This window comes from Embleya sp. NPDC020630 (assembly GCF_044334985.1).
In the GTDB taxonomy this organism is placed as follows: domain Bacteria; phylum Actinomycetota; class Actinomycetes; order Streptomycetales; family Streptomycetaceae; genus Embleya.
Genome location: NZ_JBIRUB010000017.1, coordinates 1 through 57265, shown reverse-complemented (window position 1 = coordinate 57265; position 57265 = coordinate 1). Strand labels below are relative to the sequence as shown.

45 protein-coding genes and 1 pseudogene (1 of these 46 cut by a window edge) are annotated in these 57265 nt (G+C 72.6%); 24 read left to right on the top strand and 22 right to left on the bottom strand.

Annotated elements, in window-relative coordinates:
* The 3 genes in view from speB to ACH4XV_RS37425 are tightly spaced (at most 1 nt apart) and all read right to left on the bottom strand, a layout consistent with a single transcriptional unit that may run on beyond the window.
* Window positions 1-928, bottom strand: the 5' portion of a protein-coding gene (gene speB / locus ACH4XV_RS37435; protein WP_380032544.1) for an agmatinase. The gene continues 35 nt to the left of window position 1, outside the view; only the first 928 of its 963 coding nucleotides appear in the window; the start codon lies at window positions 926-928; the stop codon falls past the left edge of the window.
* The gene (locus ACH4XV_RS37430) at window positions 925-1899 is read right to left on the bottom strand and encodes a nitrilase-related carbon-nitrogen hydrolase (protein ID WP_395797155.1); all 975 of its coding nucleotides are present in this window, start codon (window positions 1897-1899) and stop codon (window positions 925-927) included. The genes speB and ACH4XV_RS37430 overlap by 4 nt, the downstream gene beginning before the upstream one ends.
* 1 nt (window position 1900) lies before the next feature.
* Complete coding sequence (locus ACH4XV_RS37425) at window positions 1901-3439, bottom strand: purine-cytosine permease family protein (protein ID WP_395797153.1); 1539 nt, start codon at window positions 3437-3439, stop codon at window positions 1901-1903.
* 144 nt (window positions 3440-3583) lie between these two features.
* On the opposite strand from ACH4XV_RS37425, the gene ACH4XV_RS37420 reads away from it, so the two are divergent.
* The gene (locus ACH4XV_RS37420; RefSeq protein WP_395797151.1) at window positions 3584-5185 is read left to right on the top strand and encodes a PucR family transcriptional regulator; all 1602 of its coding nucleotides are present in this window, start codon (window positions 3584-3586) and stop codon (window positions 5183-5185) included.
* A gap of 258 nt (window positions 5186-5443) precedes the next feature.
* Here ACH4XV_RS37420 and ACH4XV_RS37415 read toward each other — a convergent pair whose 3' ends face one another.
* Window positions 5444-5962 carry a DoxX family protein gene (locus ACH4XV_RS37415; RefSeq protein WP_395797149.1) on the bottom strand — a complete coding sequence of 173 codons (519 nt, stop codon included), beginning with the start codon at window positions 5960-5962 and terminating at the stop codon, window positions 5444-5446.
* 1286 nt (window positions 5963-7248) lie between these two features.
* Here ACH4XV_RS37415 and ACH4XV_RS37410 point away from each other — a divergent pair.
* The 4 genes from ACH4XV_RS37410 to ACH4XV_RS37395 all read left to right on the top strand — a co-directional run bounded on the left by ACH4XV_RS37410 (window position 7249) and on the right by ACH4XV_RS37395 (window position 12701).
* Window positions 7249-9795 (top strand): ATP-binding protein, encoded by a 2547-nt coding sequence (locus tag ACH4XV_RS37410; protein ID WP_395797147.1) that lies wholly within the window; start codon window positions 7249-7251, stop codon window positions 9793-9795.
* On the top strand, window positions 9792-10304 hold the full coding sequence (locus ACH4XV_RS37405; protein ID WP_395797145.1) for a hypothetical protein: 513 nt from the start codon (window positions 9792-9794) through the stop codon (window positions 10302-10304). Before ACH4XV_RS37410 ends, ACH4XV_RS37405 begins: the two co-directional genes overlap by 4 nt.
* Before the next feature lie 327 nt (window positions 10305-10631).
* Window positions 10632-11864 (top strand): ABC transporter substrate-binding protein, encoded by a 1233-nt coding sequence (locus ACH4XV_RS37400; protein ID WP_395797144.1) that lies wholly within the window; start codon window positions 10632-10634, stop codon window positions 11862-11864.
* Window positions 11865-11909: 45 nt separating this feature from the next.
* Complete coding sequence (locus tag ACH4XV_RS37395) at window positions 11910-12701, top strand: class I SAM-dependent methyltransferase (protein ID WP_395797142.1); 792 nt, start codon at window positions 11910-11912, stop codon at window positions 12699-12701.
* A gap of 108 nt (window positions 12702-12809) precedes the next feature.
* Here ACH4XV_RS37395 and ACH4XV_RS37390 read toward each other — a convergent pair whose 3' ends face one another.
* The 4 genes from ACH4XV_RS37390 to ACH4XV_RS37375 form a co-directional block, all read right to left on the bottom strand.
* The gene (locus tag ACH4XV_RS37390) at window positions 12810-14006 is read right to left on the bottom strand and encodes a type III PLP-dependent enzyme (RefSeq protein WP_395797140.1); all 1197 of its coding nucleotides are present in this window, start codon (window positions 14004-14006) and stop codon (window positions 12810-12812) included.
* Window positions 14003-15736, bottom strand: coding sequence for an IucA/IucC family protein (locus ACH4XV_RS37385; protein WP_395797138.1), 1734 nt, complete (start codon window positions 15734-15736; stop codon window positions 14003-14005). Before ACH4XV_RS37385 ends, ACH4XV_RS37390 begins: the two co-directional genes overlap by 4 nt.
* Before the next feature lie 95 nt (window positions 15737-15831).
* Complete coding sequence (locus ACH4XV_RS37380; protein WP_395797136.1) at window positions 15832-17541, bottom strand: IucA/IucC family protein; 1710 nt, start codon at window positions 17539-17541, stop codon at window positions 15832-15834.
* Entirely contained in the window at window positions 17538-18746 is a 1209-nt protein-coding gene (locus tag ACH4XV_RS37375) for an ATP-grasp domain-containing protein (RefSeq protein ID WP_395797134.1), read from the bottom strand. Before ACH4XV_RS37375 ends, ACH4XV_RS37380 begins: the two co-directional genes overlap by 4 nt.
* 349 nt (window positions 18747-19095) lie before the next feature.
* Here ACH4XV_RS37375 and ACH4XV_RS37370 point away from each other — a divergent pair, with 349 nt between their 5' ends.
* Window positions 19096-19905: a siderophore-interacting protein gene (locus ACH4XV_RS37370; protein WP_395797132.1), complete on the top strand. Its 810-nt coding sequence runs from the start codon at window positions 19096-19098 to the stop codon at window positions 19903-19905.
* Window positions 19906-19983: 78 nt separating this feature from the next.
* Here the strand turns inward: ACH4XV_RS37370 and ACH4XV_RS37365 are convergent, their stop codons facing one another.
* A complete protein-coding gene (locus tag ACH4XV_RS37365) occupies window positions 19984-20922 on the bottom strand; it encodes a LysR family transcriptional regulator (protein WP_395797130.1) in 939 nt (312 codons plus the stop codon).
* 83 nt (window positions 20923-21005) lie between these two features.
* Between ACH4XV_RS37365 and ACH4XV_RS37360 the strand changes: the two genes are divergently transcribed.
* Window positions 21006-21926: an EamA family transporter gene (locus ACH4XV_RS37360; protein WP_395797128.1), complete on the top strand. Its 921-nt coding sequence runs from the start codon at window positions 21006-21008 to the stop codon at window positions 21924-21926.
* Between the two features lie 46 nt (window positions 21927-21972).
* Here the strand turns inward: ACH4XV_RS37360 and ACH4XV_RS37355 are convergent, their stop codons facing one another.
* A complete protein-coding gene (locus tag ACH4XV_RS37355; protein WP_395797126.1) occupies window positions 21973-22179 on the bottom strand; it encodes a hypothetical protein in 207 nt (68 codons plus the stop codon).
* Window positions 22180-22427: 248 nt separating this feature from the next.
* Here ACH4XV_RS37355 and ACH4XV_RS37350 point away from each other — a divergent pair, with 248 nt between their 5' ends.
* The 3 genes from ACH4XV_RS37350 (at window position 22428) to ACH4XV_RS37340 (ending at window position 24422) form a co-directional block, all read left to right on the top strand.
* Window positions 22428-22715 carry a hypothetical protein gene (locus ACH4XV_RS37350; RefSeq protein ID WP_395797124.1) on the top strand — a complete coding sequence of 96 codons (288 nt, stop codon included), beginning with the start codon at window positions 22428-22430 and terminating at the stop codon, window positions 22713-22715.
* A gap of 94 nt (window positions 22716-22809) precedes the next feature.
* Window positions 22810-23757, top strand: coding sequence for a D-2-hydroxyacid dehydrogenase family protein (locus tag ACH4XV_RS37345; RefSeq protein WP_395797122.1), 948 nt, complete (start codon window positions 22810-22812; stop codon window positions 23755-23757).
* Between the two features lie 32 nt (window positions 23758-23789).
* The gene (locus ACH4XV_RS37340; protein WP_395797120.1) at window positions 23790-24422 is read left to right on the top strand and encodes an AAA family ATPase; all 633 of its coding nucleotides are present in this window, start codon (window positions 23790-23792) and stop codon (window positions 24420-24422) included.
* Window positions 24423-24433: 11 nt separating this feature from the next.
* Here the strand turns inward: ACH4XV_RS37340 and ACH4XV_RS37335 are convergent, their stop codons facing one another.
* On the bottom strand, window positions 24434-25114 hold the full coding sequence (locus ACH4XV_RS37335; RefSeq protein WP_395797119.1) for a hypothetical protein: 681 nt from the start codon (window positions 25112-25114) through the stop codon (window positions 24434-24436).
* Between the two features lie 728 nt (window positions 25115-25842).
* Between ACH4XV_RS37335 and ACH4XV_RS37330 the strand changes: the two genes are divergently transcribed.
* A complete protein-coding gene (locus ACH4XV_RS37330; RefSeq protein ID WP_395797294.1) occupies window positions 25843-26616 on the top strand; it encodes a SpoIIE family protein phosphatase in 774 nt (257 codons plus the stop codon).
* A 23-nt stretch (window positions 26617-26639) separates the two neighbouring features.
* Here ACH4XV_RS37330 and ACH4XV_RS37325 read toward each other — a convergent pair whose 3' ends face one another.
* From ACH4XV_RS37325 to ACH4XV_RS37295, 7 genes are all read right to left on the bottom strand, one after another.
* The gene (locus ACH4XV_RS37325; RefSeq protein ID WP_395797117.1) at window positions 26640-28301 is read right to left on the bottom strand and encodes a PucR family transcriptional regulator; all 1662 of its coding nucleotides are present in this window, start codon (window positions 28299-28301) and stop codon (window positions 26640-26642) included.
* Between the two features lie 290 nt (window positions 28302-28591).
* Window positions 28592-29521 carry a GNAT family N-acetyltransferase gene (locus ACH4XV_RS37320; RefSeq protein ID WP_395797115.1) on the bottom strand — a complete coding sequence of 310 codons (930 nt, stop codon included), beginning with the start codon at window positions 29519-29521 and terminating at the stop codon, window positions 28592-28594.
* Window positions 29518-30423: an ATP-binding cassette domain-containing protein gene (locus ACH4XV_RS37315; protein ID WP_395797113.1), complete on the bottom strand. Its 906-nt coding sequence runs from the start codon at window positions 30421-30423 to the stop codon at window positions 29518-29520. The genes ACH4XV_RS37320 and ACH4XV_RS37315 overlap by 4 nt, the downstream gene beginning before the upstream one ends.
* A complete protein-coding gene (locus ACH4XV_RS37310) occupies window positions 30420-32276 on the bottom strand; it encodes a dipeptide/oligopeptide/nickel ABC transporter permease/ATP-binding protein (RefSeq protein WP_395797111.1) in 1857 nt (618 codons plus the stop codon). The genes ACH4XV_RS37315 and ACH4XV_RS37310 overlap by 4 nt, the downstream gene beginning before the upstream one ends.
* 2 nt (window positions 32277-32278) lie before the next feature.
* Entirely contained in the window at window positions 32279-33268 is a 990-nt protein-coding gene (locus tag ACH4XV_RS37305; RefSeq protein WP_380032579.1) for an ABC transporter permease, read from the bottom strand.
* Complete coding sequence (locus ACH4XV_RS37300; protein WP_395797109.1) at window positions 33265-34836, bottom strand: ABC transporter substrate-binding protein; 1572 nt, start codon at window positions 34834-34836, stop codon at window positions 33265-33267. Before ACH4XV_RS37300 ends, ACH4XV_RS37305 begins: the two co-directional genes overlap by 4 nt.
* Window positions 34833-36305 (bottom strand): serine hydrolase domain-containing protein, encoded by a 1473-nt coding sequence (locus ACH4XV_RS37295; protein WP_395797107.1) that lies wholly within the window; start codon window positions 36303-36305, stop codon window positions 34833-34835. The genes ACH4XV_RS37300 and ACH4XV_RS37295 overlap by 4 nt, the downstream gene beginning before the upstream one ends.
* A 351-nt stretch (window positions 36306-36656) precedes the next feature.
* On the opposite strand from ACH4XV_RS37295, the gene ACH4XV_RS37290 reads away from it, so the two are divergent.
* On the top strand, window positions 36657-37559 hold the full coding sequence (locus ACH4XV_RS37290; RefSeq protein ID WP_395797105.1) for a serine hydrolase: 903 nt from the start codon (window positions 36657-36659) through the stop codon (window positions 37557-37559).
* A gap of 88 nt (window positions 37560-37647) precedes the next feature.
* On the opposite strand, the gene ACH4XV_RS37285 is transcribed toward ACH4XV_RS37290, so the two are convergent.
* Window positions 37648-38379: a spermidine synthase gene (locus tag ACH4XV_RS37285; RefSeq protein ID WP_395797103.1), complete on the bottom strand. Its 732-nt coding sequence runs from the start codon at window positions 38377-38379 to the stop codon at window positions 37648-37650.
* 195 nt (window positions 38380-38574) lie between these two features.
* Window positions 38575-40041 carry a carboxylesterase/lipase family protein gene (locus ACH4XV_RS37280; protein WP_395797101.1) on the bottom strand — a complete coding sequence of 489 codons (1467 nt, stop codon included), beginning with the start codon at window positions 40039-40041 and terminating at the stop codon, window positions 38575-38577.
* 259 nt (window positions 40042-40300) lie between these two features.
* Here ACH4XV_RS37280 and ACH4XV_RS37275 point away from each other — a divergent pair, with 259 nt between their 5' ends.
* From ACH4XV_RS37275 to ACH4XV_RS37265, 3 genes and pseudogenes are all read left to right on the top strand, one after another.
* Complete coding sequence (locus ACH4XV_RS37275) at window positions 40301-41944, top strand: CocE/NonD family hydrolase (RefSeq protein ID WP_395797099.1); 1644 nt, start codon at window positions 40301-40303, stop codon at window positions 41942-41944.
* Between the two features lie 284 nt (window positions 41945-42228).
* Window positions 42229-44109 (top strand): annotated as a pseudogene (locus ACH4XV_RS37270) (M4 family metallopeptidase); the annotation flags it as partial.
* 614 nt (window positions 44110-44723) lie between these two features.
* Window positions 44724-46001, top strand: a complete 1278-nt coding sequence (locus ACH4XV_RS37265; RefSeq protein WP_395797097.1) for a DUF3533 domain-containing protein — start codon at window positions 44724-44726, stop codon at window positions 45999-46001.
* 28 nt (window positions 46002-46029) lie between these two features.
* Here ACH4XV_RS37265 and ACH4XV_RS37260 read toward each other — a convergent pair whose 3' ends face one another.
* Window positions 46030-46398, bottom strand: coding sequence for a hypothetical protein (locus tag ACH4XV_RS37260; RefSeq protein ID WP_395797095.1), 369 nt, complete (start codon window positions 46396-46398; stop codon window positions 46030-46032).
* 85 nt (window positions 46399-46483) lie between these two features.
* A complete protein-coding gene (locus ACH4XV_RS37255) occupies window positions 46484-47605 on the bottom strand; it encodes an acyl-CoA dehydrogenase family protein (RefSeq protein ID WP_395797093.1) in 1122 nt (373 codons plus the stop codon).
* A gap of 445 nt (window positions 47606-48050) precedes the next feature.
* Between ACH4XV_RS37255 and ACH4XV_RS37250 the strand changes: the two genes are divergently transcribed.
* From ACH4XV_RS37250 to ACH4XV_RS37210, 9 genes are all read left to right on the top strand, one after another.
* Window positions 48051-49088, top strand: coding sequence for a dipeptidase (locus tag ACH4XV_RS37250; protein ID WP_395797091.1), 1038 nt, complete (start codon window positions 48051-48053; stop codon window positions 49086-49088).
* Between the two features lie 62 nt (window positions 49089-49150).
* Entirely contained in the window at window positions 49151-50242 is a 1092-nt protein-coding gene (locus tag ACH4XV_RS37245; protein WP_395797292.1) for a M20 family metallopeptidase, read from the top strand.
* Window positions 50239-51039: a GNAT family N-acetyltransferase gene (locus tag ACH4XV_RS37240; RefSeq protein WP_395797089.1), complete on the top strand. Its 801-nt coding sequence runs from the start codon at window positions 50239-50241 to the stop codon at window positions 51037-51039. The genes ACH4XV_RS37245 and ACH4XV_RS37240 overlap by 4 nt, the downstream gene beginning before the upstream one ends.
* A gap of 43 nt (window positions 51040-51082) precedes the next feature.
* Window positions 51083-52183 carry an o-succinylbenzoate synthase gene (menC, locus tag ACH4XV_RS37235; protein ID WP_395797087.1) on the top strand — a complete coding sequence of 367 codons (1101 nt, stop codon included), beginning with the start codon at window positions 51083-51085 and terminating at the stop codon, window positions 52181-52183.
* A gap of 401 nt (window positions 52184-52584) precedes the next feature.
* The gene (locus ACH4XV_RS37230) at window positions 52585-52905 is read left to right on the top strand and encodes a hypothetical protein (RefSeq protein ID WP_395797085.1); all 321 of its coding nucleotides are present in this window, start codon (window positions 52585-52587) and stop codon (window positions 52903-52905) included.
* A gap of 217 nt (window positions 52906-53122) precedes the next feature.
* Window positions 53123-55099 (top strand): LodA/GoxA family CTQ-dependent oxidase, encoded by a 1977-nt coding sequence (locus ACH4XV_RS37225; RefSeq protein WP_395797083.1) that lies wholly within the window; start codon window positions 53123-53125, stop codon window positions 55097-55099.
* On the top strand, window positions 55096-56238 hold the full coding sequence (locus ACH4XV_RS37220; RefSeq protein WP_395797081.1) for a tryptophan 7-halogenase: 1143 nt from the start codon (window positions 55096-55098) through the stop codon (window positions 56236-56238). Before ACH4XV_RS37225 ends, ACH4XV_RS37220 begins: the two co-directional genes overlap by 4 nt.
* 32 nt (window positions 56239-56270) lie before the next feature.
* Window positions 56271-56708, top strand: a complete 438-nt coding sequence (locus ACH4XV_RS37215; protein ID WP_395797079.1) for a TetR/AcrR family transcriptional regulator — start codon at window positions 56271-56273, stop codon at window positions 56706-56708.
* Window positions 56663-57196 carry an MFS transporter gene (locus tag ACH4XV_RS37210; protein ID WP_395797077.1) on the top strand — a complete coding sequence of 178 codons (534 nt, stop codon included), beginning with the start codon at window positions 56663-56665 and terminating at the stop codon, window positions 57194-57196. The genes ACH4XV_RS37215 and ACH4XV_RS37210 overlap by 46 nt, the downstream gene beginning before the upstream one ends.
* Window positions 57197-57265 lie beyond the last annotated feature (69 nt).

The following is a 57265-nucleotide window of genomic DNA, read 5'->3' as shown; positions in this document are numbered from 1 at the left end:
GGACGGACAGGAGTTCGTAGCCGACGTGGGCCGCGGCGATGCCGGTGAGTTCGGCGTGGTCGTAGGCGGGGGCCACCTCGACGATGTCCGCGCCGACGACGTTCAGGCCGACCAGTCCGCGCAGGGTGTTGAGGAGTTCGCGGCTGGTCAGGCCGCCCGCCTCGGGGGTGCCGGTGCCGGGGGCGTGCGCCGGGTCCAGGACGTCGATGTCGACCGAGACGTACACCGGGCCGGTGCCGAGCCGGCGCCGCATGCGCTCGACCACCGACGCGACCGTGGCGTCCTGGTAGTCGTCGCTGTGCACGACCTGGAAGCCGAGCACGCCGTCCTCGCGCAGGTCGTCGGGGCCGTACAGCGGTCCGCGGATGCCCACGTGCAGGCAGCGGGTCGGGTCGAGCAGACCCTCCTCCGACGCGCGGCGGAACGGCGTGCCGTGGGTGTACGGCTCGCCGAAGTAGGTGTCCCACGTGTCCAGATGCGCGTCGAAGTGCACCACCGCGACCGGCCCGTGCTCGGCCGCGACCGCGCGCAGCAGGGGCAGGGCGATGGTGTGGTCGCCGCCGATGGTGAGCAGACGGGTGCCGCTCGCGGCGAACTCGCGGGCGGCGGCTTCGAGCGTGGCGATCGCGGCGCCGATGTCGAACGGGTTGACCGCGATGTCGCCCGCGTCGGCGACCTGCAACTCGGCGAACGGCGACACGTCCAGCGCCGGGTTGTACGGCCGCAGCAGCTTCGAGGAGGCGCGCACGTGCGCCGGACCGAAGCGGGCGCCGGGCCGGTAGCTGACACCGGTGTCGAACGGCACGCCCACGACGGCGACATCGACGCGCTCGACCTCGTCGGCGCGCGGCAGGCGCGCGAAGGTGGCGGGGCCCGCGAAGCGCGGAACGCGCGTGGCGTCGATGGGTCCCTGGGGGGCGCCGGTCATCGCTCGGTCCTTTCGGTGGTGTGCTCGTTCGAGTTCGAGTTCGAGTTCGGGTCCGAGTCGGTGTCGGAGTCGGAGTTCGAGTCGGGGTTCGAGTTCGCGTTCGACGCGGGAAGCGGGGGCGGTTCGAGAACCGGCCCGTACAACTCGGGCCGTCGGTCCGCGAATACGTCGTTGTGGGCGCCGATCCGCTTGTCCCGGGCCTCGGTGAGTCGGCAGCGGGCGAGCAGCAGGTGTTCGGCGTCCTCGGCCGGCGGGCCGGCGAGGGGGAAGCCGTCCGGGTCGACGATGATCGAGCCGCCGACCCAGGAGGTGCCGCGTTCGGGACCGGCCCGGTCGCAGGCGGCGACGAACACCCGGTTCACCGCGGCGTTCGCCTGGACCCGGACGTCCTCCGCCGGCCGTTCGCCCGCCGGCCGGGGCGCGTACGGCCAGTTGACCGGCGCGCACAGCAGATCCGCGCCGCGCAGGGTGGCGGTGCGCACCCATTCGGGGAACTCGACGTCGTAGCAGACCAGTACCCCGATCCGGCCCGCGTCGGTCTGCACCACAGGCGGCAACGCGTCGCCGGGGACGAAGAGTTCGCCCTCGCGGCCCCACAGGTGCGCCTTGCGGTAGCACGCCCGGACGCCGCTCGCGTCGACCAGGACGGCCGAGTTGCGGATCACGCCGTCGGCATCGCGTTCGGCGAACCCGCCGACCACGATCACCCCGAGCCGCCGGGCCGCCTCGTGCCAGCCGGTCACGGTCGGCCCGTCCACCGGCTCGGCGTAGCCGGCCGCCTCGGCGGCGTCGCGCATCACGTAGCCGCTGTTGGTCAGTTCGGGCAGGACGATCACATCGGCCCCGGCCGCGGCAGCCCGTTCGATCGCGGCCAGCGCCGCGCGCCGATTGCCCTCGACGTCGCCGACGGACAGGGCGATTTGCGCGCAGGCCACCACGGTCTCGGTCGCGTCGCCGGTACGGTCGCTCATGTCAGGCCCCCGACGGCGCGTCGGCGCCTTCGAGTTCGGCCTCGCTCGCCCGCTCGGCGGCGCGCTCCGCGGTCAGGTCCAGGTCGCGGCACAGCCAGGCGTACAGCGCGCCGCCGACCAGCAGTCCGACCACGAAGGACAGGTCCGCGCCGTCCAGCGCGTCGGCCACCGGGCCGGTGAAGAACGAGGTCTTGAAGAACGGGATCATCGCCGCGAAGCCGACCGCGTAGGCGGTCAGTCCGCGCCAGGACCAGCGCCCGTAGATGCCGCGCGGGTCGAAGATCGAGGTGACCGCGTAGTGGCCGCGGCGGACGAGGTAGAAGTCGACGAGGTTGACCGCGGTCCACGGGATGAGGCCGTAGAGCATCATGAGGATGAAGTCGTTGAAGCTGCCCAGATAGTCCTCCGGCAGCACGATCGCCACCACGAAGACGATCGCCTCGATCGCCACGATGCCGATCACCCGCACCCGCACGGTGGGCCGCACCGGCCGGAACGCGTCGAGCGCGCTGGTCGTGGTGAGCATCGCGCCGTAGGCGTTCACCGCCATGATGCTGATCAACGCGAGTGCGGACACCAGCACGGCGAACGTCCCGAAGCCCGGCACGATGTCGTTGCCCACCTGCCGCACCGCCGCGATCGCGTCCGGGTCCGGCAGCGCCGAGGCGAGCAGCGCGCCCAGCGACATCAGCCAGGCCGCAGAGCCCGCGGCGCCCGCGTACGTCCACCAGATCACCTTGCGTGCGGGCACGTCGGCGGGCAGGTAGCGGGAGTAGTCGGAGACGTAGACGGCGTAGCTGATCTGGTAGCCGGCCGCGCCGGAGAAAACCACCAGGAACGCGGTCCAGGACATCCCGCCGCCGCCGGCGGGCGTGGAGACGTCGAGGTTGACGATCGCGCCGATGCTGAGCACGCCGAACACGGCGATCAGGACGTACGTCAGCCAGCGCTGGACCAGGTGCAGCAGGTCGTGGCCGACCACGGCGAGCACGATCGCGATGGCGATCAGTACCGCGTACCAGAGCGTCGAACCGCCGGGCAACACGGTCTGTAGGCCCTGCGTGGCCAGGACCACGTTGAAGACGTTGAAGCCGACGTAGACGAACACGACCGCGACGAACGGCACGATCGCGCCGCGGATGCCGAACTGGGCGCGCGACTGGATCATCTGCGGCAGGCCCATCCGCGGGCCCTGGTTGGCGTGGAACGCCATGAAGAAGGTGCCGAAGCAGGCGCCGAGCACGACCGCCAGGATCGACCAGCCCAGGCCCAGGCCGAGGGCGGGGCCGATGAAGCCGGTGACCATCGTGGTCAGCACGAAGTTGCCGGTGAACCAGAACGGGCCCTGGTGCCAGACCTTGCCGTGCCGCTCCCGGGCGGGGACGTAGTCGATCGAGCGGCTCTCGATCGCCACACCTCCGGGGCGGGGGCCTGCGACGGACGCGGTGTCGGGGGTGCTCACGGCCCGTACGGCCGTCGCGGGAGCCGTGGCGGAGCGGGCGGCGGCCGGGGCTGCGCGTGATGGCCTGGTGGCGTCCATGGGCTCTCCTGCGGTCCTGCGTCCTGCGCGGTCGACGCGTCGGGGTCGACGGTCGGTGGGTGACGCCTGAAGGTACGCCCGGTTAACAACCGTAAACGATCGATATGATGTCGAATCTGATTCGCGAGGGTGGACACTATGTCCATGCCCATATCGCACTCGGCTGACCTTCCCGGCATTATCCGCATTTCCGACCTGGTGGCCCTCCCCGAGTTGCGCCTGGCCGTGGTGTCGGGCGCCGAGCATCTGGACCGCCGGGTCGAGGCGGCGCATGTGTCCGAGCTGCTCACCCCGGGGCAGTGGCTCCAGGGCGGCGAGCTGTTGATGACGATCGGCCTGCTGCTGCCGATGACCGATCGGGACTGCGCCGCGTACGTGCGCGATGTCGCGGGTGCGGGTGCCTGCGCGCTGGTCCTCGGTCTGGGTCGGGAGCTGCCCCACCAGAAGGCGCCCGAGCCGCTGATCCGGGCCGCCGGGGATGCCGGGCTGCCGCTGCTCACCGTGCCGGACGAGGTGCCGTTCATCGCGGTCACGAAGGCGGTCTTCGCGGCCCGGGCGGCGCAGCAGCGGTTGGCCCTGGAGCACGCCTTCGAGGCGCAGCGCCGGTTGACCATCGCGGCGGCGTCGGGCAATGGCGTGCTGGCCACGCTGCGGGCCTGGCGGGCGGCGACCGGGGTGGACGCGATCGTCGCCGACCCGGTGGGCCGGCTGGTCGCGGACAGTCTGGCGGGCCCGCCCGAGGCGCCGGGGGCCGACGGCTCACCGGACGCGGTGGCGTTGCTGGCCGCCAGTACCGACCTGATCCGCCGGGTGGCCGCGCGCGGGCTGCACGGCAGCGGGAGCAGCAGCGACGCCGAGGGGGTGCGGGTGGAGGTGCAGCCGTTGGGCGCCCGGCGGCTGCGCGGGCTGCTGGTGCTGGCGGGGCCGGTGGAGTCGGCGGCTCGGTTGTTGGTGTCCGGGCTGGTGTCCCTGCTGTCGCTGGAGTTGGAGCGGCGGCATCTGGCCGACGAGCCGGTACGTCGCCGGCGGGCCGCGTTGTTGGGCCGGCTGCTCGCTCCGGGGACCACCGCCGAGCAGGCGCGGGACGTACTGGCGGCGGCGGGGCTGGCGGCGGGGTCGGTGCGCGGGGTGGTGGTGGGCCTGGACGTGGGGCCGGGGGACGGCGGGGATCCGGCGGTGGGGGACGCGGCGGACGCGGCTGAACTGGCCGCCGATCTGGCTCTGGCGTTGCCCGGCGGGCTGGTCAGGGTGACGGGCGGGGCGGTGGAGGCGGTGTTCGCGGCGGATCTGGACGTGTACGCGATCCTCGGCCGGTTCGCGCCCGGGCGGCCGGCGGGCGTCGGGCCGGCGGTCGAGCCGGACGCGGCCGGGTCGTCGATCCGCCAGGCCCGCAGTCTGCTGGCGGTCAGCCGGGCGGCGGGGCATCCGGTGGAGGCCCGGCACGGGACCGCGAGCCGGTTGCTGCTGGGGCTTGCGGACGCGCGCACGCTGGCGGGCTACGCGGATGCCGTGCTGGGGCCGATCGATGCGGCCGATCCCGGGGGCGAGTTGGTCGCGACGCTGGCCGTGTGGCTGGAGACGGGTGGGTCGTGGGACGAGACGAGTCGGCGGCTGGACGTGCATCGGCACACCGTGCGCAATCGGGTGGACAAGGCGATGCGGGTGGCCGGGCGGCGGGTGGAGAGTGGGGACGATCGGTTCGATCTGTGGCTGGCGGCCCGCATCCGTCGCGACAGTCCGGGTTGATCGTCCCCACACTCGGGCCGCGGGGTGGCCTTTGGCCTCAAGCGCCGGCCGGGCTTTTGGCCTCACACGCACCCGAGCCGTGCGGCAGCCTTTGGCCTCCGCCGGCCCGGCTAGGTGGCCTCAAGCGCCGGCCGGGCTATTTGGCTCGGTGCCGACCGGGCTGCTTGGGCTCGACTGCCGGATCGGCTGCTTGGCTCACGTGCCCGCCCAGGTGCTTGGCTCGGGTGACGGTTCGGCTGTTTGTGGGCTGGGGGCGGGTCAGGCGACTACCGCTGGGGCGGATTCGTTGGGGCCCGTTGAGGTGTTGGGCTTGGTGGGTTGGAGGCTCCTGGATTTGGAGTCGGGGTTTCCGGCCTCCGGGGTGGGGGGTGTGTTGCGGGTGAACAGGTTGTCGAGGGCGAAGCTGCCGGCTCCGAAGACGACGATCAGGAGCAGGGACCAGCAGAACAGCACGGAGAGTTCGCCGCCGTTCTGCAGCGGCCACAGGTCCTCCTTCTGGTGCTCGGTGAAATAGGCGTAGGCCATCGAGCCGGAGGACAGGAACGCGGCGGCGCGGGTGCCCAACCCGAGCAACACCATTCCTCCGCCGACGAGTTGAATGACTGCCGCGTACCAGCCGGGCCACTCGCCCGCGGGGACGGTGCCACGCCCGCTGTCCGGGAAGCCGAACAACGACGCGGCGCCGTGGCAGGTGAACAGCAATCCGATGACGATTCGGAACAGCCCGAGGACATGGGGTTTCGCCGATTCGACGGCGGCGTGCGGAACTGGGGACATCGGACGCTCCTGGGGGACGGATGCGGGAGATTGGTCCAGACCAGATTCGAGCGGCCGGCCCGCTAGCGACAATGCCGGGCTCCGCAACTGTCACAAAATGGCACAGCACCCGCGTGGACACCGAGGGCCGAACGGGCGACGCTGCCGATGCCGCCGACTTCCGGGACGGCGGACACCGCTCCCGGGCCGTCGCGCCCGGGAGCGGCGCACGGACCGGCTTCGGGTGGCGCCCGATCCGTCATCCGTCGGGCGCCTGCGCCGAACACCCTTACCGGCGCGCGCCGTCGGTCGGCGCCGCCGTGCAATTGACCGGCAACCCCCTTTCACCGGGCTTTCGTTCGTTCTGCGGATCGGCTCGGACATCCCGGCCATCCGGTCGGTTCGATACCGCCGGAGGCCGCCCCACGCCCCGGACGTCGGCGACCTCGACGGGTGACGTGACGGTGACAACAGGGGTGCAACGAGACCCAAGTTTCGTTTGACGTCCGGTGGATTCGCAGGGACAGTGTGTGTGCGCACCGATGCGAACAGTTGCCCCAGCCGCTATCGGGCGTTTCCTGGTCGACCCCGCACCCCCTTGCGAGGAGTGATCCGTTCATGGGCGTTTTTGCGGCGAAAGCTCACGACCGAATGATCCCGGAGCGGTGGGCCGACTGTCCGAGGGCGCCGCACCTGGGCTCGAACTCCCGTACATGGGACTCCACTTGGTCTCGCGGGAGCCGGCCGCATCCCGTGCCCTGATGCCCCGGACCCGCATCCGCCCCGAGCGGCCATGACCCGCTCACGGACACCCGCCCTCCCGGACACCGGTCCGGATCGTGTCGAGGCCCGGCACCGGGTGACCGGAATGTCCGCGAACCGGAAGCGGAGGCGCCGCTACCGGCCGATCGGGACCCGATCGGCCCGCACCGGGCGCAGACCCCCACCGGATCCGCCGATCCCGGACCACTCCGTCCCGGACCGGCCCACGATCCACCGGCCGCCGGAACCCACCGCGTCGACGCCGCCGCAACTCTCCGCCGGCGGCCCGCCCGCGGGCCCCCGCTCGTCGCAAGTCCTCCCCCGCCGACCATCGTTCAGGGATCACTACCCGTGTTGCGATTACTCCGCCGTCCCGCTCACGTCGCTCACGCGACCCGCGCCGGCCGGCCGAACCGGCTCCTCCCGACGTCCGCCGCCCGCCGTCCGGCCGCGACCGCAGCCGTGACCGCGACCGCCGGTCCGCGGCACCCGTCGACGCCGAACCCGCCCGCGCACACCCGATCGGGCACGAGGGGCGAACACGGATGATGAGGTTACGTCCCTCCCGCAAGGCGAGCGCGGCCGAGGCGAGCGCGGCACAGCCGACCGCCGACGCACCGCCCGACCCCTCTCCGCCCACCGGAACGATCTTCGCGTCACCGCCTGCCGTCGACCCGAACTCCCGTCCTCAGCTGCGGATTCGATTCGCCGCCCGGATCCGGCCCCGGGTCCGCGGGCTGATCACGCTCATGGTCGTCGTGCCCTCCGCGGGCATGGTCTTCTTCGCCGGATCCGCGATCCTGGACATGGTCGAGCAGGCACGGGCCGCCGACCACGCGCACGACCTGGTCCGCGTCTCCGCCGACGCGGGCGAGGTGGGCCGCCGGCTCCAGGCCGAGAGCGCCGCCGCGGTCACCCTGCTCTCGCGCGGCCCCGGACCGATCACCAGCGCCGACTACCGCACCGCGATCGCCGCGAGCGAGACCGCCATCCGCCGCTATCAGGACCGCCGCCGCGGCCTGGAACCCGCTTCCACCGCCGAGCGCGACGCGCTGGCCGCCGTGGACATCGCGCTGCGCGGCCTGCCGGGTCTGCGCGTGCAGGTCGACCAGCGCGGCGTGGCCACCTCGGCGGCGGCCGTGCGCTATTGGGCGTGGATCGGCACCACCGTGGACCTGCGCGCCCGGGTCGCCCTCGACCCCGGCGTGTCCGGCGAGACCGCCGGCCGGCTGCGCGCGATCACCGCGCTCGCCCAGGCCCGGGCCGCGCTCGGCCAGCAACAGGTCACCGTGCTGCGCTCGTTGGGCGCCGACCCGCTGGGCGGCCCGGTCCTCAAGGCATCCTCCACCGCGCGCGCCGCGCACGACCAGGCGCTGGAGGCGTTCGCGGTGACCGCGCCGGCGAGGTGGCGCGAACAACTGGCTCGATCGTTGTCCGGTCCGGAGATGATCCGCGTCGCGCAGACCGAGGACGCGCTCACGCGCGGCCCCCTGGAGCCCGAGGTCTGGCGCGCGGCACTGGCCGAACGGGCCGACCGCGTCTGGTCGGTGGAGCAGGAGGCCGACGCCGACGTGGCCCGCGAGGTGGCCGACGTGTCCGACCACCGGTGGTGGCTGGCCGGCATTCAGGGCGCGGTGCTGATCGCCGCGGTGCTCGCCGCCGCCGCGGCCGCCGCCTGGCTCGGCCGACTGCTGCACCGGCGCCTGCGGACCCTGGCCGAGCGGGTCACCGTCATGACGCAGGAGACGCTGCCCGCCGTCGAGGCCGACCTGCGTCGGCGCGACGCGCTGGCGCCGCACGAGACGGGTCGGACGTACGCGCTCAAAATGCTCGGCGCCAAGCCCGAACGCGAGCGCGGCGCAGACGAGATCGCCGACCTGGCCCGCGCGCTGACCACCCTCGCGTACAGCACGGTCGAGCACAGCGCCTCGCTGGTGCTGGCCCAGCGCGAGTACAACGACGCGCTCGGCGATGTCGCCCGGCGCATCCGGGTGCAGACAAGCCGGGTCAGCAGCGCGCTCGACCGGCTCCAGGAGTCCAATCTGACCGTCGATCAGCTGGGTACGGTCTTCGAGGTCGACCACGGCAACGAGGGCACCAAGCGGCTCGCCGACTCGATCGCCGTGCTCAGTGGGCAACCGCCGAACCGGCTGTGGCCGGACACCCCGCTCTACGAGGTGGTCCGCGCCGGCGCCCAGCGGGTGACCAGCTACGAACGCCTGCCCGACATCGCGTTCAAGGGCATCCCGACCTCGATCGTCCTCGCCGGCGACACGGTCGGCGCGGTCACCCAGATCATCGGCGAGATCGTCGACAACGCGGCCCGCTTCTCCGGCCGGCACCAGGTGGAGATCACCGCCGCGCGCACCGAGGCGGGCGTGTTGGTGCGGATCCTGGACCAGGGTGTCGGCCACCACGACCCGGACCTGCTCAACCGGCGGCTCAAGGCCGACGTGGATGCGCTGCCGTCGCTGCGCCAGACCGGTCTGACCGTGGTCGCGCTCCAGGCCCGCCCGCTGGCCATCGACGTCGAACTGCGGCCCGGCACCGACGGCGGCACGGTCGTCGACATCGTGCTGCCACACGCGATCATCGCCTCCGTCGGCCGGCACCGCCGCCGGGTGGACAATGGCGCCCGCCCGATCGCACCGCGACCCGCGCCCGCCGCCATCGCCGTCGGCGCCAACGGAAGCGGCCCGAACACAGGCGCCCCTCACAGCCCCTTCGCGAGCGGCCCCAACGGCCACAGCCCGTTCGCGAGCGGCCCGAACGCCCACAGCCCCTTCGCGAACGGCCCGTACCCGCTCACCGCCAACGGCACCGGCCCCGCCGACGCGCTCGGCGACGCCGCGAACGGCGCCGACCCGCACCTGCCCGGCCCGATCTCCGGCGGCCCGCTCCCCGCCAACCTCGCGCCCGAGTTGACCGCCCAGGGCCTGCCGCGGCGGGCGCGACGCACGGGCCAACCGACCCAGTTCCGTCGTAGCGCCCCACCCACCCGTGACATCGCGCAGGCCAGCGCCGCCGCCGCCTCCTTCGGCCGCGGCGCCCGCGATCTGCCCTTCACCCGGACCCCCAAGGAATCCCCATGACCGAGCCCGCCGTCGACCAGAGCGTGCTCGACGACTTCATGCGCCAGTTCGTCCACGACCACGCCCCCGACGTGTTGCACGCGGTGGCCGCCAGCGGGGACTCGCTGCTGGTCGCCCAAGCCGCGCTGCCAGGTCGAATACGCCCCGACGAGGCGTCGCAGGCGGCATGGCTCGCGAACGCCGAGAAGATCGCGTCGAGCGCGCCCGGAGCCCTGCTCATGCAGGACTACAGCGCCGATCTGATGGGCCTGGGGCCGGTCAGTGTGCTGATGTCGCAGGCCGAGCACGGCCTGCTGCTCACCATGGGCAACACCGCTCCGGGCCCGGACGGACAGGTCCACCCCTCCGCGCTGATCGTGGCGACCACCTGGAACGCCGACGTCGGTCAGCTGATCCGGGCGATGCACGCGTTGATGGAGCGGGTCGGCCCCTCGCTGACCCCGCTCGCGCGCGGCCGCGGCCTCCAGCCGCAGCCCGCGCGTATGCCCGCCCCCAGCCGGGTCTTCTGATCCGAACGGCCCGGCTGCCCCACCGGGCGATCCGGCCATCCGCCCGGGTCGCCCGGCGTACTCGCGCGCCCGGCCCACCGGCCGATCCGGCGCATCGCGCCCCGCGTGGCTCCCGCACGTCCCGGGACGCACCCCGAGATCCGCGTCCCGCGCCGTCGCGGGTGAGCCGCCGACCCGAGGGGAGTTCGACCCGTATCGCGCGCCCCGTTTCGCGTACCCCGTTTCGCGCATCCCGTCCGCGCCACGACGGTCGGCGCCCGGCCTTCCGGCGGCACCCCGTCCACGCTCCTTCCGTCCGTGCTCTTCCAGTCCGAGAGAGAGACCGACATGCGCAGCTCCATACGTAGACGGATCCGCTCCACTCGCACTCCCGTGGCCCTCGCCACCGGGCTCCTCCTCGTGCTGTCCGCGTGCTCGGGCAGCGCGGCCGGGAACGACAAGGGCAGGGCCGCCGACGAGGTGGCCAAGATCGGCCTGCTCACCCCGGCCACCGGCCCCTACGCCGCGGTCGGCGAGGACACCCGCGCCGGCCTCGAGCTGTACCGGGACACGCACGGCGGCAAACTCGGCGGCCTCAAGGCGGACATCGTGGTGCGCGACGAGGGCGCGGGACCGCCGACCGCCGTGCCGGCCGCGACCGAACTGGTCAAGCAGCAGAACGTGTTGGCCATCACCGGCATCGTCAGCGGCGGCAGCGTGGCCGGCGTGCTGCCGATCGCCGCCGCCAACAACACCGCGCTGATGGGTGTGGCCGGTCGTCCCGAGTTCCCCGACCCCAAACTGACCGCGCACGTCTGGTCGTTCAACACCCAGTCCTACGAGGCCGGCGCCGCCGCCGGACCCTGGGTCAAGGAGCACGTCAACGGCCCGGTCTACGCGATCGGCCCGGACTACCAGGGTGGCTGGGACCAACTCAAGGGCTTCACGGAGTCGTTCACCAAGGCCGGTGGCACGCTGGCCAATCCGGACGGCAAGACCACGTTCACCCCGTTCCCTGGCACGCAGAACTTCCTGCCCTACCTGAACAAGATCGCTCAGAGCGGCGCCAAGGCGGTCTACACCTTCTACGCCGGCACCGCGGCGGTCGACTTCGTGAAGCAGTACCGGGCGTCCGAGGCGGCCAAACTCCCGCTGTACGCGAGTGGTCCGCTGACCGAGGGGCGCCAACTCGACGCCCAGTCCGACGCCGCCGCCGGCATCACCACGTTCGCCACCTACGGTGCGGATCTGGACAACCCGGCGAACCGCGCCTTCGTCGCCGCGTGGCAGCAGCGCCACCCCGACCGCAGCCCGACGATCTACGCGGTCGCCGCGTGGGACATCGCCCGCTCCCTGGACAGCGCCATCGGCGCGGTCCGCGCGCAGAAGAAGCCGCTCACTCCCGAGGCGGTGAACACCGCCCTGGGCAATGTCGGTCAGATCGACAGCCCGCGCGGCGCGATGCAGCTGAACCCGGCCACCCACTCGCCGGTGCAGCAGTGGTACCGCTTCGAGGTGCGCAACGACGGCCCCAAGCGGGCCAATGTCGCGGTCGAGCAACTGGCCGTGCTGGGCGGCTGATCCGTCCTCCCCCACCCTCCACTCCACCCACGCGAGGAGCCGGTCTTGTACGCGTTCGCCGAAGCCGACGACATCACCTACCAGCTGGAGACCCTGCAACGCCTGCTCGACCCGACCACCCGAATGGTGCTGGACTCGCTCGACACCCCGACCGGCCAGGAGTGGCTGGAGATCGGGTACGGCCTGGGCAGCATCGCCCGCGAACTCTCCCGCCGGATCGGCCCGTCCGGCGCCGTGCACGCCACCGACCTGGCCGCACGCTCGGTGTCGGCGCCGACGGGTGGCGCGCCCATCCACACCTTCCCGCTCGACCTGCGCACCGACACCCTGCCGCCGCGCCCGTTCCTGGGCATCCACGGCCGGCTGGTGCTGCTGCACATACCCGAGCGTCGGGAGATCCTGACCCGCCTGGTCGAGGCCCTGGAGCCGGGCGGCGTACTGGTCCTGGAGGACTGGTTCTGCCCGACCGCGCCGCGCGTGCTGAACTGCGCCGATTCGACCGACGCCAAGATCTTCACCGAGGTGGTCGAGGGCATCCTGGCGGTGCTGCGCAATCGGGGCGCCGACCTCGAATGGGCTGCGTCCACGCACGAGGCGTTCGCCGAGGCGGGGCTGACCGGGATCCGGGCCGTGCGTACCGAGCCCGATTGCGCGGGTCCGGGCCCGGCGCACCGCCTGTACGCCTGCAATGCGCGGCAACTGCGGCCCCAGCTCGCGGCGTTGGGCGTGGCCGACGAACTCCTGGACCGCTTCCAGGAGATCGTGCTCCAACCGGACCTGGTCACCACGGGTTGGCGGCTGATCTCCACGGTCGGCACCAAGCCCGGCGAGCACTGACCGTCGACACCGGACCGGCCGACCATCGAGCGCCGGCGCCGCGTGCGAGCACCCGCCGGCCCGAAACCACCCGGTTTCGAGCCGGCGGCGTGTGCGCTCAGCGCCCCGTCACAGGTGGTGGAACGTCGGGTGCGGGTGCATCAGGAAATCGTGGTGGGAGATGTTCCACGCGTAGGCGCCTGCCATCGCGAACACGACGCGGTCGCCGACCGCCAGCCGGGTGACCGGTCGGCGGCGGGCGAACACGTCCTTGGGGGTGCACAGTTGGCCGACCAGGGTGACCTCGGCGGCGGTCACCTGCGGGCGCGGCCACGGATGCGGCCACGGGTGTGCGCTCGGCAGGACGGCGAAGGGCTGGTCGTGTCCCTTGGCCGCGGGGGTGCGCACGTGGTGGGTGCCGCCGCGGAGCACCGCGAAGGCCGCGCCGTGGCTGTGCTTGAGGTCCAGCACCTCGGTGGCGTACCAACCGCAGTAGGCGGTCAGCGCCCGACCCGGTTCGATCCGCAGGGACAAGTCGGCACGGTCGGCCAGGATTTCCGCCAGCCCGGCGCCCAGGCGGGCCCAGTCGAAGCGGGCTGTGGGGTCGGTGTAGTCGACCGCCATGCCGCCGCCGACGTTGACCTCGGGCAGGGCGATCCGGCGCCGGTCGGCGACCGTTCGGGTCCAGTCGACGATCCGCGCGGCGACGGCGACCTGGGTGTCCGCGTCCAGTCCGCCGGCCAGGTGCGCGTGAATCCCGCGCACCCGGACCCGGCCGGCGTCCGGACCGCGCAGCAGGTGCAGGCACGCCTCGGCGTCGTCCGGGTCCAGGCCGAACGGGGACGGATCGCCGCCCATGATCAGCGCCGCGCCGCGCAACAGGCCGCCGTCCAGGGGCAAATTGACCCGCAGCAGCACATCGACGTCGCGGTCTGGCGTATGCCGGCCGGCGAACACGATCAGGCGGTGCAGTTCGGCGCGGCTCTCCACGTGGATGCGTTCGACGCCCGCCCGCAGCGCGGCGATCAGCTCGGCGTCGGTCTTGCCCGGGCCGCCGAAGGCGATCCGGGCCTCGGGCATGTGGGCGCGTACATGCGCGAGTTCACCGCCCGAGGAGACCTCGAAGCCGCTCACGGAACCGTCCAGCGCGGTCAGGATCTCCGGTGCCGGGTTGGCTTTGGCCGCGTAGTACACCTCGACCCGCTCGGGCAGCGCGGCGCGCACCGCCGCAGCGTGTGCCCGCAGCCCGGCCCGGTCGTACAGGTACGCGGGCAACGCCTCGGGGGCGAGGTCGGTGACGTGGGCGCGGATGTGCGGGGGGATCATCGGATGCTCCGGACGGGGGTGCGGGGTGCGCCGTCCGGGGTCGGCCCGACCGACGGCGCGGGGATGCGGACGTACTCCGCCTCGCGGTCGGCGCGCCGCTCCCAGCGAGCGAGGAGGTTGGCCTTGGCGGGCAGCGGCGCGCCCGCGAGCAGGGCGCGCAGCGGTTCGGGATCTCTGTGTTCGGCGGCGCACTCGGCCAGGACCGCGTGGACCAGTGCCCAGCAGCGGGCCTCCAGGCGCGGATGGACGTCGACCAGCGCGGCGAGCATTTCGGCGATGTTGTTCACCAGCAGGCAGTAGACCACGCGGTCCCAGCCGCGCCGGGCGTCGTAGGTCATCGGCGCGGCCACCGACGACGGCAGTGCGGCCAGCACGGCGGCGTGCGGCCCGGGAAGCAGCTTGGTTCCCTCCATGTCGCGCATCAGCACCTGCCGGGGCCGACCGCCGGCGTCCACCGCGACCAGGACGTTCTGGAGGTGCGGTTCCAGGACCACGCCGTGTGCGAAGTAGTGCGCCAGCACCGGCGGGACGAGCAGCCGCAGGTAGTCCTCCCACCAGTGCAGCGCGTCGTCGGGCCCGGCGCCGTCGAGCAGTCGGGACAGGTGCGCGGACCCGGTCGGGTACTCGGCGGCCACGGCGGCGGCGAGCAGCGGCGTGGTCCCGGGTCGCAGGTGCGTGTCGAGCCCGTCGCGGACGATCACCCCGAAGCCTTCGAGGAGTTCGGGGGCGACGTCGGCCGACAGGCTGCGGTAGGCGGGCTCGCCGAGGATGGCGAAGTCGGGAAAGCGGGTGGCTGTGCGGGCCGCGATCGGGGCCAGCGCCCGGGTGAGCGCGACGGCGCCGGACAATTCGTAGGCGGCGTTCTTGCGTACGCAGTTGGTGATGCGCACGTTCAGGCTGAATTTGAGGAACACTCCGGCGCCGGCGAGGGTGCGTACCGACGCGGTGGGGGCGAAGTGCGGGCCGGCCTCGCCCAGGTCGCGGATGTCGCCGCGGAGCAGTGCGGCGCGCAGGCGCGGGTGGCCGGCGAGGAGTTCGTACTGCCACGGGTGTGCAGGGAGCAGTGTGTAGCCGGCCGGTACCGGGCCGAGCCGGTCCAGGATGGCGGTGTCGGCGGCGGATATGCGTTCCTGGGAGATCAGTTCGCTGCGTACGGCCAGGTGTCGCAGCCGGAACTCGGCGCGGGCCTCGGGGGCGTAGGCGGCCCAGGTGGTCGGGTCGGTGCCGCGTGCCTTGGGGGTGGGGTGGAAGCGGTGTCCGAACAGCAGCGCCTGTTCCGACTCCAGGTAGCGCGACGCGGGCGGCGCGGCGCGGCGCGCCAGCCCGGCGGCCACGCCCGCGTGGCTGGAGGCGAGTTGGCCCAGGAACTCGTCGTTGGGCGCACCGGTACGCATGCCCAGTTCGCGGTGCGCCCGCCGGCCCAGCTCGGACCAGGACAGCGCATGCCAGCCGGCCCCGCGTCGTTCGCTCACCGGCCCGGTGAAGCGGTGGTCGCCGAGCAGGGAGGTGCGTCGCAGCCGGACCCGCAGCTCGGTACCGGATCGGGCCAGCCACAACCGCAGGTGACCGCCGTCGGGCTCGATCACGCTGTGCCGTTCGGGGCCGCAGACCTCCCGAAGCAGGCAGTTGAGCAGGGTGTGGGCGACGGCGTCGTCTGCCGAGGGCGGCGCGGGCGGGGCCTGGGCGGCGGGGGCCGCGGTGGTCGTGGGTCGGGCCGACTGCGGCGACATGGGCGACTCCGGCGGGTCTTGGCAGGTGCGAGGTGCGCGATGTGCGGTGCGAGGTGTGCGGCTCGGGGCCGTGGCGTGTGCGGCTGCTCCGGCCGCTACGGGGTTTCGGCCGGCCGGCGCAGGTAGTTCGGTCCGGTCGTGTAGTGCTTGTTGATGTCGGCAGCGCCGGAGCGCTCCTTGGTGAGCAGGGTCCCGGCGGTGACCATCGCCTTGATCGGGAGCCGGTCCGCGTCGAGGATCCGGCGGCGCAACCACGGATCCGCCATCTCCGCCAGCCGGTCGCGCACCAGGCACAGCAGTCGGGCGCGTTCGGGGTCCGACAGGGCGAATGCCAGGGCGCCGGCGCACAGATGCACGGTGATGGTGACGAACAGGTCGGCGAGCGGCCCGTCGTCGGAGCTGTAGGTGCGCGGGTCGTCGAAGCCGTCGTGCTCGACCGGGCAGCGGGCCCGGTTGATCCGGGGCCCGTCGTTGTCCTTGAGCAGGAGGCGCATGGGGCGGTCGTCGGCGAGTACGAGGGAGAGGTTCTGCGGGTGGGATTCGAGTGCGACGCCGTACCGGAAGAGTGTGGTCTGCCAGTCCAGGAGCAGCGTGAGGTAGGCGTCGAGCAGCGCGAACCGGTCGCCGCCGTACCAGCGTTCGGCGACCCGGTCCAGGACGGAGGTGCCGTCGTGCACCCGGGCGAGCAGGGCGGCGACGGGGAGTACGAGGGTGTCGTCGGGCAGGTTCGGATAGCGGCGCACCAGGACGGCGAGCAGTTCGTGGCCGGCGTGCAGGTGGGTCTGTTCGTCGGCGAGCAACACCCGCTCGCGTAAGCGGGGTTCGCGGTCCAGGACGGCGGCGAGCAGGCGTTGTCCGGCGGCGCCGTCGACGAGCGTGCCGGGTTTGATGGTGCGTCGGTTGCGCGTGCCGAGGGTGGCGATCGGCAGCGGGAGCTTGAGGTGTACGCCGGGGTGGTCGAGCACGGCGACGGTGCGCATCGACAGGGTCGGCCGCACGTCCAGGTGGGCCGGCGCGGTGGGCACGGCCGGGTGCGGGAGTCGGTCGAGGGTGAGGGGGTGTACGGGCAGCGCGAGCCGGCTGTGTTCCAGGTCGGGTCGGCCGAGTGTGGTGGGGGTGGGCCACCAGTCGGGCAGGGTGCCGGTGAGCGTGGCCGCGTCGTGCGGGAGCAGGGCCCAACGCAGCCGGAAGGTCGGGTGGTGTTCGGGGGCGTAGCGGCGCAGCGCCGCCTCGCCCAGGCCGGAACGGGCGCGCGGGGTCGGGTGGATGGGGTGGTCGAGATGTGCGGCGAGGGTGTCGAGGGCCGGGCCAGCGCGCAGTCCGGTCCAGGTGCTCGGGTCCGGGCCGTGGTCGGTGGCGAGCCGGGCCCGGACTGCCGGGATCGCGTCGGCCATGGCGCGGCCGGCCCGGGCCGACTGGCGGCACTCCTCGGCGAAGTCGTCGAAGCCGGAGCGGTCGCGGGGGTCGGCCTGGTCGCGCAGGCCGGCCAACACGGCGTCGGTGGTGGTCAGTCGGGTGCCGTCGTGTTCGGCGAGCAGAAGCGGTTCGCGGGCCGCGTACTCGCACTGGAAACCGTCGGATCGCACGGGTATCAACCAACTCGCCTCACCATCCGGGGCGTTCAGTCGCAACCAGGTGCCGTCGGGCCGGTGCAGGGTTTCGGCGGTGGAGCGCAGGCCGAGGATGTCCTCGCGCAGTACGGCGTCGAGCACGCGTCGCAGTTGCTCGCCGTCGGGGGCGTTCGCAGACGCGCCGCGCCGCGCCGGGTCGGGTGGTGCCGGGTCCGCGACGGCGGGTTCGGTCACGGGGTGATGCCCCACGTGTGGTCGGCGAGGAACGCCTCGGCCGCGTGGTCGACCGCCGACCGGTCGGTACCGGTCGTGCGCAGCACGCCGAGGTAGTCCCGGTTGGAGTGGTGCAGTTCGTGGCGTTCGCCGATCGCCCGCAGCGGGTGGTAGTCCGTCCGCACACCCGCGTCGGAGGTGGTGTCCTCGCGGCCCGGAGCGGTGATGAGCACGCCGGCACGTTCCGCGCACGGCCAGTCGATGCGGGCGTGCCGGTCGGTGTGCGCGCCGAGGTCGGCGGGGAGGTCGTCGCCGAGGTGCACGCGCAGGATGTACTCGAAGAGCGGGATGTCCAGGACGTCGGCGAGCAGCAGGTCGCACTGGTCGCCGATGGCGCGGTAGTTGACCTCGATGATCCGGGGGCGACCGTCCTGGAGCACGAATTCGGTGTGACAGGCGCCGAATCCGACGCCGAGCGCGTCGAGCCGGGCCAGTACGCCGGCGGTGCCGGCGGCGGGCGGGTGGGGGACCAGATCCAGCCGCAGTTCGATGAAGTGTGGTGGCGGCGACAGGTGGGTGTGGAATCCGGCCACCACCCGTGTGCCGTTCCGGTCACCGAGGGTTTCCAGGGTGTAGAGCTCGCCGCTCAGGAACTCCTCGACCACCAGCGCCGCGCCGGGCCGACGGCAGCGGATCTCGGCGCAGCGCGCCAGGAGTTGCCCCTCGTCGGCGACCAGCACCACGTCCTCGCCGGCAACGCCCTCGCGGGGTTTGACCACGCACGGGAACGGCGGGTCGAGCGCGAGCAGTTCCTTCGCGACCCGCTCCGGCGCCAGTTCGGCGGCCCAGACCGGGTCGACGCCCGTGGCGGCCAGCCGTCGGCGCATGTGTGCCTTGTTCTTGGCGTGCAGCGCGGCCCGCCAGTCCTTGGCGGGGAGGTCGAACCAGGCGGCGGCCAGGGCGGTTTGCACCTGGAGGTGATCGCTGTTGCTGAACACCGCGTCGGGGCGGGGGCCGTCGGCGATCCGGTCGATCACCGCGCGAAAGTCGCGGACGTCGCACTCCACGACCTCGACGAAATCCTGACCGCCGCACACCGCGAGGTGGGCCGGCGCGTACGCGGGGTCGGTGAGCAGGGTGACGTCCAGGCCCATGCGGTGGGCGGCGGGCAGGAAGCCGTCGGTGACCGAGTCGGTGGGGTTGAGCGCGAGCAGGTACAGCCGCATGCGTGATCGCTCCCCCTCGGACACGTCGACTCGTCGATCCGGACGCCGGGCCCGGGCATGCCCCGCCCTCGGCGAACACACCCCGCCGCCGGGCGTCCCGACCCGTACCGGCCGGGGACCCGGACCAACTTAGGCTAGCCATACCTCCTGGCCAAATCCGGCTCTTGCCAGGCCCGTTCGGCCCAGTGTCGGCGCGTCGCGGGTGATCGTGAAACCTAAGCGGTTAGGCTAACCTAACTCCGACATCGTCCCGTGTCGTCCACCGGTCGACCCGTGTCCGAGAGGGCGAGTTCCCATCACCACCGAACGTGAACGTCGTGCGCGGCTGTACCGGCCCTTCCACCTCACCGTGGTCCGCAACACCCCGATCACCCGCAACGCGGTCCGGATCACCCTGACCGGCCCGCGCCTGGCGAGCTTCGTGCCCGGCGGGCCGGATCAGCGGATCAAGCTGTTCGTCCCGCGCGAGGGTCGACCGGCACCCCGGATCACCCGGGCGGACCTGACCTGGCGCGAGGCGTGGGCGCGGATCCCCGAGGCGGACCGGCCGTACCAGCGCACCTACACCGTGCGCGCGCACCGTTCGGATCCGGTCGAGATCGACATCGACTTCGCGCTGCACACGCCCGGCGGGCCGGCGTCCCGTTGGGCGCGCGCGGCCCGCCCCGGGGACCCGATCGAGGTGCTGGGGCCGACCGCCGCCCGCAACGGGGGCTACAGCTTCGAGCCGCCGGCGGGCCGCCGTCTGCTTCTGGTCGGGGACCACGCGGCGCTGCCGGCGATCGGGTCCATCGTCGAGTCGTTGCCGGCCGACGCCGAGGGGACCGTGTTCGTCGAGGTGACCACCGAAGCGGACCGCCAGCGGTTGGCCGCGCCGCCCGGCGTACGGGTGAACTGGCTGCACCGGGGTGGTGCGCCGGCCGGGGATCACCGCCTCCTGGACGCGGTCCGCGACGCCCGGCCGCCGACCGACCACGGCTACGCGTGGCTCGCGGGCGAGGCAGGCCGGGTGCGGGCGCTGCGCCGCCACCTCAAGGACGAACGCGGCATGGACCCCCGCGCGATCGCGTTCATGGGCTACTGGCGGGTGGGCCACACCGAGGAGACCGCGCACACCGAACCGGGCACCGCCGCCCCGAGGGTGCAACTCACGCACTGATCGCGCGACTTCGCCACGGCGGGTCAGCCCGAGCGGGAGACCGGGCGGCTCGGCCCGAAACGCAGCCGGCGCGCCCGGTCAACCCGCCCCTTCCGCCACCGTCGCATCCGCGTCTGCCGCGTCCATGCGCGCCCGCTGTGCGATCACCCGATCCACGACCAGCTCCACCCCGGGCCGCAGATGGCCGCCGGGGCGGGTGATCGCGAACATCCGCCGCTCCACCTCGATCCCGGGCATCGGCACGTATCGCACACCCGACCGGGGCGGCGCGAACGACGGCACGACCGCCACGCCGAGGTCGGCGGCGACGAAGTCCAGGATCAGGTCCAGGCTGTCCGCACGGTGCGCGATCCGAGGCCGGAACCCGGCGATCCCGCAGAGCCTGGACACCAGTTCGCCGTCCTGGTCCCCCCGCGAGTTGACCACCCACGGAACTCGCTCCAGGGTCCGCAACTCGCGCGGCACCGCGATCCGCCCCGGCACCGCGCACCCGGCGGGCACGGCAAGCACCAGCGGCGTACGGCACATCATCCGCACCGCCGCGCCGTCGTGGGCGAACCGCTGGAACAGGCTGTAGTCGTAGCCGAAGCCCAGGTCGATCCGGTCGTGCGCGAGCAGATCCAGCACCTCGGCCGGCTCCCGTTCCTGGAGTTCGAGCCGCAGCGCCGGATGCGAACGGGCCAACTCCCCGGCCACCGGCAGCAGATCGGCCGAGATCGCGGCGGCGTACGCGGCCACCTTGAGCAGCCCGGCGGGTTCGGCGTCGGCGCGCAGCACCGCCCGGGCGGCCTCCTCCGCGGCGAGGATGTCCACCGCGTGCTCGGCGAACCGCCGCCCGGCGCAGGTCAGTCGCACGGTCCGCCCGGTGCGCTCGACCAGTTCGACACCGGTCTCCCGTTCGAGTGCGGCGATCTGCTGCGACACGGCCGATGTCCCGTAGCCGGTGGCCTCGGCCACGGCGCGCATCGTGCCCAGCCGATCGAGCTCGACCAGGGTGCGCAGCAGGCGAGTCTCCATCGCCTCATCATCCGTGCCAAGCGGACGTTCTGTCCATCATCACGCGATGGACGCGGACCGTCACGCTCGCCTGCAATGGGCGGATGAGGAACACACCGGCCCCGCTGCTCGCCCTGGGCTCGATCGTCGCCGTGCAGATCGGCGCCGCCACGTCCACGCACATGTTCGACTCGATCGGCCCGGCGGGCACGGCCTGGCTGCGGCTGTGCTGGGCCTCGCTGTTCTTCCTGATCCTGGTCCGGCCCAGGCCCTGGACGCGCTCCCGCGCCGATCTGGGCGCGGCTCTCGCACTCGGCACGGCGAGCGCGGTGATGACCGTGGCCGGATTCGAGGCGATCGCCCGGATCCCGCTCGGGACGGAGGTGGCGATCGCCTTCCTCGGCCCGCTGAGCGTGGCGGTGCTGCGCCGCCGGGATCGTTGGGGCCTGCTCTGGCCGGTCCTGGCCTTCGTCGGCGTGGTCCTGGCCACCCGCCCCTGGCAGGGTCGGCTCGACACCCTGGGCCTGGTGTACGCGCTGATCTGCGCGGCCGGTTGGGCCGGCTACGTGATCCTCACCCAGCGCATCGGCGATCGCTTCTCGGGCCTCGACGGGTTGGCCTACTCCATCCCCGTCGCCACCGTCGCGAGCGCCTTCGTCGGTGTACCGCAGGTGGCCGGTGGGGAAGTGACGCCGGCGCTCGTCCTGGAGGGCGCGGCGTTGGCGCTGCTCATCCCGATCCTGCCCTACACCCTCGAACTGTTCGCCCTGCGCAGGCTGACCGCTGCCGCGTTCGGCACGCTGATGAGCCTGGAACCGGCCGCCGCGTTGCTCGCCGGCCTGGTCTTCCTGCATCAGGTCCCGGGCGCGGCGCAGATCCTGGGCATGGTCCTGGTCACCGCCGCCGCGCTGGGCACGGCCCGCTCGGCGGGGGCACGGCGTGCGGCGGAGCCGACGACGGAGGACCGGCCGCGGTCGCCGACGGAGGGCCGAGCGGAGCCGCCGGCCACGGTGCGCGCACAGTAATCGGCGCCGGTCGCGGCGCGGCGGCCGTGCGTCGTGGGCGAGCGGCTCACCCCGGGCGGCCGGACCGGGTCCGTTCCTCGCGCATCCGGCGGGCGATCACCCGCAGGTCGATCCAGGCGATCACGGCCGTGAGGGCGCAGACGACCGCCGCGATCAGCCAGAGGGTGCGCACGCTGTCGGCGACGTCCCCGGCGGCGGCCACGGCGCACGCCGCGCACGCGATCACGAAGAAGGGCAGCGCGATCCGGGACATGACCCGACGCGCGGGGAGGTCGCTGCGGGGGTGGGCCGCCTCGCTGCCGGGAGGGCGCCTGGTCGAAGCGCGATGTCGCGCGTTCATACCTTTCGCATACCCGACGGCACACCCGCTACGCGGTCGCGCGCCCGGGCGTTTGCACGGGCGGGAGCACGGGAGGACGCTGGAAACGTACGTGATCGAGTCCTCCGCGACGCCCGAGGCGAGTGTCGGGCGCGATCCGTACCGAAACGCGGGTGAGATCGATGCGCATGCTTCTTTCCGCACGGATGAGCACCGAGGCGGGCAACCAGGCGATCGCGGACGGGTCGCTGGGCAAGCGGATCCAGTCCATCGTCGAGCGGGTGAACCCCGAGGCGGCCTACTTCGCCGCGTTCGAGGGCGACCGTACGTGTCTGCTGGTGTTCGACATGCAGGACTCCTCTCAGTTGCCGTCCATCGCCGAACCGTTCTTCGAGTTGGGCGCCAAGGTCGCCGTCCGGCCGGTGATGAACCTGGACGACCTGCGCACGGGGCTGGCGGCCCTCGGCTGACCTCGGACGGGCTCTCGGCCGAGGCCGCCGGTAGGGTCAAACGCGGTCCGGCCGGGCGAGCCGCGCGACGGGGGCCGCAGGCGAGGGGGCGCACGTGTTTCGGGTGGCCGTGATCGACGACTACCAGGGGCAGGCCGCAGCGCTCGACTGCTGGGGCGAACTGCCGGACGACACCGAGGCGATCTTCTTCCCGGACCATGTGCGCGACCCCGACACGTTGGTCGAGCGCCTGTCGGGGTTCGACGCGGTGGTGGCGATGCGCGAGCGCACCGCGTTCCCGGCGGAACTGCTGGCCCGGCTGCCCGCGTTGCGGCTTTTGATCACCACCGGGATGAACAACGCCGCCATCGACGTCGAGGCGGCGCGTGCCCGGGGCGTCACCGTCTGTGGCACGGGTCTGCTCCCGCATCCGGCGGCGGAGTTGACCTGGGCGCTGATCCTCGAACTGGCCAAGCGCACCGCGGCCGAGGAGGCGAGCCTGCGGGCCGGTACCTGGCAACGCGGCGTGGGCGTCGACCTCGCCGGCGCCACGCTCGGTGTGATCGGTCTGGGCAGGCTGGGCACCCGAGTGGCCCGGGTCGGCGCCGCGTTCGGGATGCGGGTGCTGGCCTGGAGCAGCAACCTCACCGCCGAACAGGGCGCGGCGGTCGGCGTCGAGGTGGTGGCCAAAGAGGAGTTGTTCCGGCGCGCCGACTTCGTCACCGTGCATGTGCGCTACAGCGAGCGCACCAGGTCGCTGGTCGGCGCGGCCGAACTCGCGCTGATGCGGCCGACCGCGTATCTGGTCAACACCTCGCGCGCGCCGATCGTGGACCGGGAGGCGCTGCTGGCCGCGCTGCACGAGGGCCGGATCGCGGGGGCCGGGCTGGACGTGTACCCCGTGGAGCCGATCCCGGCGGACGACCCGATCCTGGCCGCGCCCAATACCGTGCTCACCCCCCACATCGGGTATGCGACGCGGGACAACTACGAACTGGCGTACGCCGAGGCGGTCGAGGACGTCGCGGCCTTCCTCGCGGGCGTGCCGGTACGGGAGTTGTAGATCGTCGGCGCCGGCGGCTTAGGGTCGTGCGCATGCTCATCTGGATCAACGGCCCCTTCGGGGGCGGCAAGACGCAGACGGCGCACGAGCTGCACCGACGGCTTCCGGGCAGTGTGATCTGCGACCCGGAGGAGGTCGGCTTCGGGCTGCACCGGATGACGCCGCGGGCGCTGCGCGGCGACTTCCAGGATCTGCCGGCGTGGCGGCAGGGGGTGTACGAGGTGCTGGATCTGACCCTGGCCAGGCATCCGGGGCCGGTGTTGGCGCCCATGACGGTGATCGAGCCGGACTACTTCCGGGAGATCGTCGGCCGGCTGCGCGAACGGGGCCACGAAGTACGGCACTTCGCGCTGTTGGCCGAGCGGGGGACGGTGTTGCGGCGGTTGGCCGAGCGCGGCTTCGGGCGGGCGGTGCGCGTGGTGGCGGGCCGGGAGGCGCCGCTGCGGCGGGAGAGCTTCGCGGTCGCCCGGCTCGATCTGTGCCTGGAACGCCTGGCCGGCCCGGAGTTCGCCGAGCACATCCACACCGACCACATCGACACGCCGAGGGTGGCCGACCTGATCGCCGAGTCGACCGGGTTGACCTTGGCGCCCAACACCGACTCCCCCGCGCGGGCTCGGGTGCGCCGGGCCTGGACGGGGTTGCGGCACATCCGCTTCGTGTAGCCCCCGTCGGGTCAGATCCGCTCCCGCGGCCCGTCCGGCAGGAGGGTGGTGAGGGGGAACGTGGTGGTGTGGTCCTCGGGGCGGGACAGGTGCAGCGCGGCGTGGAACCAGCCCGCGGATTCGCGGCCTTCGGGGTCCTCGGCGGCGGCGAGCACCGCCTCGACGGCGTAGCGCTGTTCCCGTTCGCTGGTGAAGCGGCGTTGCGGGAAAGTGTGCGCGCCGAACCTCTCGGTCACCAGGCCGTGGGCGGTGAGTCCGTCGGCGATGGCTCGGTAGGAGCCGGTGCGCAGGACGAACGCGGCCACCCACACGGGGGCCGGGGCGTCGGTCAGGAAGGGGCGGAAGCTGCGCGGAGACAGGAAGCTGGCGCCGCCGGTGACGGTGATCAGGCCGACCGGGCGCGCGGCGGCGAGCAGTTCCGGCGAGGGGGACGCGACCTCCAGGTTCTCGGCGAACCCGGCGTCGAGCAGGCCGACGGCGCGCGCGTAGGCGATGGCGTTGGCCGCCACGTCCAGGCCGATCACGGGCACCGCGTCGGCGCGGCGGCGGGCGGCGTACCACTCGCGGTCGGCCTCGATCAGCTCGGCGGTGTCCATCGCGACGATGGGCGCGGAAGCGTACCGCTCGTACAACTCGGCGAGGGTCACGTCGTGGTTGAGCAGCGCCGCGTTGATCCCGTAGGAGCAACACATGTCCAGAACCGCGACGCCCGCGGCCCCCTCTGCCCGAGTGGCGACAAGCCGCCGGAACACCTCTTGCGCATGATGCGGCGTCTGATACCCCCACGCCCCGAGCGCCCGAAAGAACCCCCGAGGATCCGCCCGATCATAAATCTCGTCGAACGAGGTCATAGCCTCGGTCTCAACCCCACCACTCACCACACCATCCCCTCTCCTCCCCCCAACCCTGCCCACCCCCCAAACCCCCAAAGCCTCCCGGATGGACAAACACGAGCCGGCCACGGGGCACGGAACCCCGACCGCAAGGCGGTCCAGGCGAGCGCAGAACGGCCGCGGGACGGGCCCGGGCGGGCGGGGCATGCGGGGCCCGGGTGGGCGCGGGGCAGGTGCGAGGGGCCCGGGTGGGCGCAGGCGGGCCGGGAGCAGGTGCGGAAGGACGCGGACCAGGTGCGGGCGGGCCGGGGTGGGCGCGGGCGCGCGCGGAGCAGATCCGGAGCAGGCCCGGTGGGCGCGGGACGGGCCGTGGGACGGCCCCGAGCGGGCGCGGGGCGGGGCGCGGGACGGGGCGCGGGACGGGCCCGGGCGGGCGCGGGGCGGGCGCTGGGGCTGTGGGTGGGGTTGGGGGTGGGGTTGGGGGCGTTTCGGGGGGTCGTGGGTGGGTGACACTCGTCGGAGGTGTCCCGCCGGTGAGGAGATCCGTGAGTACCGACGCGCAGCCGCCCGAGTCCGATCCGTCCGGCATGTCGAGTGATCGCGGGCAGTCCGCGGCTGCCGGGTATGACCTCTCGCCGGGGATAGGGGAAACGACCCTTGCCCGGGTTGATGGGCTGCGCGTGGCCGCTCGGCGGGTCGGTGGTGCGGCGGAAGCGGCCGACCCACCCGATCGGTGCTGGTTCGGCGAGGTTCGCGAGACGCCGTTGGGGGCTCGGGCGGTGTTTGGTGACGTGGCCGGCGATCCGCTGTGCGCGCCCGATCTGGCGACGGAGGTGCTCGCCGCGTTCGGTGCGGTCGCCGCCGAGTTGCCCTCGCCCGCCGAGGTCTCCCACCGGATCGCGCTGGCCCTGCGCGAGGACCATTCGCGCGGCCATCGGCCCCTGGTCCGGCTGCTGCTGGTCGAGCGCGCCGGCGGGCCGGCCGGGGACGGCTCGCTGACCCTGGTCAACCGCGGCTATCCGAACCCGCTCCTGATCGTCGGCCGGCGGGTGCTCGGCCTGGAACCCATCTACGCCACCCCGCCGATCGGCGCGCTGACACCCGGCACGTTCCGCCCGCCGGAGCTGACCGTCGCGGCGGGCCGGGGCGAGCGGGTGCTGCTGTACACGGACGAACTCGCCGAGGCCGCGGGCGCGGACGGCACGCACTACCCGTTCGCCGAGCGCGCCCCGAGCCACGTGGGCGGCGACTTCGCCGACGCGCTGGACCGCCTGGCGGTCGACGTCGAGGCACACTTCGCCCCGGCCTTCCCCGGCGACGCGGCGCTGTTCCTGGTCGAACCGGGCCCGCTCGGCACCTGACCGGCCGCACCCCGAGAGAAGCCCTACCCCACCGTCCCCCGCATCGGCGTCGGCACCAGCCGCGCCGCGTCGAGCGACCGGTGCGCCGGGCCGCTCCCGTGCACCCCGTACAGCCGGAGCTGGAACATCGCGTCGAAGCGCGCGTCGCCGTCGGCGAGGTCGATCGCGCCCACCTCGGACAATCGGCGCAGCCGATAGCGGAACGTGTTCGGGTGCACGTGCACGGCCGCCGCGGCGGCGGTGACGTCACCGAACGTGTCCAGCCACGCCGCCAACGTCTCGGTGAGATGGGTGTCGTGTTCGGCGTCGTAGGCCCGCAATCGGGCCACCGGCCCGGCCGGCGCGTCGTCCGTGGCGGCCACCCGGTCGGCCACCTCGACCAGCAGCGACGACACGTACACGTCGCACAGCCTGGCCACCCGCAGCGGCGATCGGCCCGAGCGCAACACGCGCAGCGCACGATCGGCGTCCGCCCGGGACGAGGGCAGGTCGACGGCGCGGGCCGCCACCCGGCCGATGCCCACCACCGCCTCGACCCGCCCGCCGATCCGGGCCAGGAACTCCTCGGCCAGCCGTACCGCCCGCGCGTCCGACTCGGTCGGCAAAATCGCGTAGGTGAAGCCGCCGAGCCGGGCCGTCGCGGTCCGCGGATGTACCGCCGCCAGGTGCAGCGCCAGCGCGTCGACGATCCGGTGCTCCTCGGCGGTGCGCTCGGCCGGTGCCGCGTCGCCCACCACCGCGAGCGCGAGCACACACGCCGGCTGGTGCGCCAGGCCGAGTCGGCCCGCCGCGTCCACCGCCGCCGGCCCGCCCTCGAGCACCGTGGCCAGCAGGTCGGTGCGCAACCGGCGCTCCACGTCGGCGCCCGCCCGTCGGCGCAGCAGGTGCAGCGCTACCACCTTGGCCGCCTCGATCAGCGACCGCTGCAACTCGGCGGACAGCGGCCCGCGCACCACGACCCAGATCGAGCCGAGGATCTCGTCCCCGGCGCGCACCGCGATGGCCACCCGGGGCATGTCCGAGACGCCCGGCAGGTACACCGGCCCCTCGCTGCGGTACAGCGCCTGGAACGCGCCGCGCTCCTCCAGGATCCGCAACCACTCGGCGGGCACCTGGCGGTCCAGGATGGTGGCGATCCGCGGCTCGTCCGCCTCGTCCTGGCGGCTGGAGAAGGCCAGTACGCGCCCGCTGCGATCTTCCACCGTGACCGGCCCGTCCAGCAGCGCGGCGATCGCGTTGACCAGCGCGAACAGGTCACCGGAGGGTGCGCCGTCCAGGGTTTCGCCGGTCTGCGCGCTGCCGATCTCGTCCACCGCGAGCAGCGAGCGCAGCAGCGTGGCGACCTGGGACCAGGACGCCCCGGGGGTCAGCGCGAGCACCACCACGCCGGTCTGCGCCACCGCGTCCCGGATCTCCGCGTCCACCGCGAGCGGCCCGCGCACCACGACGGCCGAGGCGGCCAGCGCCGCCGCGCGGTGCACCAGGGTGGCGATCGCCGAGGACCCGTAGACCGCGACGCCGAGCACCACCGCGCCGGGCGGGTGCGCGGGTTCGTCGCCCGGGTCGTGGATGAGGACGCCGGTGACCTCGCGGTTCGGGTCCGCTTCGCCGGCGGCGACCTCGAACAGGGTCGAGCCGAGGTCGTCGATGATGCGCCCGAGCACGGCGCGCGGACGCGCGGTCATCGCGGGTCCGTCGAGGTGTCGGCGGGCACAGCGGCGGCCCGGGCGGATATCGGCCGGTTGTCGGTCAGGTCCGTCACGAGGGGATCCATTCGGTCGACACGAGCCCCCGTCGAACGCACCGGAGCGGCCGTGTCGCCCGGTGGCCGATCCGTGTGCGGGATTCTAAACGATCTTGGGCCGAAAGTGGGGAAATCTCCGGCCCACGCCCGGTTCGATCCAACGGCCGCACATGCCGCCGATCCGAACCACGGGCGTCACTACCCTTCGGCTCCAACCGACCCGAGGCGCACTCAGCCCCCGTCTCGTCGCCGGTCCACGACATATCCCCCGAGCCGCCCGAAGCCGCGCACCACGCGACCCTCCCCCATCAGCCCGCCGAGCACTTCGCGCACCGCCAGCCGCCACGACAGTACGGCGTCCGGGTCGGTGCGCCGCAGCGCGGCGATGTCGCGCGGCACCCGGACGATCACCACGTCGGCATCGGTGCGCCCGAGCACGGGGCGGCCATCGGCCCCCGCGTCCAGAGCGATCGCGACCCCCTCCTCCCCCGGAGCCGCCGCGTCGTCCGCCGGCTGCGGGATCCCCTCGCAGGCGAGGGCCACCCGAGGGGCGGCCAGATCCCAGCGCACCAGCAGCCGATCGGTATGGTCACCGGCGTTGAACGCGTCGGTCAAGCGCCCGTAGAAGTCGACCAGATACTCGGCGGGCACCGCACCGAGCTTGGCCAGGTTGAAGAACGCGTTGCGCCCCACCAGGGGGTCGAACGTCCAGCTGATCCGGGTGATCCCGCGGTCCAGGCACCAGGCGCGCTGGTGCACCTTGAGCGCGTGGCCCACCTCGCGTCCGCGCGAACGCACGTCCACGCCCGCGATGTGCGAGTGCAGGCCGTCGGTGGCGAGCAGAGCCACGCAGGCGCCGGTCAACCGGTCGCCCTCGTAGGTGCCCGCCACATAGCCGCCGGCATGCGCCAGGACCATCAGCAGTTCGGGCAACATCATCGGGTTCGCCGAGTCCACCTGCCAGATGCGGTCCAGCAGCTTGCACACATCGGACACCTCGTCCAGCGTGTGCAGTTGGCGGATCTCGACGTGCGCCGCGCGAGCCGCGCGGACGGCCGCCGCGGTCGCGCGGTCGCGGAGCGCACCGGAATCGGGTGCGGGCTCGGGTTCGGCACGGTACAGGTCGCCGCCGATCCGCGCGCCCGCCGGTGTCGGGGTCATAGGTTCCCGGTCTCCGTTCCCTCGTCCGCGTCGGAGGCGGCCCGCGCCGCTCCCCCGGTCTGCGCGCCCTCGGTGCCCGCTCCCTCCGGCAGCGGCTCGCCGATCCGCGGTACGCCCGACAACAGCGCCCGCGTGTACTCGTGTTCGGGGTCCTCCAGGACCTGTGCGGCCGGCCCCTCCTCGACCAGGACACCCCGGTCCATCACAGCGATCCGGTCCGCCAGGTAGCGCACCACGGCCAGGTTGTGCGTGATGAACAACATCGCGAAGCCCAGCTCGCGTTGCAGGTCGCGGATCAGGTTGAGCACCGCGCCCTGGACCGAGACGTCCAGCGCCGAGGTGACCTCGTCCGCCACCAGGACCGCCGGTCGCGCGGCCAACGCGCGGGCCAGCGCCACCCGTTGCCGCTGGCCGCCGGAGAGCGCGCGCGGCAGTCGGGTGCTCATCCCCGGGTCGATCCCGACCAGGTCGAGATACCGGGCCACCTCCTCCGCGCGCCGCGCCCGGTCCTCGCGCGGCACCGCCTCGGCCACCGAGGCGCCCACGCTCAACCGGGGGTTCAGCGACGCGAACGGGTCCTGGAAGACCAGTTGCACCGGCCTGCGCCCGGGCCGCCGACCCTGGTCGACGCCGTCCACCAGGACGTCGCCCGCGGTGATCGGCACCAGCCCGACCGCGGCCCGGCCGAGGGTGGACTTGCCCGACCCGGAGCCGCCGACCAGGCCGACCACGCGGCCCGCCGGCACCTCCAGGGACACGTCGTCGACGGCGGTCACCGCCGAGCGGCCACGGCCGTAGCGCACCGTGATGTGGCGCAGTTCGAGCGAACCGGACGTGCCGGCCCCGGCGGACGCTGCGTCGGCCTCGGCCGCGACCGGGGCAACCGTACCTGCGGCTTTCATCGAACCTCCTCCAGTTCCTGCACGGCGGTGGTGATCGGGTGCCAGCACGCCACGCGGCGTCCGGGACCGATGCGTTCCAGGACCGGCTCCTCCGTCCGGCAGCGGTCGCTCGCCCGGGCGCAGCGCGGCGCGAACGGGCAGCCCACGCTCTCCTCGCCGGGCTCCGGCGGGCGGCCGGGGATGGTCGCCAGCGGGACGTCCCGGTCGGTGGTCATGGTGGGTACCGCGCCGATCAGCGCGGCCGAGTACGGGTGCGCGACGCCGTCGGCCAGGTCGCCGACCGGCAATTCCTCGACGATGCGGCCCGCGTACATCACCACGACCCGGTCGCACACCTGCGACACGACGGCGATGTCGTGCGAGATCAGCAGCAACGCGGCGCCGGATTCGGCCCGTACGTCCCGCAGCAGGGCCAACACCTGGGCCTGGACGGTGACATCGAGGGCGGTGGTCGGCTCGTCGGCGATGATCAGTCGGGGCTCGCCCATCAGGCCCATCGCGATCATCACCCGCTGGCGCATGCCGCCGGAAAACTCGTGCGGGCGCTTGGCGACCCGCTGTTCGGGGTTGATGATGCCCACCGCGCCCAGTCGGGTGACCGCTCGGGTCAGCGCCGCCGCGCGGCCGGCGCCGTGGTGCACCTCGGCGACCTCGGCGAGTTGCCGGCCCACGGTCAGCGCCGGGTTGAGCGAGGCCATCGGGTCCTGGAACACCATGGCCAGCGAAGTGCCCTTGGGCGCCTGGCGGTTCAGGTCCCGGTCGGCGAAGCGCAGGGTACGGGCGCTGACCCGGCCGGGGTGCGGGACCAGCCCCGCCGCGGCCAGCGCGGTCAGGCTCTTGCCCGAGCCGGACTCGCCGACGATGCCGACCGCCTCGCCCTCGGTGACGCTGAGGCACACATCGTGTACGGCGGTGTGTCCGGGGAAGCGCACGCGCAGGTGGTCGACGTGCAGCAGGGCCGACTCCGCCTCGGCGGCGGCTTGTTCGTCGGTCGAGACGACCGGCTCGGCCTCGGGCCGGTTCGCGCCGCGGCCACCGCTGGCGCCCGCGACCACCTCGCCGATCAGGCCGAAGGTGATGCCGGTCAGCACGATCGCGGCACCGGGGCCGACCGCCGACATCGGGTCGACCATGACCCGGTCGAGTTGTTCGTTGAGCAGGCGCCCCCAGTCGTAGTCGGGCGCCTGCACGCCCAGGCCGAGGAAGGACAGGCCGGAGAAGGCGACCAGGATGCCGGCGGCGACCTGGGCGACGAACAGCGCCACCGGCTCGGCGATGTTGGGCAGGATGTGCCGCACGATGATCCGGAACCGGCCGACGCCCAGGATCCGCGCCGCGGCCACATAGTCGGTGCCGGCGATGGAGGCGGTCAGGTTCTGCACGAGCCGGGCGGTGGCCGGGGCCGCGCCCAGGCCGATGGCGAAGGCGGCGGAGAAGGTGCCGACGCCGAAGATGACCGCGAGGAAGAGCACGAACAGCAGGCCGGGGAAGGCCACGAGCAGGTTGACCGTCGCGGTGATCAGCCGGCCGGCGCGCCGGCCGAGCACCGCCGGGAGCACACCCAGGATCAGCCCGCCGAGCACCGCGATCAACGTGGCGAACAGGGTCAGTTCGAGGGTGAGTCGGGTGGCCACGACCACCCGGGCGGCGATGTCGCGACCGAGCGCGTCGGTACCGAACAAGTGCTCGGAGCCGCTGTGTCGGCCGATCGCGTCGGTGTCGATCCGGTCGGCGGTGTCGCCGGCCAGCATCGGGCCGAAGATCGCCACGAGCAGGATCAGGGCGCTCAGGATCGCCGTGGCGATCCCCATCGGGGTGCGCAGCGCCTGGCGCAGTCTAGGGGCCTTGGACATCGTCAGCTCCCGCGAATCGTGGACTTGGGGTCGGCGACGGCGACGGCGAGGTCGACCGCGAAGTGGATCGCGAGCGCGGCGGCTCCATAGACGAGCACGATGCCCTGAACGAGCGGATAGTCCTTCTGCAGGATCGCCTGGACGATGGTCATGCCCAGGCCGGGCCAGGCGAAGACGTTCTCGATCAGCACGGTGCCCGCGAGCAGGCTGCTGAGGATCAGGCCGCCGAGGGTGAGCGAGGAGGTGAGCAGGTTGGGCAGCGCGTGCCGCAGGTAAAGCAGTCGGGTGGGCAGCCGTTTGGCGCGGGCGGTGCGCATGTAGTCGGTCTCGAACACGCGCAGCGCCTCGACCCGGACGATCCGCGACAGCGCGGCGATCGGGGTGATGGCCAGGGCCAGTACGGGCAGCACGTAGGAGTCGGGCCCCTCGCGCAGCGCCACCGGGAACCAGCCGAGGCTGACGCCGAACACCGAGGCCAGGCCGACGGCGAGGAGGAATTCCGGGATGGCCACGATCGCCCCGGTCGAGGAGGCGAAGGCCAGTTCGCTGCGGCGCCGGCGGCCGTTGAGGGTGAACACGGCCATCGCCATGCCCAGCGGGATGGACACCACCATGACCAGGATGAACGCGTAGATCGCGATCTCCAGGGTGGCGGGGAGCCGGTCGCCGATCATGCTCGACACCGAGACCCGGGCGGTGATCGATTCGCCGAGGTCGCCGTGGAAGAGCCCGCTCACGAAGTGTTTGTACTGGGTGATCAGCGAGTCGTTGAGGCCCAGTTGTTCCTTGCGGGCGGCGACCGCCTCGGGGGTGGCGTTCATCCCCAGGGCGCCGCGCACGGGATCGCCGGGGACGAAGTGGATCATCGCGAACGCGGCGGTCACCAGGGCGGCCAGCGAGACCACCAGCCGACCGGTGCGCCGCAGGAAGAAGGAGGTCCAGGGACCGAGACGGAAGTCCGTCACGCGGCCGGACAGGGTTGCGGTGCTCATCGGCCACCGACCTTGTGCAGGGAGGACGGCACCACGCCGCCACCGTCGAGTTCGAAGCTGTAGCCTCGAACGAAATAGGGGGTCATCGAGTCCACGAACGTCACCACGTCCGCGCGTTTGATCAACTCGGATTCGGCGGCCGTCCATTCGGGACAGCCGGCGATGTCGGGCTTGGCCATCGCCTCGCCGACGAGGCGCTGGTATTCGGGATTGTCGAGCGATCCGAAGTTCAGCCCCTCGGGAGGCTTGGGTCCGGAGAAGAACGGGAGGATCTGATCGGGCGTGGTCACCGAGATCGGCGCCCACGCGAGTTCCCACTGACCGCCCATCAGGATCGACGCGTTCGTCGACGCCGTGGTCGGCTGGATGCTCACCTTCACCCCGAACGACTCCCACTGCTTGACCGCCAGTTCGACGGCCGAGACGAGTTGGGTGCCGAACACGCCCGGATACGGCATCGAGATCGACAGTTGTTTGCCGTCTTTGCTCCAGTGTCCGCCGGACTTCTTCCAGCCGGCCTCACGCATCAGCGCCGCGGCCTGCGCCGGGTCGTGCGGCGGGAGGTGGCCCGTGACCGAGTCCTCGGTGCACGGTGGGCCCATCGTGATGCCGAGCCGCAGCGGGGCCATGCCCTTGCCGCCGGTGGCCACCGCGCCGATCTGCTTGAGGTCGACCGCGGACAGCAGCGCCCGGCGCACCCGGGCATCGGCCGTGACACGATTCGGCGCCTCGTTGAAAAGCAACATCCCCAACGGATCCCGTTCGATCACTGCCTTGATCCCGGCCGCGGTCAACCGGGCTCGGTCGGCGCCCATCACCGCCGCGATGTCGAGTTGCCCGCTGAGCAGCAGATTGGTCCGGGTGGACTCGTTGCCGACGACCTTGAAGACCACCCGGTCCGGCAACGCGGAATTGTCGGCGCCGTCCGGCCCCCAGGTGTAGCCGGGTCGCTTGACGAAGGTGAAATGGTCGCCCGCGACCACCTCTGCGAGTCGGAAGGGACCGGTGCCGTCGGAGGTGTGGCCGAGCTTGTCCGAGTCCTTCAGCGAGGAGGGACACACCAGCCGCAACATCGAGGTGCCGCGGAGCAGGAACGGGGTCGGCTGCGAGGACTCGAGGGTCACCGTGCCGGCCTCGTTGTCGGCGGTGGCGGTGACCCCGGGAGGCACCACCAGGCCGTACAGCGGCGACTTGTTGGCCGGGTCGACGATGTGGTTGTACTGGGCGGCGACATCGGCCGCGGTGAGCGGCTCACCGTTTTGGCACTTCACGTCGCGCCTGAGCGTGAACGTCGCCGACTTCGCGTCGGAACTCCACTTCTCCGCGACGCCGGAGGCGATACGCCCGTCGGGCCGGATGTTGATCAGCGAGTCGTAGGAGAAGCGGTTCATCATGGTCGCGTAGGAGACCAGCGTGGTCATCGGGTTCAGGTTGCTGGGGTCGCTGGGGATCGCGATGGTGACCGTGTCGCCGTCCCCCGAACTCCCACCCGTGCCCGTCCCGCCGCAGCCGGCGGCGAACAGGCCCAGCGCGAGCGCCGCGGCGGCCCCGCGCGAGGCCCGTCTCATCGCGCGCCTCCGCTACAGGAGTCGACGTCGCCCCGCTCGGCACCGGACGCGGCGGCCGGCTCGCCGACCGCCATCCGGGGCAGCGCGCGGGTCATGTGCACAAAGCGCGCCCGGTCGCCGTCGCCGACGAAGGCGTACTGGTCGTGCTGCCCGCCCTTCGCCTCGACGGCGATCAGCGTGCGGGCGTCGCGCGCCACCAGTTCGGTCGTGCGGATCGTCTCGCCGGCCATCTTGGCCGCGGTGCCCAGGGTACGCAAGGTCAGCTCGAAGCCGCGCTCCGACTCGACCACGTCCATCGCCAGTACCTGCGACGCGTAACGACCGACGAAGAAGCGCGCGTCCACCACCGGCGGGTCGACGGGCGGCACGGCGGGCTCGGGCATGGCCACGCCCGCGGTGCTCGCCAGCACCTCGCGAACCAGCTCGTACATCACGCCCAACGCGCCGCCGTTGGTCAGGATCGCGATCGAGACGCCGCTCTCGGGGGCCACTCGCAGGATCGCGGCCTGGCCGAGGGTGCCGCCGTCGTGGCCGATCACCGGACCGCCCGCCCAGTCGAACAGGTTCCAGCCCAGGCCCCACGCGGTGCCGACCGCGCCGATGTCGGGCACGTCCACCTGCGGCTCGCGCATGGCCAGGGCCGATGCCTCGGACAGCAGGCGGGTGCCGTCCGGCAGCAGGCCGCGCGCGACGTGCGCGGCGGCGAACGCGACCAGGTCGGTCGCGGTGGTGGCCAGCGTCGAGCCGGCCGGCGCGTTGGAGCGGGGCAGTTGCCACACCGGCGCCTTCACGCTGGTCCCGTCGGGGCCCTCCACGTGCCCGATCGCCACCCGGTGCAGGATCGCCTCGGCGGCGCCGGTCGCCACCCGGGTCAGTCCGAGCGGGACGGTGATCCGCTCGCGCAGCGTGGCCTCCCACGTCTGCCCGGTCAGCACCTCGACGATCCGACCGAGGGCGACGTATCCGCTGTTGCAGTAGGAGAACATCTCGCCGGGCGCGAACAGTCGCCCGCCGTGGTCGGCCAGATGCCCGACCAGCCCGGCCACCGCGTCGTCGCCGGGACCGAAGTCCTCGAACAGGTCGCCCTCGAACCCCGCGGTGTGGCAAAGGAGTTGACGAACCGTCACGCTCGCCGTGGCGGCATCGTCGAGCAGCTTGAAGTCGGGGAGGAAGGTGCGCACCGGTGCGTCGAGGTCGAGCACGCCCTCGTCGACCAGCTGCATGATCAGCGTCGCCGTCCATACCTTGGTGATCGAACCGACCTGGAAGATCGACTCGGTCGTGGCCGGATACCCGGTCTCCGTGTCGAGCACGCCCGTGGCGGCCGCGACCGTCTCGTCGCCCATTCGTACCGCGACGCTCGCGCCGGGGATATTGCCACGCTTGGCCAGCTCGCCGAGACGGGTCGCTAGGTACTCGGGAGTCGGCAGCGCCCGGGCAGCGGCCCCGGGCACATCGGATCGTCCCATCGTGGGATACCTCCTCGGAAGGCGGCGGCGAGTGCCGCAGAGGACGATCACGGTAGGCAGCGTCACAAACCCCCGAATCGTCGTCCCGGACGAAGAACGGTCGGCGAACCTGTCCGAATCACCGACGCCGAGCCATACCGCGGGGGACGATGCTCGGCAGGGGCCGCCGCGGGGTCGTGAACCGGACCGGCCGAGGTCGCACGACACGCGCGCGCCACCTTTTCGCGGGCGACCCGACCGACCACGGACCCACCCGCGCAGCCTCCCCCGGCACCCCACATCGGCGCCGAACGGGCAACCACCACCGGCGACCGGCCCTGCGGGGCATCCGACCACCCACACGGAGCGGACATGAGCACCGAACGAGAGCCGGTAGAACCCACACAGCGCATCCGGGCGATCTTCGACGCGGCCCGGGTCGACGGCTTCCTGCACGTACGCGACCTCGACACCGCCGACGAGGTCGCCTACCAGGCCGACGACCCGGTCGTGCTCGCGTCGGTCCTGAAGGTGCCGATCGTCCTGGAGTACGCCCGCCAGGCCGCCGACGGCCGGCTCGACCGGGCGGGCCGGCACCTGGTCACCGCCACCGACCGCGAGGGCGACGGCATCGGCACCGACGGCTGTATGTACGACGTGGAGATGAGCGCGCGCGACCTCGCCTTCATGATGATCACCCAGAGCGACAACGCCGCGACCGACATCGTGCTGCGCCTGGTCGGCCGGGACAACGTGCGGGCCACGCTCGACGCGCTGGACTGCCGCGACACCTCCATCAGCGGCTGCAAGGACCTGTTCGAATCGGTGCTGAACGATCTGGGTGTCGACCCGAGCGGCAACGTCGACGAGCAGGTCGCCCGGGCCACGCCCGAGCAGATCCGGGCGCTGACCGTGCGCGACCCGAAGCGCACCGCCGCGACCACCCCGCGCGAGATCACCAAGCTGCTCGCCGCGATCTGGCGGGACGAGGCGGGCTCCGCCGAGGCCTGCGCCGAGGTGCGCGACATCATGGGCCGGCAGATCTGGCCGCACCGGCTCGCGTCGGGATTCGAGGACGAGATCCGGGTCTCCGGCAAGACCGGCACCCTGTGGGGCGTGCGCAACGAGGTCGGCGTGGTGGAGTACCCCGACGGCAAGCGCTACGCGGTGGGCGTGTTCCTGCGCCTGGAGTCGCTGGGCTTTCGCGCGCCCGCGGCCGACGCCTCGATCGGACTTGCGGCCCGCGCGGCGATCGACCATCTGCGCGCCTCCTGACCGGGGTCGGGTCCGGCGGCGCGTGCCCTGTCGCCGGGCCCGATACCCCGACCCGCGTCCCGACCCGTCGGCCGGCCCTCACGGCGGGTCAGGACGCGGGCTCCTCCGCTGTGCGGGCCACGTACACGGTGTTGGTGGCCGTACCGCCCTGGAGCGGGTTGTCGAAGTCGACGACGTGCGCGGCCGAGTCGACGAAGACCTCGCCGAGCACCGCGCCGAACTCCAGGTCCGGCGGGTCGTTGGACCACAGCGCGAACACCCCGCCCGGACGCAGCCGATCGGCCAACGCGCGCAGCCCGGCGGGCCGGTACAGCGCGGCGTGGCTCGGGTGCAGCACGTGGCGCGGGGAGTGGTCGACGTCCAGCAGGATCGCGTGGAAGCACCGACCCGGCTCCTGTGGATCGAACCCGCTCGCCTCGCCCGCCAGTGCGAAGAAGTCGCCCTGGACCAGCCGGCAGCGGGGATCGCCCGCGAGGCCGGCGCCGAGCGGGACCAGGCCGCGCCGGTGCCAGTCGATCACCTCGCCGAGCGCGTCGACCACGATCAGCTCGCGTACGCGCGGATCGTCCAGCGCCGCGCGGGCGGTGTAGCCCAGGCCCAGACCGCCCACCACGACGTCGAGTTCGATATCGGGCAACTCGGCCAGGCCCAGCCGGGTCAGCGCGATCTCGCCCGCCGTGAACAGGCTGGACATCAGGAACTCGTCGCCGAGCTTGACCTCGTGCACGTCCTCGCCGGAGACCGGGTCGCGCCTGCGGCGCAGACTGATCTCGCCCATCGGCGTCGTCCGCCAGTCGAGTTCCTCGAAACGCGCGCTCATCCGTGCACCCTCAACCGTGTCGGTACCATCCACCGGCCGCGCCGGTGGGCGGAAGCCTATGGTCCCGGGCGCCCCGCCGCCGTCGGGCTCGCCGTCGGGCGGGCGGCAGGCCCTCCGGGGGGCCGGTCGGCCTGTAGGTCCTGTCCGGCGCTCGGGTTGCCGGACCGGTCGCCCCGCACCCGGCCGGGTCGGCGATCAGTCCCAGGCGGCGCGTTCGGCCTCGCGCGGGGCGAGCACGGTGGCCGTGGTCGGCGCGTCGAACATCCGTACCGGTCGCCGCGCGTCCCACGGTTCCCAGCCGGGATCGCCGGTCTTGGCGAACCGCACCCAGGCGGCGTGCATCTCGTCGGCGAGGGACTGCGGCGGCTCGTCCCCGGTGAGCGAGCTCCACGCACCGGAGTCGAGCCCGTCGAAGACGAACGGCAACTCCATCGCGTGCGCGGCACCGAGGTCGCGCACGGGGCTGCGCCAGGCGAACTCGTAGACATGGGTGGCTACTCCACGATCAAGGCGGGCATCCGCGAGGCGGTTGATCGGCAGCCGGACCAGCAGATCCGTGGCCAACGCGCCGAGCAGTTCGCCGCGCCCGGCGCCGGGTCGCGCCGCCCGGTACGCGGCCAGGATCCGCCGGCCGATCCGGAACTTCAGCCGCGCGCCCGCGAACAACACCGGCCCGACCCGGTCGAGCAGACCGGTGGGCACGAACCACAGCCGGTATTCCTCGGTGTTCGAGCCGAGCAACAACCCGATTCCGGAGCCCGCGCCGGCCAACAGGGCCGCCTGCGGGTGGGCGGGCACCAGGTCGTCGCCGATCGCCAGGGCGAACCCCGCGCCGCCGGTCGTCATCGGTGTGCCGCCGGTGGTGACCGCCTGTTCGGCGGCGACCAGTTCGTCCGGCGGCACCTCGGCGAACGCCGCCCGGGACCCGGCACGGCCCAGCCGCTCGGCCACCAGCGCGGTGATCCGCCCGGCCTTCGCGGGCGGCAACGCGTCCGGCATCCCGCTCTGCAGGATCGCGCGCACGAACAGCGCCTCGGCGTCCGGGTGCGCGACCAACGCCCCGAGCAGGATCGATCCGGCGGACTCGCCAAACACGGTCACGCGCGCGGGATCGCCGCCGAAGGCCGCGATCTCCGCCTGTACCCAGCGCAGCGCGGCGACCACGTCGGCGAGGCCGACATTGCGCGGCGCGCCGTCGAGCACGGAGAAACCCTCCGACGCCAGGCGATAGTTCACCGCGACGTACACCACGCCGTCGCGGGCGAACGCCGCCCCGTCGTAGCCGGGCAGCGCGTTCGCCCCGTGCGCGAGCGAGCCGCCGTGCACCCACACCATCACCGGCAGCCCGCTCGCGTCGGCCGGCGCCCAGACGTTGAGGTTGAGGTATTCGTCACCCTCGATCACCACCGTCGGCAGCAGTTCGCCCAGGACTCCCCGGTAGGGCGCCTGCGGCGCGGTCGGGCCCATCGTGTCGGCGTCGCGCACCCCGGCCCAGCCCGGGTGCGCGACCGGCCGCTCGAAGCGCGACTCCCCCACCGGCGCGGCGGCGTACGGAATGCCCAGCCAGCGATGGATGCCGTCGGCCAGGGCCACGCCGCGAAGCGATCCGGCGGAGATCGTCACCGTGGCCCGCCCCTGCTCGGCTTCCGGGGGAACGCTCATGACTGGCCATCCGATCCGCGGGTCGGCCCGCTCGACGATTCCGGCAGATCGGCCGAGGGTAGCGAAGCGGGCCGCCGCGAGGTCGCGGACGTCCGGCGCTCGGGCGGCACCGGAATGGGCTCTACCACTTCGGATTTTCCACGCATTCCGGCCACACGCATCATCGTTCGATGACACTGTGTTGCCGGGCGGACACCGAACGCCATACCCGGTCGATCACGCCCCGGCCGAAACGTTCGCGAAGTGGGAAGGGATCGAAGTGAGTTCACACGAAACGCACACGACCAGCCTGTATCCGGAAGTGGACGAGGCGACCTTGGCACAGTTGGTCGAGGCGTTGGAGAGCGGCGACACCACACGACTCGCGCCCGCGCGGGCCGCCGAGATCGAGGAGGCCCGGGCGCTGGTCCGGTTCAGCCCGGTGCGGGTGCCCGGTGCGGGCGGCATCGAGCTGGACGGCGCGCTCTGGCTGCACCCCGGGGACCGGCCCCGGCCGGTGGTCGTGATGCCGTCCCCGTGGACGCACTTCGGCTGGCTCCTCTACGTGGCCCAGGCAACCCGGTTCGCGCTCCGGGGGTATCACGTACTGGCCTACACCGCCCGGGGGTTCGGCCTGTCCAAGGGCAACGTCGAGGTGGCCGGCCCGCTCGACGTCCAGGACGGTGTCGCGGCGCTCACGTTCGTGTTGTCCCGGATCGACGGCGAGGCGAGCGGCGTCGGCTTCCTCGGCGACTCGTACGGCTCGGGCATCAGTCAGCTGGTGGCCGCGCACGATCCCCGGGTGACGGCGGTGGTGGCCCTGAGCACGTGGGGCGACCTGGGCGCGGCATTCTACGAGAACGAGACCCGGCACATCGCCGCGGTGGAGACCCTGCGCAAAGCCGCGGACGAGAAGCGGCTCAGCGAGGACACCCGCACCCGGTTCGACAACGTGCGCGACAACGAGGACATCGAGGGCACCCTGGAGTGGGCCAGGGAGCGCTCGCCCATCCACCACATCGAGGCGATCAACAATCGTGAGCAACCACTGCCCGTCCTGTTCGCGAACGCGTGGCACGAGACGTTGTTCCCGACCAACCAGCTGCTGACCATGTTCAACGCGTTGACCGGCCCCAAACGCCTCCTGCTGTCCATCGGCGACCACTCCGGGCCGGAGATGTCGGGCATCATCGGCCTGCCGAACCGGATCTGGGAGGACGCCCACCGGTGGTTCGACCACCACCTCCTGGGTGTCGACACCGGCATCGACCTCGAGGACGAGGTGGTCACCGAGATCATGTGGAGCAAAGCCCTGGAGGGGCAGCCGACCTGGGGCGCGGTCACCGGACGCACCGAGCGGCTGTACCTGTCCGCGCCGCAGAACGGCGGCGACGGCATCCTGTCCGACAAACCCGGCGCCGACGGGGAGGTCACCTTCGCGGCGGGTACGGACACCCCGGCCACCGTCGCGGACAAGATCATCGGCACCGGGAACGCGGAACTGGCCGGCAACCCGAAGATCTACCCGACCACCGAGATCGACCGGGCGCACGCGGGCGTGTGGGCCACCGCACCGCTCCCGGTGCCGGCCAAGCTGCGCGGCGTCCCCCGGCTGCACCTGACCTACACGGTCGACGCGGCCGAATCGACGTTGATCGCCTACCTGTTCGACGTCGACGCCGAGGACAACGCGCACATCATCACGCACGCGCCGTTCACCGAGTTGCGCGGCGAGAGCGGTCGACCGGTCTCGGTCGACATCGCGCTCCAGGCCACCGGCTACGACGTGCGGGCCGGCCACCGGGTGATGCTGGTCATCGACACGATCGATCCGTTCTACGGCGACGCCACCGACGGCGACAGCACGATCTCGCTCACCCTCTCCGACGAGGATCCGTCCCATCTGGAGCTTCCGCTGAGCTGAATCGGGCACGCCCGGCCGCCCGGCCCGTCCGGGTCGGGCGGCCGGTGCGCAAACTTCGTGGAGACATTCTCCGTGGGACGCAACTTGCCTGCCCGATAAGGAGTTTGACAGATTTTGCCGACCCCGCGAAGCCGCATTGTTCGGGACACCGCGGACGTGTGAGCGTTTGCCGATCGGGCACGAACCCGGCGGTCACGCTCGTCGGCGGTTCGCTCACGTCGCGAATTCGCGTACGACGAAGGCCGGTTCGTGGTCGAGGTCTACCTTCCACTCAAGGAGCCTCGATGAATCGCAAAACGGTGACGGCCGGGACTGTCCTGGCCGTACTCGCCGGATTGGCGGTCTCCACCACCGCACAGTCGGCGTCCGCCGACCCGTCTCCCCCTCCCGGCTCGCAGGCATTGGCGGTAGCCGCCGCCGACCAGGCCGTCTCCAGCGGTCTGGACACCCTTGCCAAGGGTCCCGACGAGCAGTATCAGCGCCAGACGGTGACCCCCTGGGTCAACGGTCTCTACTCGGTCGCGTACGAACGCACCTACCACGGCCTGCCGGTCGTCGGCGGGGACGCGGTCGTGCTGGCCGACAACCAGGGCCGGGTCCGCGCGACCCAGTCCGCCACCGGCACCCGCATAGCCGCGAAGACCACGGCCACCATCGACGCGAGCGCCGCGGAGGCGACGTCGAAGGCCCGGCTCGCCGCCGTGGACAAGGTGGAATCGCACCGCCTGGTCGTCCGGGTCAAGGACGGCGTGAGCAACCTCGCCTGGGAAACCGTGGTCGTCGGCCGTACCGCGACCGCGCCCAGCCGCCTGCACGTCTTCGTCGACGCGAGCACGGGCACGGTGCTCGACCAGATCGACGACGTGAAGGCCGGCACCGGCAACAGCCAGTGGAACGGCCCGAATCCGCTGACCATCGACACCACCAACTCGGGCGGCACCTACTCCCTGCGCGACCCGAACCGGCCGGGCCTGACCTGCGCCGACTACAGCACCGGCACGGTCTTCTCCAAGTCCACCGACTCCTGGGGCAACGGCCAGGCGTCGAGCAAGGAAACCGGCTGCGTCGACGTCATGTGGGCGGCGCAGAAGGAATGGAACATGCTCCGCGACTGGCTCGGTCGCAACGGCCACAACGGCACCGGTGGCAGCTGGCCGGTCAAGGTCGGCCTGAACGACGTCAACGCGTACTGGGACGGCTCGTCGGTCTCCATCGGCCACAACCAGGCCAACCAGTGGATCGGCTCGATGGACGTGGTCGGCCACGAGTTCGGCCACGGCATCGACCAGTTCACCCCCGGCGGTGCCGGAACCGAACCGGGTCTGGGCGAGGCCACCGGCGACATCATGGGTGCGCTGACCGAGGCGTACACCAACGAGCCCTCGCCGTACGACACCCCCGACTACACCGTCGGCGAAGCGGTGAACCTGGTCGGCCAGGGCCCGATCCGCTACATGTACAAGCCGTCCACCAACGGCGACCCCGACTGCTACAGCTCCTCGATTCCGAACACGGAGGAGCACGCGGCGGCCGGACCGCTGAACCACTGGTTCTACCTGCTCGCCGAGGGCACCAACCCGGGCGGCGGCAAGCCGACCAGCCCGACCTGCAACAGCAGCACCCTGACCGGGGTCGGCATCCAGCAGGCCGGCAAGGTCTTCTACGGCGGCATGCTCCTCAAGACCAGCGGCATGACCTACAAGAAGTACCGCACGGCCACACTCAGCTCGGCCAAGACGCTCGACGCGACCTGCGCGCTGTTCAACAAGACCAAGGCCGCCTGGGACGCGATCAGCGTGCCCGCGCAGACCGGTGACCCGACCTGCACCGGCGGTCCCGCGCAGAACGACTTCTCCATGAGCTTCAACCCGAACTCGGGTACCGTACAGCCCGGTTCGTCGATCACCGCGACCCTGGGCACGACCGTCACCTCGGGTAACGCGCAGTCGGTCTCGCTGACCGCGGCCGGGCAGCCGGGCGACGTCACCGTGGCCCTGAGCCCGAACCCGATCCAGTCCGGCGCCTCCTCGACGCTGACCGCGACGGCCGCGGCGGGCGCCGCGAACGGCACCTACGTGATCACCGTCACCGGTACCGGGCCCAACGCCACGCACACCGCCCAGTACACCCTGACCGTCGGTACCGGCGGCCCGGGCGGCGACGCGATCAAGAACGGCGGCTTCGAGGACGGCACCGCCAACTGGACGCAGAGCGCGAGCGACATCACCAACAGTTCGCAGAACGCGGCACACGGCGGCACCTGGTACGCGTGGATGATGGGCTACGGCTCCACCGCCACCGAGACCCTGTCGCAGTCCAACGTCGCGGTCCCCAACACCGCCGCACCCACGCTGAAGGTGTGGATCAAGACCACGACCCAGGAAACGGGGTCCACGGTCTACGACACGCTCAAGGTGCAGATCAACGGCACCACCCTCGCCACCTACTCCAACGTCGGCGCCACCGGTGCCTACGTGCAGCGCACGGTGAACCTGAGCGCCTACAAGGGCCAGACGGTCACCCTGCAGTTCGCGGGCGCCGAGGACTCGTCGCTGACCACCACGTTCCTCGTGGACGACGTGACGATCTCCTGACCGCGCGCGACCGATGACGGCCCTGCTTCCGGCGCCCCACGCCGGGAGCAGGGCTTTCGGGCGTACCGGGCGGGTTCGCGGGTTTGGCCGCCCGCCGATCCGGCGACCATCTCGCCCACGGTGGCCGTCCCCCGCACGTGCGGGCGCGCGGCGGCCGGATCGCCACGCCGCGCGTCTGGAGAACGATGGCCTCGAATCAGTCCGTGCCCTGGGTCGGCGCGTGGCGGGTGCTGCGCAATCCGCGGATCTGGGTGGGCCCGTCGATCATCGTCGGCCTGCTGGCGTTCCTGCTGTCGATGCTCTACATGGGCGGCATCCTCGATCCGCGCGGGGACCTGCGCAAACTGCCGATCGCCGTGGTCGACGCGGATCGCGGCGCCGGGGACGGGACGCCGAGCCTGGGCGCGCGGATCACCGCCGCGATCGCCGCCTCCCCCGGCGGCGCGGTGTCCTGGAAGCGGCTGGACGAGGCGGCGGCCCGCCGGGACCTGGCCTCGGGCAAGCTGTACGGGGCGATCCTGGTGCCGGCCGACTTCACCGCGTCGGTGGCGGCCCTGAACGCACCCGCGCCCGACCCGCCCGCGCCGACCCGCCCGGCGATCCTGGTGCTGACCAACCCGGGCGTGGGCAGCCTGGCCTCGTCGCTGGCCACGTCCATCGCGCAACAGGCCGTGCACGGCGCGTCGTTGCAGCTCGGCGCGACGCTGAGCGCGAGCGCGCCGACCGGGCCGGACACCGCCGCCGGCCGGCTGCTGCGCGCCGATCCGATCGCCGCCGTGGTGACGGTCGGCCACGGCATCGGCCCCCGCACCGGCCTGGGTCTGACCGCGTTCTACTACACACTGCTCCTGGTGCTCGCGGGCTTCCTGGGCGGCAACATCATCGGCAACATGGTCGACGTCGCACTGGGCTACGTGGCGAGCGAGATCGGCCCGTGGCGCACCGAACGACCGCTGGTGCACATCACCCGTACGCACACCCTCGCGGTCAAGTGCACGATGTCGGCGGTGTTGTCCGTGCTGACCGCCACCCTGATCATGGTGGCCACCGTCGGCATCCTGGACATGGACGCCGCGCATCTGCCGCTGCTCTGGATCTTCTCGGTCTGCGCGACCACCGCGGTCGGGATCGGCGTCCAGGCGATCAACGCGGCGTTCGGCGGGATCGGCCAGTTGGTGAGCATGTTCGTGTTCATCGTGCTGGCGCTGCCCTCGTCCGGCGCGACCATCCCGCTTCAGGCGCTGCCGCCGTTCTACCGGGTGTTGTCGGTCTTCGAGCCGATGCGCCAACTCAGCGACGGCGTCCGGGCCATCCTGTACTTCGACGCCCGCGCCGACGCGGGGCTGACCCGGGCCTGGATCGGCATCGGGTTCGGGATCGTCGCCGGACTGGTCTTCGGTTTCGCGATGACCACCTACTACGACCGCAGGCAACTGCACCGCATCCCGCCGAAGACCGAGTAGTCGGCAGCGGGTCCGGGGCGGGCTCGGCTCAGGCGGCCCGGTGCAACTCCCTGAGCATCGCGGAGATGTCCGCGTGCCCGCCCTCCACGCTCTGCAGCCCGGCGATCAGCGTGTCGACGGCCAGTTGCACGATGTCGTCGACGGGGACGTCGCCGTGGGCCGGCCAGTCCAGGCTGATCTCGTCCAGGTATCCCACCCAGCCGCGCGGCGCCGCGCGCAGGACCGGCGGCGGCGGTGTCTCGGATTCGAGGTCGAACAGTTCCAACACCAGGTCCACACCCGCCTGCCGGGCCGACTCGAAGATCCGCCGCACGTCCGCGTCGCCCAGACCGGGGCGCACGAAGCCGATGAACGTCTGGGTGTGGCTGCCGATGTACTCGAAGTGGCGCCGGACCATTGGTGGCGCCGCCGACCAAGCCGTGACCGCCCCGACCGGCAGCACGCTCCGGCGGGGGTCCGCCGGTCGGGTGCGTGCCGGTCGATCAGGGGCCCACCGCGGCCAGCCCGGCGGCGTCGCGACGAGCGGCCCGCCGGTCGTCGCCCGTTCCGGTCCGGGTCGCCCGGCGGTGCAGGGTCGCGGCCTCGCGGGCGTAGCGGTGCACCGGAAACTCGTCGGCCGCCGCGCCCAGGATCCGTACCGCCGTCGTGCTCGTCTCCATCGCGGCCTCCACGGCGACCAGTTCGGCCACCGACGCCTGGCGGGTGTACGACAGGCCGGCGTCACGGCGGCGGGCGGCGTCCAGGTACATCGCCCGGGCCGAATCGATCGCACCCGCGCATTCGGCCAGGATCCCGCGATCGGGTCGGGCGGCGCAGTCGGTCGCGATCTCCAGCGCCGCCTGGGCCAGTCCGGTCGCACACGCCGCCGCGCCGAGCCGGCCGGCGTCCAGGATCTCGAACGCGATCCGCAGGCCCCGGTCCCGCACGCCGATCAGCCGTTCGGGTTCCAGGTGCACGCCGTCCCAGTAGGCGGTGGTGGTCGGGAAGGCACGCAGCCCGAGCGACTGCTCGGGCGAACCGAAGTAGAGGTATTCGTCGGCGCCGGGCGCCAGGAAGCACGAGACGTCGGGCCGCGCCGGGCCGGTGCGGGCGAACACGGTGTGGAAGTGCGCCCGGCCGCCGTGCGCCAGCTCGACCTGGGTGCCCACCATCAGGTGACCGCCCCTGGTCCGCTCGGCCCGACAGGCCACCGCCGACGGGTCGGCGCCCACGTGCGGCTCGGCACGGCCGTGGCCGCCGATCAGCGCGCCGTCGAACATCCCCGGCAACCACTGCTCGCGCTGCGCGTCGGTGCCGTGCACGGCCGCCGGCAGGCACGCCAGTGTATGCACGTGTACCGCGTCGGCCAGCCCCACCCAGCGCGCGGCCAACTCCTCCAGGACCTGGAGGTAGACCTCGTACGGCTGGCCGCCGCCCCCGTAGCGCACGGGGTAGGGCAGCCCGCAGAGCCCGGCCCGGCCGAGCGTGCGGAACAACCCCGTGGGGTAACGCGCCTCGGCCTCACAGGCGCCGGCCCGAGGCGTGAGCTCCCGATCCGCGAACGCCCGCGTGCGGGCGATCAGGTCATGGGCGGCATCAGAGGGGAGCAAACGGTCGACAGGCACGGGCGCCTCCCAGGGCCGACGGACGGCCCGGCCAGAAATCCGGGTCGGACGCCGAAACCCGCACGACACCCCCCGCACCGGAGCCGCCCGAACCAACCCCGGGAAGCCCGGGACACGTGGGCACGGTAGAGCGCCGGCCCCCACCCACGGATCGTCCACCACGACAAACCCGACCCCCCTCCTTCGTCGCCCCCACCCACCGCCGGCCCCGGTCCCACCCGCCCCCGCGCCTGCGCAGGCCCCCGTCCCGCCTCCGCGAGCCCTCGCCGCGGTGCCCGTGGGCCCTTGTCCGTCCCCGGGGGTGTGCGCGAACGTTCGGAGGGGGTGTGTCGTCGTGGCTTTGTGCCCGGTTACGGAAACCATCGACAGCATTGGTCATTCGGACGAAGCACTCGGTGCGCGCCGCCGCCTAGCGTCGCTGACACACCGACCGGAAGGATTCGACATGGGTTCCGACCTGCACACCCGCGCCGTCGTCGCGGATACGCACAACGACCTGTTGATGGCGGTGGTCGAGCGACCACCCGGACGTTGGGCGAGCTTCTTCCGCGAGCAGTGGTTGCCGCAACTCCGCGAGGGCGGGGTGGACGTACAGGTGCTGCCGGTCTTCGTGGACGACCAGTTCCGGCCCGAGGGCGCGCTGCGCCGCACGCTGCGCATGGTCGAGTGCGCGCATGCCATCGCCGAGGGCAATCCGGACGACGTGCGCCTGTGCCTGAACGGCGACGACATCGACGCGGCGCTGGCCGAGGGCCGGATCGCCCTCGTCCTGGCCTTGGAGAGCGCCCCCGGCGTGGACGCCGACCTGGAGCTGTTCCGCACCCTGTACCGCCTCGGCGTCCGGGTCGCCTCGATCGCGCACTGGGGTCGCTCCCCGCTCGGCGATGGCAGCGGCGAGGACGCCACCGGCAGCCGGCTCACCCACGCCGGCGTCCAGGCGCTGCGCGAGATGGAGCGCCTGGGCATCGTCTTCGACATCTCCCACCTGGGCGCCTCCGGCGTCGCACACGTATTGCAGGAGGCCACCCGCCCGCTGCTCGCCAGCCACTCGGCGGCCCGGGCGCTGTGCGACCACCACCGGAACCTGACCGACGAGCAGATCCGGGGCGTGGCCGCCACGGGCGGTGTCGTGTGCGTCAACTTCGTGCCGGACTTCCTGAGCACCGAGCGCGCCGAGCAGACCATCGACCGCGTCGTGGACCACATCGAGCATGTGATCGGCGTGGCCGGCATCGACCACGTCGGGATCGGCCCCGATTTCCTGCGCGAGGTGCTGGCCGACATCACCCCGCCGTGCTGCGAGGGCGTCGACTACACCGGCGTGGACACCTCGACCACCCTGCCGGGCCTGGACGGTCCGGCCGAACTCCCCGCACTGACCGAGGCGTTGGTCTCGCGCGGCTTCGGTGAGAAGGAGATCATGGCGATTTTGGGCGGCAACGTACAGCGGCTGTTCCGCGCCGAGTTGGGGCGGGCCCGATGACCGGCCCGACGACCGACCCCACAGGCGCCACGGGCGCCGTCTCCGCCTTCGACACCGACGCCATGCTGGCCGATCTGGCCGAGCTGGTCACGTGCGAGTCCTTCTCCGCCGACCTGGCCGCGGTCGCCCGCAGCGCCGAGGTGGTCGCCGCGCAGGGCGCGCGCCTGCTCGGCGCCCAACCGCGCCGGATCGTGCTCGAAGGCGTGACCCACCTCCAGTGGACCTTCGGCACCCCGCGCGTATTGCTGGTCGGCCACCACGACACGGTGTGGCCGATGGGCTCGCTGATTACCCATCCGTGGTCGGTGCGCGACGGGATCGCCCGAGGGCCGGGGTGCTTCGACATGAAGGCCGGCCTGGTCCAGATCTTCCACGCGCTCGCCTCCCTGGACTCGCTCGAGGGGATCGGCGTGCTGATCACCGGCGACGAGGAGGTCGGCTCGACCAGCTCGCGAGAGCTGATCGAGGACGCCGCACGGGGCTGCGCGGCCGCGTTCGTGCTGGAGGCGTCCGCCGACGGCGGCGCGCTCAAGACCGCGCGCAAGGGCGGCTCGCAGTACGAACTGATCGTGCACGGCAAGGCCGCGCACGCCGGTCTGGAGCCGGAGAAGGGGATCAACGCCGCCATCGAGGCCGCGCACCTGGTGCTCGCCCTCGACGGCCTGGCCGACGTGGTCGACGAAGGCGCGACGGGCGACTGGCGCACCACGGTGACCCCCACCGTGGTGCGGGCGGGCGCGGTGTCCAACACGGTGCCGCCGCACGCGGCGGTGACGGTCGATGTACGGGTGCCCACGCGCAAGGCGCAGGACCGCGTCGACGAGCTGATCCGCGCGCTACCCACGACCGTGCCGGGTGCCCGGGTCGAGGTGTTGGGCGGCGCCAACCGCCCGCCGCTGGAGGACACTTCCTCGCGCGCGCTGTTCGACCTCGCCGGCCTGACCGCGGCCCACCTGGGCCTGCCGCCGCTGCGCTCCGCGGCCGTCGGCGGCGCCTCCGACGGCAACTTCACCGCCGGCATCGGCTGCCCCACCCTCGACGGCCTGGGCGCCGTCGGCGGTGGCGCGCACGCCGACCACGAACACGTGATCGTGGCCGAACTGGGCCCGCGTGCCGCGCTGCTCGCGGGCCTGATCGACGCGGTGCGGCGATGAGCGCCCCCGTGCTCAGCGCCCCGGCCATCCGGGAGCTGCACGAGCTCGACGAACTCGAGGCCGTCTGCGCGCTGTTCTGCGAGATCTGGGGCACGCCGGCGAACAACCCGCCGATCAACGTGGAGCAGATGCGCGCGTTGTCGCACGCGGGCAACTACGTCGCCGGCGCCTACGCCGACGGCCGGCTCGTCGGCGCGACGGTCGCCTTCTTCGGCGCGCCGATCGCCCGCACCATGCACTCCCACATCACCGGCGCGCTCCCCGGCCACGCGGCGGGCCTGGCGCTGAAGCTGCATCAGCGCGACTGGGCTCTCGATCGCGGCCTGCACCGGATCACCTGGACGTACGATCCGCTGATCGCCCGCAACGCGCACTTCAACCTGGCCAAGCTCGGCGGTGTGATCGACGCCTACCTGCCCAACTTCTACGGCACCGTGGACGACGCGATCAACGCCGGCACCGACACCGACCGCGCCATGGTCGGCTGGGACCTGGCCGGCCCGCGCGTGGCCGCCGCGGCCCGCCGCGAGTCGATCCCGGTGGTCGTACCGCCCGGCGCGGTGGCCGCGCTGACCGACCGCGACGGCCGGCCCGTGCTCGGCCGCACCGACGCCGAGGACCTGCTCGTCGGCGTCCCGGCGGACATCGAGAAGTTGCGGCACACCGACCCGGCCATGGCCCGGGACTGGCGACTCGCGCTGCGCGAGGTGCTGGCCGGGTTGCTCGCCGACGGCGCCCGGGTGACCGGCTTCCACGGCCGGTCTCGATACGTCCTCACCCGCGGGCCGGTCGCATGACCTGCCACCGAACCACCTCGAACCGATCAGGAGTCCAGGCACCATGAAGATCAACGCAATCGAACTGCGCCGGATCGCGATGCCGCTGCGCGCGCCGTTCCGCACCTCCTTCGGCGTCGAGACCGCCCGCGACATCGTGCTGGTGCGCGTGGTCACCCCCGAGGGGGAGGGCTGGGGCGAGTGTGTGGCGATGTCCGAGCCGCTGTACAGCTCGGAGTACGTGGACGCCGCACTCGACGTGCTCAAGCGCTTCCTGATCCCCGCGCTGCCGGAAAAGGTGGACGCGCGGGCGGCGAAGCGGGCGATGAAGCCGTTCAAGGGCCACCGGATGGCGAAGGCGGCGCTGGAGACGGCCGTGCTCGACGCGCAACTGCGGGTCTCCGGCGAGTCGTTCGGCTCCTTCCTGGGCGCGTCGCGCGATCGGGTGCCGTGCGGGGTGTCCGTGGGCATCATGGACTCGATCCCCGAACTCCTGGAGTCGGTAAGCGAGTTCGTCGAGGAGGGCTACGTCCGGATCAAGCTGAAGATCGAGCCGGGCTGGGACCTGGCGCCGGTGCGCGCGGTGCGCGAGCGGTTCGGCGACGACCTGCTGCTCCAGGTGGACGCGAACGCCGCGTACACCCTGGCCGACGCCCGGCAACTGGCCAAGCTGGACGACTTCGACCTGCTGTTGATCGAGCAGCCGCTGGCCGACGACGACCTGGTGCAACACGCCGCGCTGGCCAAGCAGTTGAAGACCCCGGTGTGCCTGGACGAGTCGATCGAGTCGGTCGAGCACGCCGCCGCCGCGATCACTCTCGGCGCGGCCTCGATCATCAACATCAAGCCGGGCCGGGTCGGCGGCTACCTGGAGGCCAAGGCCATCCACGACCTGTGTGTGGCGCACGGCGTGCCGGTCTGGTGCGGCGGCATGTTGGAAACGGGCCTGGGCCGCGCCGCGAACGTCGCCCTCGCCGCGCTCCCCGGCTTCGTGCTGCCCGGCGACACGTCGGCCTCGCGCCGCTACTTCGCCACCGACATCACCACGCCGTTCGAACTCGCCGACGGACACCTCGACGTGCCCACCGGCCCGGGTCTGGGCATCGACCCGATCCAGGACATCCTGGATTCGGTGACCACGTCCAGCGAGTGGATCAAGTTCTGAGACGTCGGGAGCCTTCCCCGAGCGCTCGCTGAACGACCCGCGGCGCCCGGACGATCGACCGGTCGTCGGATCACCATCCGATCCGACGACCGGATCGTCCGGGTGCTTCGGCATGCGCATCGGGCGCCGAACGCGCCCACCGGCCCCGGCGCGGGCCCGCCATCCGCATCATGAGACACGTTGGACGAGGCGTGGCGGGTGTGCGAACTTCGATGTCATGCGGCGTCGGGCGATTATTACCGACGGCGTGCCGACACCGGGCTGACCAGGACGAACCATTCCCTGCGGCCCACCGTCCGCACGCAGACCTCTCGCGCTTCGCGAGGGGTCTTTCTGTTTTCTCCGACGGTTCGCATCGAAACCGCGCACCCTCCCCACCCACGACAGGAGCACAGCGACCCATGGTCGACGACGGCACCCAGGTCCTCGATGTCGCTCGGTACGCCCCACCCGCCCAACGGCTCGGCCCACCGGACCGGTCCCAAACCGCCGAACCGGAGATCGCCCACCTGGTGGCCCGCATGCGCCATCACCAAGGCTCGCTGGCCCGGGTCGCCTCCGTCCTCAACAACCACGGCGTCCACCGACTGACCTACACCTCGACGGACCTCGGCGCCGCCACGGTCGAGGTGAGCGTGCATCCGCGCGATGCCGCCCGGGTCGAGGCCAGACTGCGCCGACTGGTGGAAGTCACCGAGGTGACGCGCCTGTCGGCCGACTGACGCGCGCCGCCGTCGGACCCGTGGCCCCGCCCACACCCGGGTGGGGTCACGCCGATTCCCGGTTTGTCACCCGACTGGGCCTTGCGCCGGGTATGTACGGTTGGCCAGCGTGTAGGGGCGCGCGCGACTGGGACAAGCATCGCGTCGTGGCGAGCGGCCGACCCCCGTGGGCGTGTTCGTCCCGGCGGCGAGGACGCACGACGGCGACGGGAGTGTTGTGAGCGACCGCAACGGCAGCGGCAGGACGGGCGATGCGATCGTCCGGCTACGGATCCACCCGGCCATCGGCATCGCGCGTGTGGGCAACAGCACGCGCCCCGACGGCTGGTTCCTCGGTCCCGAGACGCCGAACCCGCCGGTGTCCCCGGCGGGTTCGTTCAAGGATCCCGACGGCGCGATCAAGCGGCAGGCGGCCCGGTTCCGGCTGTACGGCTACACCGCCGACGGCCGGGTGGTGCGCGAGGTGACCACCGCCGACCCGGGCACCAGGATCACCTGGGGCGTGCACGTGGCCAACCGCAAGGCCGGCTGGTACGAGTTCCATCTGCCGCTGGACATCCCCGACTCCCGCGACCCGGCGGCCAAACCATCGGTGCGGCGCAACCCCCGGGTGGCCGACCGGGGTTCGCTGGTGATCGACCCCGGCCGCAAGACCCTCGACGCGGCGAGCGGCGCGACCGTGCCGTTCACCGGCGGCCGATTCCTGGGCCGGGTCGACGTCCCGCTGGGCGAGATGCACGCGGACGAGGCGGGCCGGTTGGTGGTGCTCGGTGGGCACGGCACGTCCGGCTCCCCCGACCACACACCACTGAACTCGGTCACCAACAACGACGGTTGGTACGACGACATCTCCGACGGGCCGGTCACCGCGATGGTCACCGTCGACGGCATGCCGATCCCGGTGGATCCGGCGTGGGTGGTGGTCGCGCCGCCGAACTTCGCACCCGAGGTACGCACCCTGCGGACGCTGTACGACCTGCTCTTCGACGTGTTCGTCTCGACGGGGCAACTGCCCTTCCCGGAGCGGGTTTCCTTCGGCGAGCACATCGAGCCGATCCTGCGCCGGTTCTGCGAACTCCAGTGGGTCAACGCGGGGTTCGCCGCGCAGTTCGGGTGGGCCGGCCCGGAGCACTTCCTCGATCCGGACAACCTGGCCAGGCTCGGGAGCCCGGCGGCCAAGTATCGCGAGTTGCGCCGGCAGGTGTACACGGCGCTGCGCGACTACGGCCGCGACGACAAGTCGCCGATGCCGTGGCCGTGGTTGTACGGGGACGGCATGGCGAGTGTGCCGCGCACGGTGCGGCAGTACATGACGTTGTCCCCGACCCAGGACCGGCTGCTGCTCGCGTGGTCGCGGGGCGAGTTCGATCCGGCGCCGTTCCCGGGCTACCCCGCGAGGGTGGAGGACGCGTCGCCGGCCGCGCAGCCCGGGTTGTTGGATCGGGCCGCACTGGACTTCTGTGTGGCCGACGCGTTCCATCCGGGGATCGAGGTGACCTGGCCGATCCGGCACGCGTCGATGTTCGCCGAGCCGTTCCGGATCCTGCCGCGTGCCGAGGGCACGCCCGATCCCGACTACGGCGACACGCTGACCCCGGACAAGGCGCTGGCCGCCGACGGGCCGTTGCACGCGCAGGGCCCGGGCGACCTGAGCCGCTGGATGGCGGTGCCGTGGCAGACGGACACCGCCGGGTGTCGGGCCGGGTACGAGTCGCAGGCCGGGCTCGGGCCGCGCTACGACCCGTACGTGCCCACGTTCTGGCCGGCGCGCGTGCCGAACCATGTGCTGAAGCAGAGCGACTACGAAAAAGTCAACCGCCCGGACGGCGACGGCTCGGCGGACCGTGAGGCCGCCTTCGCACACCGCGTGGTGTGGTTGCGCGGCCTGACCGGGACCACCCCGCAGGAGCAGCGCCGGCAGATGGTGGACGGCTGGTACAAGCTGGGCATCGTCGAGACCCGCCCCTACACCGTCGACGACGGGCGTTTCCCGAAGGTCATGCAGGTCGAATCGACGCCCGAGCCGCCGTTCGATCAGGCCGCCGACACCCACAACCTGGTCAACGTGCACGTCCCGGCGCGGACGGAGGTCGAGACGGCGACCGCGGCCGTGCTCGAGGCGACCGGGCACGACCCGGCGGAGGTGACGGTGGGCTACGTCGACAACATCGACCCCTACCTGGACACCCCGTGACCGGGGCCGGGGCGCCGCCCGGCCGTCGGCGCCACGAGGTGATCGTGGCGGGCGGCGGTCCGGCCGGCGCCTCGGCCGCGATCACCCTGGCCCGGGCCGGTCGTTCGGTCCTGCTCGCCGACGCGGGTTCCGGGCCGCCGGCGATCGGCGAGGCGCTGCCGGCGGCCGCGGGGCGGCTGTTGGCCGACCTGGGCGTGGCGAAGCGTGTACCGGGGCCGGGCCACCTGCCCTGCCACGCCACGCGGTCCGTGTGGGGTTCGGCGCACCCGGTCACGGTGTCGGGCATCGCCGACCCGTACGGATCCAGCCGGCACCTGGACCGCGCCCTGTTCGACGCACGGCTGCGCGAGGGCGCCCGGACGGCGGGCGCGGAGGTCGCCGAGCACACGCGGGTCGGCGCGCCGACGCGGCGACCCGACGGCACGTGGTCGGTACCGCTGCACCGCGGCGATCGGCACGAAGCCGCGCTCTGCGACCGGCTCGTGGACGCGACGGGTCGTCGCGCCGGTATCGCCACCGGCGTCGGCGGCGCCCACCGCCAAACCCGGGACGCGCTGGTCGCGCTGCACCTGACGCTGCCGAACGTCCCCGCCTCGTACACCGACGCAAGCACCCTGGTCGAAGCCGCCCCCGACGGCTGGTGGTACACCGCCCTCGTCCCCGGCAGCCGACTCCTGCTCGCCTACTTCACCGATGCCGACGCACCAATCCACGGGCCCGGCAGGGACGTTGCCTTCCGTGCCCACCTCGCCGAGACCACCCACACCGCCGCCCGAGTGGCCGCCGTGCCCTTCCCCCGCGACCTGGCCCCACGCCGCGCCCCCGCCCACGGCGCGCACCTGGACCGCGTCGTCGGCGACGGCTGGATCGCGGTCGGCGACGCCGCCGTAGCCTTCGACCCACTCTCCTCCCAGGGCATCCTCACCGCCCTGTACACCGGCCTGACCGCCGCCGAGGCACTCCACGCGAGCCTGGCGGGCGACCCGAACGCCCTCGACGTATACCGGGATCGCATCACCACCCTGCTCGACGCCTACCACCGCAACCACAGCGACGCCTACGCCGCCGAACAACGCTGGGCCGACCGTCCCTTCTGGCGCCGACGCCAATCCGCGGGCCAGGTCGCCGGCCGTTGTTGACTGATGTGTACAGAACTGGTTGGCGTCCTCCCATGAGCAGGCCACGCGAGTTCGACGACCAGGCCGTCATCGACGCCGCGATGGCGGTGTTCTGGGAGAAGGGCTACGAAGCGACCACCACGCAGGACCTGTGCGCCCGCACGGGACTCGGCCGGGGCAGCCTGTACAACGCCTTCGGCAGCAAACACCGGCTGTACGAGGAGTCGGTGCGCCGCTACGGCCGCACCCTGGCCGAGGCGCAGGTGGCGATGCCGGCCGAGCCGGGCGGCTCGGTCCGGGAGCGGCTGCGGGACCTGCTGCTGGGGATGATCGACCTCGACCTGGCCGACCCCGGCCGGCGCGGCTGCCTGGCGCTCAACGCCGCGACCGAGCCGAGCGGGCGCAGCGAGATGGTCGCGGACCTGGCACCACGGGGAAGCCAAATATGCGCTCGATACGACCCGAAGTCCCACCCGCCGTACTGGCCCTGATGTTGTGCGTGTTCGGCGTCACCACCGGCGAGTTCGTGATCCCCGCGTCCACGGCGGCGCCGGGCAAGCAGGCGTCCACGGTGTCCACGCTGGTCTTCGGGATGAACCTGTCGATGATCCTGGGCGCGCCTCTGGGCACGCTGATCGGCAACACGTTCGGCTGGCGGTCCACGTTCTTCGCCATCGCGGCGTGCTGTGCGCTGGGGCTGGCCCTGGTGTGGCGGCTGGTTCCGGACATACGCGACGCCGTGTCGGCGGGCTCGGCGGTCGCCGAACTGCGGGTGTTCCGCAGCCCGGACGTGCGCTGGGCGATCGCCGTCACCGCCGTCGTCAACGCCGGACTGCTCGCCGTGTTCACCTACTTCGCGCCGCTGCTCACCGATGTCGCGCACTTCGCGGAGGGATCCGTACCGATCCTGCTACTGACGTACGGCGTGGGCGCGGCGGTCGGCAACATCGTACCCCCGTTACCTTTTTCGTGGTCCTGAAATGGGGCTCCTGGCCTCCGGGTCCGGCATGGCTTTTGCCCCCTGTCGAACGCATGACCTGGGGGGTGG

What these genes read in the sequence shown, in the direction of transcription:
- ACH4XV_RS37285 (WP_395797103.1), bottom strand. Translation starts at nt 38,379, where the DNA reads ATGAGCGCGCGTTTCGAGGAACTCGACTGGCGGACGACGCCGATGGGC.
- ACH4XV_RS37355 (WP_395797126.1), bottom strand. Translation starts at nt 22,179, where the DNA reads ATGTCCCGGATCGCGCTGCCCTTCTTCGTGATCGCGTGCGCGGCGTGC.
- ACH4XV_RS37265 (WP_395797097.1), top strand. Translation starts at nt 44,724, where the DNA reads ATGGCCTCGAATCAGTCCGTGCCCTGGGTCGGCGCGTGGCGGGTGCTG.
- ACH4XV_RS37310 (WP_395797111.1), bottom strand. Translation starts at nt 32,276, where the DNA reads ATGTCCAAGGCCCCTAGACTGCGCCAGGCGCTGCGCACCCCGATGGGG.
- ACH4XV_RS37295 (WP_395797107.1), bottom strand. Translation starts at nt 36,305, where the DNA reads ATGGGACGATCCGATGTGCCCGGGGCCGCTGCCCGGGCGCTGCCGACT.
- ACH4XV_RS37410 (WP_395797147.1), top strand. Translation starts at nt 7,249, where the DNA reads ATGATGAGGTTACGTCCCTCCCGCAAGGCGAGCGCGGCCGAGGCGAGC.
- ACH4XV_RS37260 (WP_395797095.1), bottom strand. Translation starts at nt 46,398, where the DNA reads ATGGTCCGGCGCCACTTCGAGTACATCGGCAGCCACACCCAGACGTTC.
- ACH4XV_RS37280 (WP_395797101.1), bottom strand. Translation starts at nt 40,041, where the DNA reads ATGAGCGTTCCCCCGGAAGCCGAGCAGGGGCGGGCCACGGTGACGATC.
- ACH4XV_RS37340 (WP_395797120.1), top strand. Translation starts at nt 23,790, where the DNA reads ATGCTCATCTGGATCAACGGCCCCTTCGGGGGCGGCAAGACGCAGACG.
- ACH4XV_RS37420 (WP_395797151.1), top strand. Translation starts at nt 3,584, where the DNA reads ATGCCCATATCGCACTCGGCTGACCTTCCCGGCATTATCCGCATTTCC.
- ACH4XV_RS37250 (WP_395797091.1), top strand. Translation starts at nt 48,051, where the DNA reads ATGGGTTCCGACCTGCACACCCGCGCCGTCGTCGCGGATACGCACAAC.
- ACH4XV_RS37330 (WP_395797294.1), top strand. Translation starts at nt 25,843, where the DNA reads ATGTCGAGTGATCGCGGGCAGTCCGCGGCTGCCGGGTATGACCTCTCG.
- ACH4XV_RS37230 (WP_395797085.1), top strand. Translation starts at nt 52,585, where the DNA reads ATGGTCGACGACGGCACCCAGGTCCTCGATGTCGCTCGGTACGCCCCA.
- ACH4XV_RS37320 (WP_395797115.1), bottom strand. Translation starts at nt 29,521, where the DNA reads ATGACCCCGACACCGGCGGGCGCGCGGATCGGCGGCGACCTGTACCGT.
- ACH4XV_RS37335 (WP_395797119.1), bottom strand. Translation starts at nt 25,114, where the DNA reads ATGTGTTGCTCCTACGGGATCAACGCGGCGCTGCTCAACCACGACGTG.
- ACH4XV_RS37215 (WP_395797079.1), top strand. Translation starts at nt 56,271, where the DNA reads ATGAGCAGGCCACGCGAGTTCGACGACCAGGCCGTCATCGACGCCGCG.
- ACH4XV_RS37290 (WP_395797105.1), top strand. Translation starts at nt 36,657, where the DNA reads ATGAGCACCGAACGAGAGCCGGTAGAACCCACACAGCGCATCCGGGCG.
- ACH4XV_RS37400 (WP_395797144.1), top strand. Translation starts at nt 10,632, where the DNA reads ATGCGCAGCTCCATACGTAGACGGATCCGCTCCACTCGCACTCCCGTG.
- ACH4XV_RS37390 (WP_395797140.1), bottom strand. Translation starts at nt 14,006, where the DNA reads ATGATCCCCCCGCACATCCGCGCCCACGTCACCGACCTCGCCCCCGAG.
- ACH4XV_RS37300 (WP_395797109.1), bottom strand. Translation starts at nt 34,836, where the DNA reads ATGAGACGGGCCTCGCGCGGGGCCGCCGCGGCGCTCGCGCTGGGCCTG.
- ACH4XV_RS37240 (WP_395797089.1), top strand. Translation starts at nt 50,239, where the DNA reads ATGAGCGCCCCCGTGCTCAGCGCCCCGGCCATCCGGGAGCTGCACGAG.
- menC (WP_395797087.1), top strand. Translation starts at nt 51,083, where the DNA reads ATGAAGATCAACGCAATCGAACTGCGCCGGATCGCGATGCCGCTGCGC.
- ACH4XV_RS37325 (WP_395797117.1), bottom strand. Translation starts at nt 28,301, where the DNA reads ATGACCGCGCGTCCGCGCGCCGTGCTCGGGCGCATCATCGACGACCTC.
- ACH4XV_RS37405 (WP_395797145.1), top strand. Translation starts at nt 9,792, where the DNA reads ATGACCGAGCCCGCCGTCGACCAGAGCGTGCTCGACGACTTCATGCGC.
- ACH4XV_RS37425 (WP_395797153.1), bottom strand. Translation starts at nt 3,439, where the DNA reads ATGGACGCCACCAGGCCATCACGCGCAGCCCCGGCCGCCGCCCGCTCC.
- ACH4XV_RS37430 (WP_395797155.1), bottom strand. Translation starts at nt 1,899, where the DNA reads ATGAGCGACCGTACCGGCGACGCGACCGAGACCGTGGTGGCCTGCGCG.
- ACH4XV_RS37415 (WP_395797149.1), bottom strand. Translation starts at nt 5,962, where the DNA reads ATGTCCCCAGTTCCGCACGCCGCCGTCGAATCGGCGAAACCCCATGTC.
- ACH4XV_RS37315 (WP_395797113.1), bottom strand. Translation starts at nt 30,423, where the DNA reads ATGAAAGCCGCAGGTACGGTTGCCCCGGTCGCGGCCGAGGCCGACGCA.
- ACH4XV_RS37360 (WP_395797128.1), top strand. Translation starts at nt 21,006, where the DNA reads ATGAGGAACACACCGGCCCCGCTGCTCGCCCTGGGCTCGATCGTCGCC.
- ACH4XV_RS37365 (WP_395797130.1), bottom strand. Translation starts at nt 20,922, where the DNA reads ATGGAGACTCGCCTGCTGCGCACCCTGGTCGAGCTCGATCGGCTGGGC.
- ACH4XV_RS37305 (WP_380032579.1), bottom strand. Translation starts at nt 33,268, where the DNA reads ATGAGCACCGCAACCCTGTCCGGCCGCGTGACGGACTTCCGTCTCGGT.
- ACH4XV_RS37245 (WP_395797292.1), top strand. Translation starts at nt 49,151, where the DNA reads ATGCTGGCCGATCTGGCCGAGCTGGTCACGTGCGAGTCCTTCTCCGCC.
- ACH4XV_RS37375 (WP_395797134.1), bottom strand. Translation starts at nt 18,746, where the DNA reads ATGCGGCTGTACCTGCTCGCGCTCAACCCCACCGACTCGGTCACCGAC.
- ACH4XV_RS37385 (WP_395797138.1), bottom strand. Translation starts at nt 15,736, where the DNA reads ATGTCGCCGCAGTCGGCCCGACCCACGACCACCGCGGCCCCCGCCGCC.
- ACH4XV_RS37350 (WP_395797124.1), top strand. Translation starts at nt 22,428, where the DNA reads ATGCGCATGCTTCTTTCCGCACGGATGAGCACCGAGGCGGGCAACCAG.
- ACH4XV_RS37210 (WP_395797077.1), top strand. Translation starts at nt 56,663, where the DNA reads ATGCGCTCGATACGACCCGAAGTCCCACCCGCCGTACTGGCCCTGATG.